This window comes from Nioella nitratireducens (assembly GCF_001879715.1).
Taxonomy (GTDB): Bacteria; Pseudomonadota; Alphaproteobacteria; order Rhodobacterales; family Rhodobacteraceae; genus Nioella; species Nioella nitratireducens.
Map to the genome: position 1 here is coordinate 221532 of NZ_MNBW01000003.1, position 44214 is coordinate 265745.

The 44214-nt window shown below is 62.1% G+C and carries 42 protein-coding genes and 2 pseudogenes (1 of these 44 cut by a window edge); 34 read left to right on the forward strand and 10 right to left on the reverse strand.

Translation table 11 applies throughout. The features are described 5' to 3' along the window. Both BKY27_RS04055 and BKY27_RS04060 read left to right on the forward strand, forming a co-directional pair. Positions 1-17, forward strand: the final stretch of a protein-coding gene (locus BKY27_RS04055) for an adenosylcobalamin-dependent ribonucleoside-diphosphate reductase (protein WP_071673160.1). Its footprint begins 2257 nt before the window's first position; only the last 17 of its 2274 coding nucleotides appear in the window; its start codon lies off the left edge, out of view; the stop codon is at positions 15-17. Between the two features lie 203 nt (positions 18-220). Beyond that, a complete protein-coding gene (locus tag BKY27_RS04060) occupies positions 221-778 on the forward strand; it encodes a TspO/MBR family protein (RefSeq protein WP_233491768.1) in 558 nt (185 codons plus the stop codon). Between the two features lie 218 nt (positions 779-996). On the opposite strand, the gene BKY27_RS04065 is transcribed toward BKY27_RS04060, so the two are convergent. Beyond that, on the reverse strand, positions 997-2106 hold the full coding sequence (locus tag BKY27_RS04065) for a hypothetical protein (protein ID WP_071673161.1): 1110 nt from the start codon (positions 2104-2106) through the stop codon (positions 997-999). Between the two features lie 207 nt (positions 2107-2313). On the opposite strand from BKY27_RS04065, the gene BKY27_RS04070 reads away from it, so the two are divergent. After that, positions 2314-2826 (forward strand): hypothetical protein, encoded by a 513-nt coding sequence (locus BKY27_RS04070; RefSeq protein WP_071673162.1) that lies wholly within the window; start codon positions 2314-2316, stop codon positions 2824-2826. A gap of 454 nt (positions 2827-3280) precedes the next feature. Here the strand turns inward: BKY27_RS04070 and BKY27_RS04075 are convergent, their stop codons facing one another. From BKY27_RS04075 to BKY27_RS04085, 3 genes are all read right to left on the reverse strand, one after another. Then, positions 3281-3457 (reverse strand): type II toxin-antitoxin system CcdA family antitoxin, encoded by a 177-nt coding sequence (locus tag BKY27_RS04075; protein WP_084667846.1) that lies wholly within the window; start codon positions 3455-3457, stop codon positions 3281-3283. A 141-nt stretch (positions 3458-3598) separates the two neighbouring features. Then, positions 3599-4330 (reverse strand): ATP-dependent metallopeptidase FtsH/Yme1/Tma family protein, encoded by a 732-nt coding sequence (locus BKY27_RS04080; RefSeq protein WP_071673163.1) that lies wholly within the window; start codon positions 4328-4330, stop codon positions 3599-3601. Next, the gene (locus BKY27_RS04085; RefSeq protein WP_071673164.1) at positions 4327-5613 is read right to left on the reverse strand and encodes an AAA family ATPase; all 1287 of its coding nucleotides are present in this window, start codon (positions 5611-5613) and stop codon (positions 4327-4329) included. The genes BKY27_RS04080 and BKY27_RS04085 overlap by 4 nt, the downstream gene beginning before the upstream one ends. Positions 5614-6352: 739 nt before the next feature. Between BKY27_RS04085 and BKY27_RS04090 the strand changes: the two genes are divergently transcribed. Then, the gene (locus BKY27_RS04090) at positions 6353-7669 is read left to right on the forward strand and encodes an acetamidase/formamidase family protein (RefSeq protein WP_071673165.1); all 1317 of its coding nucleotides are present in this window, start codon (positions 6353-6355) and stop codon (positions 7667-7669) included. Between the two features lie 470 nt (positions 7670-8139). On the opposite strand, the gene BKY27_RS20625 is transcribed toward BKY27_RS04090, so the two are convergent. Together BKY27_RS20625 and BKY27_RS04095 are read right to left on the reverse strand one after the other, a co-directional pair. Continuing rightward, the gene (locus BKY27_RS20625; RefSeq protein ID WP_199559065.1) at positions 8140-8277 is read right to left on the reverse strand and encodes a hypothetical protein; all 138 of its coding nucleotides are present in this window, start codon (positions 8275-8277) and stop codon (positions 8140-8142) included. Between the two features lie 30 nt (positions 8278-8307). Then, a complete protein-coding gene (locus BKY27_RS04095; protein ID WP_199559066.1) occupies positions 8308-9213 on the reverse strand; it encodes an ATP-grasp domain-containing protein in 906 nt (301 codons plus the stop codon). A gap of 298 nt (positions 9214-9511) precedes the next feature. On the opposite strand from BKY27_RS04095, the gene BKY27_RS04100 reads away from it, so the two are divergent. From BKY27_RS04100 to BKY27_RS04140, 10 genes and pseudogenes are all read left to right on the forward strand, one after another. After that, positions 9512-10147 carry a vWA domain-containing protein gene (locus tag BKY27_RS04100; RefSeq protein WP_071673166.1) on the forward strand — a complete coding sequence of 212 codons (636 nt, stop codon included), beginning with the start codon at positions 9512-9514 and terminating at the stop codon, positions 10145-10147. A gap of 24 nt (positions 10148-10171) precedes the next feature. Further along, the gene (locus BKY27_RS04105; RefSeq protein WP_071673167.1) at positions 10172-10807 is read left to right on the forward strand and encodes a vWA domain-containing protein; all 636 of its coding nucleotides are present in this window, start codon (positions 10172-10174) and stop codon (positions 10805-10807) included. A gap of 10 nt (positions 10808-10817) precedes the next feature. Beyond that, a complete protein-coding gene (locus BKY27_RS04110) occupies positions 10818-11891 on the forward strand; it encodes a TerY-C metal binding domain-containing protein (RefSeq protein ID WP_071673168.1) in 1074 nt (357 codons plus the stop codon). After that, positions 11888-13750 carry a PP2C family serine/threonine-protein phosphatase gene (locus BKY27_RS04115; RefSeq protein WP_071673169.1) on the forward strand — a complete coding sequence of 621 codons (1863 nt, stop codon included), beginning with the start codon at positions 11888-11890 and terminating at the stop codon, positions 13748-13750. The genes BKY27_RS04110 and BKY27_RS04115 overlap by 4 nt, the downstream gene beginning before the upstream one ends. A 10-nt stretch (positions 13751-13760) precedes the next feature. Continuing rightward, complete coding sequence (locus BKY27_RS04120; protein WP_071673170.1) at positions 13761-15251, forward strand: helix-hairpin-helix domain-containing protein; 1491 nt, start codon at positions 13761-13763, stop codon at positions 15249-15251. A 44-nt stretch (positions 15252-15295) separates the two neighbouring features. Further along, positions 15296-15427: pseudogene (locus BKY27_RS20630) on the forward strand (NINE protein); the annotation flags it as partial. Between the two features lie 627 nt (positions 15428-16054). Further along, positions 16055-16666, forward strand: a complete 612-nt coding sequence (locus tag BKY27_RS20320; RefSeq protein WP_233491773.1) for a vWA domain-containing protein — start codon at positions 16055-16057, stop codon at positions 16664-16666. A 32-nt stretch (positions 16667-16698) separates the two neighbouring features. Then, complete coding sequence (locus BKY27_RS04135; protein ID WP_071673171.1) at positions 16699-17526, forward strand: hypothetical protein; 828 nt, start codon at positions 16699-16701, stop codon at positions 17524-17526. Positions 17527-17557: 31 nt separating this feature from the next. Further along, positions 17558-17707 (forward strand): annotated as a pseudogene (locus tag BKY27_RS20635) (DUF4236 domain-containing protein); the annotation flags it as partial. Positions 17708-17899: 192 nt separating this feature from the next. Beyond that, on the forward strand, positions 17900-18739 hold the full coding sequence (locus BKY27_RS04140; protein WP_233491771.1) for a hypothetical protein: 840 nt from the start codon (positions 17900-17902) through the stop codon (positions 18737-18739). Between the two features lie 110 nt (positions 18740-18849). Here BKY27_RS04140 and tnpC read toward each other — a convergent pair whose 3' ends face one another. The 3 genes from tnpC to tnpA all read right to left on the reverse strand — a co-directional run bounded on the left by tnpC (position 18850) and on the right by tnpA (position 21250). Further along, positions 18850-20475, reverse strand: coding sequence for an IS66 family transposase (tnpC, locus tag BKY27_RS04150; protein WP_071673210.1), 1626 nt, complete (start codon positions 20473-20475; stop codon positions 18850-18852). 62 nt (positions 20476-20537) lie between these two features. Beyond that, complete coding sequence (tnpB, locus tag BKY27_RS04155; RefSeq protein ID WP_071673174.1) at positions 20538-20885, reverse strand: IS66 family insertion sequence element accessory protein TnpB; 348 nt, start codon at positions 20883-20885, stop codon at positions 20538-20540. Continuing rightward, positions 20882-21250 carry an IS66-like element accessory protein TnpA gene (gene tnpA, locus BKY27_RS20225; protein WP_071673175.1) on the reverse strand — a complete coding sequence of 123 codons (369 nt, stop codon included), beginning with the start codon at positions 21248-21250 and terminating at the stop codon, positions 20882-20884. Before tnpA ends, tnpB begins: the two co-directional genes overlap by 4 nt. Before the next feature lie 1064 nt (positions 21251-22314). Here tnpA and BKY27_RS04170 point away from each other — a divergent pair. The 14 genes from BKY27_RS04170 (at position 22315) to BKY27_RS04240 (ending at position 34431) form a co-directional block, all read left to right on the forward strand. Next, positions 22315-22935 carry a DUF1523 family protein gene (locus BKY27_RS04170; RefSeq protein ID WP_071673212.1) on the forward strand — a complete coding sequence of 207 codons (621 nt, stop codon included), beginning with the start codon at positions 22315-22317 and terminating at the stop codon, positions 22933-22935. 4 nt (positions 22936-22939) lie between these two features. Beyond that, entirely contained in the window at positions 22940-24127 is a 1188-nt protein-coding gene (locus BKY27_RS04175; protein WP_071673176.1) for a phosphoribosyltransferase domain-containing protein, read from the forward strand. Continuing rightward, positions 24124-24879, forward strand: coding sequence for an HAD family hydrolase (locus BKY27_RS04180; RefSeq protein ID WP_071673177.1), 756 nt, complete (start codon positions 24124-24126; stop codon positions 24877-24879). The genes BKY27_RS04175 and BKY27_RS04180 overlap by 4 nt, the downstream gene beginning before the upstream one ends. Further along, on the forward strand, positions 24876-25991 hold the full coding sequence (locus BKY27_RS04185; RefSeq protein WP_071673178.1) for a cysteine protease StiP domain-containing protein: 1116 nt from the start codon (positions 24876-24878) through the stop codon (positions 25989-25991). Before BKY27_RS04180 ends, BKY27_RS04185 begins: the two co-directional genes overlap by 4 nt. Before the next feature lie 17 nt (positions 25992-26008). Further along, positions 26009-26917: an HpcH/HpaI aldolase/citrate lyase family protein gene (locus BKY27_RS04190; protein ID WP_199559067.1), complete on the forward strand. Its 909-nt coding sequence runs from the start codon at positions 26009-26011 to the stop codon at positions 26915-26917. After that, on the forward strand, positions 26914-27597 hold the full coding sequence (locus tag BKY27_RS04195) for a molecular chaperone DjiA (protein WP_071673180.1): 684 nt from the start codon (positions 26914-26916) through the stop codon (positions 27595-27597). The genes BKY27_RS04190 and BKY27_RS04195 overlap by 4 nt, the downstream gene beginning before the upstream one ends. A gap of 70 nt (positions 27598-27667) precedes the next feature. After that, positions 27668-28252, forward strand: coding sequence for a TerD family protein (locus BKY27_RS04200; RefSeq protein WP_071673181.1), 585 nt, complete (start codon positions 27668-27670; stop codon positions 28250-28252). A 16-nt stretch (positions 28253-28268) separates the two neighbouring features. Then, complete coding sequence (locus BKY27_RS04205; RefSeq protein ID WP_071673182.1) at positions 28269-28718, forward strand: tellurite resistance TerB family protein; 450 nt, start codon at positions 28269-28271, stop codon at positions 28716-28718. Between the two features lie 44 nt (positions 28719-28762). Next, the gene (locus BKY27_RS04210; RefSeq protein WP_071673183.1) at positions 28763-29737 is read left to right on the forward strand and encodes a calcium/sodium antiporter; all 975 of its coding nucleotides are present in this window, start codon (positions 28763-28765) and stop codon (positions 29735-29737) included. A gap of 36 nt (positions 29738-29773) precedes the next feature. Continuing rightward, entirely contained in the window at positions 29774-30349 is a 576-nt protein-coding gene (locus tag BKY27_RS04215) for a TerD family protein (protein ID WP_071673184.1), read from the forward strand. A 48-nt stretch (positions 30350-30397) separates the two neighbouring features. Next, complete coding sequence (locus BKY27_RS04220) at positions 30398-30976, forward strand: TerD family protein (RefSeq protein WP_071673185.1); 579 nt, start codon at positions 30398-30400, stop codon at positions 30974-30976. A gap of 490 nt (positions 30977-31466) precedes the next feature. Beyond that, positions 31467-32762: a TerD family protein gene (locus BKY27_RS04230; RefSeq protein ID WP_071673187.1), complete on the forward strand. Its 1296-nt coding sequence runs from the start codon at positions 31467-31469 to the stop codon at positions 32760-32762. A 41-nt stretch (positions 32763-32803) separates the two neighbouring features. After that, positions 32804-33970 carry a TerD family protein gene (locus tag BKY27_RS04235; RefSeq protein ID WP_071673188.1) on the forward strand — a complete coding sequence of 389 codons (1167 nt, stop codon included), beginning with the start codon at positions 32804-32806 and terminating at the stop codon, positions 33968-33970. 26 nt (positions 33971-33996) lie between these two features. Continuing rightward, positions 33997-34431 carry a tellurite resistance TerB family protein gene (locus BKY27_RS04240; protein WP_071673189.1) on the forward strand — a complete coding sequence of 145 codons (435 nt, stop codon included), beginning with the start codon at positions 33997-33999 and terminating at the stop codon, positions 34429-34431. Positions 34432-34483: 52 nt separating this feature from the next. Here BKY27_RS04240 and BKY27_RS04245 read toward each other — a convergent pair whose 3' ends face one another. Next, positions 34484-36184 carry an N-6 DNA methylase gene (locus BKY27_RS04245; RefSeq protein WP_071673190.1) on the reverse strand — a complete coding sequence of 567 codons (1701 nt, stop codon included), beginning with the start codon at positions 36182-36184 and terminating at the stop codon, positions 34484-34486. A gap of 429 nt (positions 36185-36613) precedes the next feature. Between BKY27_RS04245 and BKY27_RS04250 the strand changes: the two genes are divergently transcribed. From BKY27_RS04250 to BKY27_RS04275, 6 genes are all read left to right on the forward strand, one after another. Beyond that, positions 36614-37258 (forward strand): hypothetical protein, encoded by a 645-nt coding sequence (locus tag BKY27_RS04250; RefSeq protein ID WP_071673191.1) that lies wholly within the window; start codon positions 36614-36616, stop codon positions 37256-37258. Between the two features lie 49 nt (positions 37259-37307). Next, positions 37308-37487 carry a hypothetical protein gene (locus BKY27_RS19890; RefSeq protein ID WP_146636166.1) on the forward strand — a complete coding sequence of 60 codons (180 nt, stop codon included), beginning with the start codon at positions 37308-37310 and terminating at the stop codon, positions 37485-37487. Positions 37488-37999: 512 nt separating this feature from the next. After that, the gene (locus BKY27_RS04255) at positions 38000-38767 is read left to right on the forward strand and encodes a pentatricopeptide repeat-containing protein (RefSeq protein WP_071673192.1); all 768 of its coding nucleotides are present in this window, start codon (positions 38000-38002) and stop codon (positions 38765-38767) included. A 110-nt stretch (positions 38768-38877) separates the two neighbouring features. After that, positions 38878-41082 (forward strand): DDE-type integrase/transposase/recombinase, encoded by a 2205-nt coding sequence (locus tag BKY27_RS04260; protein WP_071673193.1) that lies wholly within the window; start codon positions 38878-38880, stop codon positions 41080-41082. 27 nt (positions 41083-41109) lie between these two features. Continuing rightward, the gene (locus tag BKY27_RS04265) at positions 41110-42117 is read left to right on the forward strand and encodes an ATP-binding protein (protein WP_071673194.1); all 1008 of its coding nucleotides are present in this window, start codon (positions 41110-41112) and stop codon (positions 42115-42117) included. 2 nt (positions 42118-42119) lie between these two features. Continuing rightward, entirely contained in the window at positions 42120-43958 is a 1839-nt protein-coding gene (locus BKY27_RS04275; RefSeq protein ID WP_084667848.1) for a TniQ family protein, read from the forward strand. The last annotated feature ends 256 nt before the right edge of the window (positions 43959-44214 follow it).

The window sequence follows — 44214 nt, forward strand, 5'->3', positions numbered from 1 at the left end:
ACTCCAAATGCGCCTGAGGGGGCGCTCCGGTTTACCGTTGAAAAATCCCGGAATTTTTTGCCATTTGGGGCAAATCTGGTTCCACCTTACCGGTCTTTTTCTTCCACCCCCGCGTAACCATTTGATTTTCCTATGAACGGGCGGCGGCCTAACCGGGCCGCCACTGGAACTGATGGGGCCTGCCAGATGGGGCATGCCTCGCACGCTGCTCCTTAATCGGATGGTCCTTTTCGTCCCTCTTAATCCAGCGCATCTGGCCTACGCGATGCGGCGCTACCCGGACATCCGACTGTTTCTGAAAGTATCACGCATTGGCCTGTTCCCGGTGTTCCTTATGACCCGTGCAGCGGCGGGGGCAGCCGACGTCTTCTTCCAGCCCGGCCCCCGGCCCCCGGCACCGGAACCTCGACAAGCCGGATTAGCCTCCCCGAAGTGGATGTTCCCGGTGATATGGGCGGCCCTCTACGTCCTAATCGCGCTGGCCGCGACCTGGATCTCGGAGGTGCCGGACAACGACCTCGCGCTTGGGCTCTGGGAGCAGATCACGATCAACACTCTGTGGTTGGAGGTGTTCTTCGGCCTACGCCGGATGCTGGCAGGGGCGGTGATCATCGCGGCGTTGTGGGTGGCGGTGCTGGCCACGACGATGGTGTTCTGGGAGCATGACATGATCGCTGCCCTGTTAACGTTCGCATACCTGATCTGGGGCACCTACGCGCTTGCCTTGAACATTTCGGTGTGGCTGCGCAACCGGGACCGGGCTGATCCGGCGGCGTAGGGGCAGTCGATCCTGGACAGCTTGTGTCGCTCGGAATGCAAATGTCAGCTTAGTGCATGTCGAATCGGTCCACTGTCATGTCCTTGGGCGAGACTGCGACCATGTCGCGTAGGAGAAAATGGTTTCCCACGGAGCTGGACTTGGATTGGAAACCGGGAGGAGGCCGTGAGATACTAGGCGTTCTTTTCTGTTCAAGGTTTGCGACGACAGGATTTCGGCTATTCTGCGGAAATCACGTCCCACATCGCCAGCATCTCCCTGATGACTCGCTTGTCAGTGTCGGAAACGACATAGTCGTCGTAGAATTGTTGTCCGTTGAACCGGATCACAGCACGCTCTGAGTCGGCGATGCGGCGGGCTAGTGAAAGCGCAGCGTCGCCCCTAATATCTCCGAATTCCCAGATCTCGGTATCGTTATCCCGGAACCATTGATTAATCGGAAGCCTCGATGTCTCCCCATCAATGTTGATGGAGGCGTTCTGGACGAAGAGCCATCCGTCACGAGAGGTGTAATTTACGAAAAGTTCCATTGTCTGTTGACCAGTTCCGGACTCGATCAAGTACAGGGTGACGTAGTCTCTGATGTCCTGATACCGCGGCGACGATGGGTGCCGCGCCCACGACGATCCGTCGAATTCCGCTGTCGTTTTGATGAGGCGATTTTCCAACTGTCGCGCGGTCCGCTCCAATTGGGCCTGCGCCGCTTCGATCGCCTGCTCGTACCGCGCGACACGTTCGTGGTAGGGGGTGTTGTCCGGATTGAGACGCGCGAGCGCCCTGTACGCGGTAAGGTTGAGCTCCGATTGTGCCGCTGGGATCGGGCGTACGTAGGCTATCAAAGCCGCCTCAAGAGCATCCCGGTCCGATCCGGGGGGCGGGGCGAAGGTGTCATCCGCCGTGATGTCTGCGGCAACCGCTCCTATGTCACTTTCTTCCGCTTGAACCCTCTCCAAGAAATCGGCCAGCCTGGTGTCTGATGTGATTTGATCGGACGGTTCCTCGGCAGAAATCTGTGGATCTTCAGTATCCAGTATGGCCGGCTGAGCCAGCTCTGCAGCTCTCATTCTCGCGGCTTCGGGACTCGCCCCTTCGAGGGCGTCCGCGAGGGCGAGACACAAATCGACTTCTCGGGCCAGATCCGAACCGGCTACCTCTCCCCAACTGATCATCGTGGCGGCAGCGTTCAGGTATGCTTCGGCATCGCGGGCCAGAAACGCATCACGGCAGGCGGTGCGAGCCTGCTCGAACTCTTGCGCGGATGGTTCGGCACTGACGGGGTGCGTGATGAGCGCCAAAAAAGTCAACGAGTATAGAACACGAAGCTGCATCGGACTGTTTAATCCCCTTCTTTCCTGTGTAAATCACAAGAACACATGATCCGGTCCGGGACACGTTCCGCGCTTAGCGCAATCAATTCAAGTACCTAATCAAGCTGAAGGTCGAGGTGCCTACCTCGAACGCACTCCGCACCGCGACTTGTCGGGTTGATGAACAACTGGAATACTCGGGTCCGGACCGAAATTCAGGATAGATGCATGAGCGGTTTGATGAAATGGGGTGGTGCCCTCCTGTTTGGGTTCGCTTTACTCTTCGGAGTGAACTATTTCCGGGTGAACGCGCCGGCGCAGGATGCGGCCCGCACTGCTGAGGTGTGGGCATATTATCGGTTCGGTGTGCTCCCGAGCGAGATCGTTTTCGATGTTCGAGACCTAAGCCCGTCCGCCAGCGCCGCCTCCGTCATTGGGGACCTGCTGCGGTTCTCTGCCGAATTACAGGATCGGGAATTCGGTGCCGTTCACCTCGCGTGGCGTGGCGAGACAAGGTTCATTCTGCCGGGATCGCACTTTCGCACCTTGGGTCGCGAGTACGCGTTCCAGAACCCAGCTTACACGATCCGGACCCTGCCGCAGCACCTGCTGGGGCCGGACGGTCGCCCTGCTTACAGTACGTGGTCAGGCGGTATGCTAGGTGTTCTGGGAGCGCAAATGGAAGATGTGAACGGTTTTGCTGCGGACTGGTTTGTCGACGATTACATCAGCAGCCGATAAAAACATCCCTGACGCCTGCGCCGGTTGAGCCTCCGTTCATGGACTGGAAAGACAGCGGCCATCCAGTAGTTCGACATGTGCTTATGTGAGTTCATCCGGGGACGCGGCCACCAGTTTAGTTGTTTTGTGGATCTTCTGAACCCCCGGAAGATCAGATTCTCCTGCTGGAGCTGGGAGGGCGTGATTTCGCCCCGCCGAAGACGTTCCTCGTCCCTCTCACGGGCACGGGCCTTTGACGCGGCTCGGTTCTTGAACAGGTCTGACATGAAGGCCTCCTCGGTCTTCTGATTAATGTGTCATGGAACACCCCGGCGGCGTCACGGTACATGACTGAGCGGATAGGGCCTGCTGGCACTTGTAATGGACTATTGCGCCGACCTACTCGAAAGAACAGCCGCGATCAGCGTGGGATTGGAACAGGCACGTGGCTGTGTTTCACCGGACCGGTTTATGCTCAGCCGGGATCATCGCCGTCTTCATCCAGTGCGGCCCGGTCCTTTTGGCGCCGGATCCGTTCGGCCTTCGTCCCCTCGATCAGGGCGGCTTCGACGATGCGCGACATGTTGAGCCCGAGGCCACGGGCGTCGTCCACGAGATCAGCACTCAGGGTTACGCTTACCTTTACCCGCATCGTGATCCTCCCTTGTGTTAAGAAAATACCGCCTCCTCAGGACCATGCTTGTGAGCGGTCGTAAAGCACCCAGACCAATGCCTGGCTTCGACTGAAGCCAGGCGGTTCCCTCCAGCATTGTTCGAGCGGACGGCGCACGGATTATTCATCATGTTCACCCGCGGGTGGCGTTTTCGTGTTGTCCTCCACCCCCGCCAGCAGCCCCGCCAAGGCGGCGCTGTCGAGTTCTCGGTGTTCGAGGAGCGCGTCAGCGACCAGTTCGACCACGCTGCGATGTTGAACGATGATCTTACGCGCTTCCTCCTGCCCGGCCCGGAGCCGGGCTTCGACCCGGTTCCGGACCTCAGTCGGCAGCAGGGTTGGCGGGGTGTCCGGGGAGATCCAGCATAGGTCTGGGCCGAAGCCGAACGAGCATTCCGCCCGTATGCCGAGGGAGGTGGCCTGTGCGAGGTCGCTGTTAGAGCCAGTCCCGGCTCCGCTGGTCACGTCGCCGAAGAAGATGTCCTCGGCTTCCCGCCCGGCGAGGACCGCCGCGATCATCCCCCTGATGTCCCGAGCCGTCATAGCGTTCAGATGCGGCCGGACGACTTCCCCGCCGCGAGGGCTGATCCGTGCCAGCGTCGCTGCTGGCAGCCCCAGAACATGGCTAGCGACCGCATGCGCCGCTTCATGGGCCGCGACGCGCCGCATCAGCGCGTCACCGAGCTGCGGCTGTGCGCGGTCGGCCGCGGCTTGTAAATCCTCTAGACGGAGATCCCGCCCCGCCTTGCGAGCGTTGGTCCGGGCCTCCCGGATCAGTGACGCGATCGCGGCCCCGGTCAGGCCGAGGAGCTGATCCGCCAGCAGGTCGATTTCATGGTCAGACACAGTCATTGAAGGGCCGCCTTCAACATCGCGCGGACCCCGGCTCGGTCGGGTCGCCCGACGCGAATATGACGATCGAACCTCCCGCTTCGGATCACTGCCGGATCCACACGCTCGAGGTCATTGGTGGCAGCGACAAGAACCACACCTTCGACCGTAGACAGGGCGTCGATGAGAGTGAGGAGTCCGTTCACCATGCCGAGTATGTATCCGTTAGATGATTGATTTCTATTATAAAAACTATCCACCTCATCGAGGAAGAATACGGATGGACGGCCTGCCTTGGCCTGTTCGGCGGCAGCATAGAGCGCCTTCAGAGCATCGCCCTGATGCCCCGCTTTCTGAACGTCTGAATAGGATGTCTTGACGAGGGTGATACCGGCGGACCGGGCCAGCGCCCCGGCCAGCATGGTCTTGCCCGTGCCGGGCGGGCCTGCCAAAACGAAGCTCTTCGTAACCTCGCGCCAGTCCAACTTTCCGGCCCGCCAGGCGTCCAGATCAGATACGGTCTGACGCAACGTCTCGACCGCTTCTGGCTGGCCGAAGACATCGTCGAGGCGCGGACCATCGTTCGGGGACCGTGCGACATCCTGGAGGCGCCGGAGCTGGGTGAGGGCCGCGTCGAGTGTTTCGGCGGCGAGCACGGGGGCCAGCGCGACTGGGGCCAGCTTTCCGAGCTGATTTTCGGATATCGGGAGATCCACATCGTGCGCCCGGTGAAGATACTCAAGGATCAGGGCAAGCATGCGCCGCGTAATGGGTGGCAGGGTCGCGCGCGCTGTGACCAGCGTATCTAGTTCGGGCGGGAGCTGCGCCATACCTGAGACTATGGCGAGCACCCCGTTGCCTGACAGGAGCCTTCCCGCCAGCCTGGCATGAAAATCTTTCGCTGCCCCGACCCGGCCCAGGGGATCCTCGATCATGAGAGCAGGGAACGGCAAGGATAGTCGTCGCCAAAGATCCGGGTGTCGCCGCGCGACCCGGTTCCTCTCCTCGTGAGATGAGACAAAGAGCAAAGACAGAAGGCTCGGCCTGGGGCAAAGAAGGTCCGGCCCGGCGCTTTCTGCGGCGTGGCACAGGCGCATGATCGCAATCGCGGTCAACGCCTCATCTGGGCTAGGTCGAAGCGTGGGCTTCGCGTCCTGCTGATCGACGAGCGCGTCGAGGGTATCATAGGACGCGTCCTCGTCGTGCTCAGGGACATCTGCCTGGGGGGCCAGGTCGCCAGCTCTAAGCGAGTCCAGATACGCCAGCGCTTCGTGAAGTCCGGGTGTGGGGCGGGTGTTATCCATGACTGCCTCCGCGATGCGGCAGGCGCGAAGGCTGCGCTCTGAATGGTGTCTGGATCATGGGCGGCTCCTTGCGAAAAAAGGGGATCAGTCGCGCCAAGGCGCGGTCCTGTGGGGTATCGATGCAGGTGAGGTTCAGTGCCGTCAGGAGGTCCGGGTTTGTGTCCAGGCCTGAACTGACGGGAGGCGGATCACGGTCCGCCGGGCAGGGTTGTGGTTCGCATTACGTTCTCCTTCGGTTGAGCCAAGGAATACAGGATCGGGCTGGCCTGCGCCACCCGGAATCTATTCGTAAGTATCTGATGCGAAACAAGAAAAAACCTCTGGCTAGTCTTCTGATTTCCGCAGGTCCCACAGGCCGCATCCTCAGGGCGAGTTGCCAGCCAGGTTAGCATGTTAGGTGATCCGAAAAACGAGGATGCCCCTAGAGGCGCGGCCGCCGGGGTGGCTATTTTGGGAACGAAAGCGGAACTCGGGTCGGGTTTCGCAGACAAGGTCCGGGGCTGTCTGGCAACTGATGGTGGGAATCCGAGGCTGATGACCTCGGTTTTGGCCTTACTGATTCGTCACTGGGAAGCTCGGTGCGTGTGGATCTGGTCCCGCAGGAGACGGGCATATCCGCTTGTGCGGCCTATCCGGAGGGGGCCTATCAATTACAGGCGGTGATCGGGATTGTCCTTGCAGGCCTATGATCTCACGCTAATTTTTCGCATCCATGAAGAACAACAAAAGGGAGATCCTCATGCCCGATGGCAGCACACCCACGTCACGCCGAAGCGTCGTCGTTTCGGAATTCACGAACTCGGTTCTAGACCCACAGGCCCCTATGTTGGGCCCGGTCGAGAACGGCGGCACGATCATCGCCAACACGGCCCCGGGCTGCTGGGGCCCGATGATTACGCCGCGCCTGCGTGGCGGGCATGAGGTGACGACGCCTGTCTTCGTGCAGGGGGCCGAGGTGGGCGATGCCGTGGCCATCCGGATCCGGGACATCACCGTGACCTCGATCGCGACCGCATCGGGGCATGACAGCTCGCCCGAGGGGTTCTGTCTAGGCGACCCCTATGTAGCAGCCCGCTGCCCGGTCTGCGACACGGTCTGGCCGGAAACCCATGTCGAGGGGATCGGTCAGGACGCCGTGAAATGCGACGCCTGCGGCAACGCGGTGAAGCCCTTCGAGATCGTGCACGGCTACACCGTCACCTTCGACGAGACCCGGAGCGTGGGCCTCACCCTGCCGCAAGAGGCCGCCGAGACCGTGGCGCGCGACGCGAACCATTACGCTGCCCTGCCCGACGGCAGCCGCCAGCACTCGATCCTGACCTACGCGCCTTCCGACATGCCGGGCACGCTGGTGCGGATGCGGCCCTTCATGGGGCAGCTCGGGACCTGCCCGTCGATGGCGATGCCCGACAGCCACAACGCGGGCGACTTCGGCGCGTTCCTGGTCGGCGCCCCGCATGATTACGCGATCACCGAAGAGCAGCTTGTCCAGCATAAGACCGATGGTCACATGGATATCGATGCGGTCCGGGCCGGTGCGATCCTGGTGTGCCCGGTCAAGGTGCCCGGTGCGGGAGTCTACATGGGCGACATGCACGCCGGTCAGGGCGACGGCGAGATCGCCGGTCACACGATGGACGTCTCGGGCAGCGTGACGCTCCAGGTCGAGGTTGTGAAAAACTATCCGATCGACGGGCCGGTCCTGTTCCCTCTGGAGGAAGACCTGCCGCCACTCGCCAGGCCCTTCTCCGAGGCGGAGAAGGCCAAGGGGCGCCGGCTTGCCGACAAATGGGGCGTGACGGAGATCGAGCCGCTGGCCCCGGTCTCGGTGATCGGCACGGCAGCGAACCTGAACGAGGCGATCGAGAATGGCCTGTCCCGCGCAGCGGCCCTGCTCGACATGACCGTGGCCGAGGTGCGCAACCGCGCCACCGTGAACGGCGCGATCGAGATCGGCCGTGCGCCGGGCGTGATCCAGGTCACCTTCCTCGCGCCCCTCGCCAAGCTCGATGCGGTCGGCCTCGGCGACTACGCGCGTGATCAATACGGGCTTTGAGAAAAACTGGCCGAGGTGGTTTTTTCCGCCTCGGCTATACCCGGATCGCTTCTGCGATCTGCGAAAAATCTTGTTGGACCGATCTTTCGCCGCGAAGTAGGCGGGATTCCTATGATAGGGCCCGGATGTGTCACAGGAGTCACATTAAGTTGGATAATGTGACTCCTGTGACACATTTACGGCCTGCGCTGGGGCCTGCGTTGTGTCGAAGACGCTTGATCACACGCAACTTTTAACGCCTTTCTCATCGCCCGTGGTGGCGCAGTTTATCCGCGGTGTCTCTCAGATCAAGAATCAGGTACACTGCTCCGCGCACGGGCGCGAAGGTGGCACGAAAGCGGTCGTCAGCCGTAAGGACATCCTTTGAATATGGTTCGCGATCCACGTGGGTAAGGTTTGAGGTGAGCTAATCTGGGGAGTTTATGGCGTTTTATTTTACTTGAGCTTATCAACGCGATGCCCTGAGACTATCAGGGAACGACATTCCAGAACACCTCCCGCTTCCCTGCAACAACATTTCTTTCCACTTGCGCGGGGTTCTTAGGTGCGATTCCGATTAAGGCGTCAAGCAAGAGGCCGGGTAGGTTAACGTTGGTGAGTCCGGTCATCCCGATCCCTCCGGACGTGCGGCTGTTAATCTAAAGCAGCCGCTGTACCCCGAAAGCGTCTTCTATGGTCTGAAGGTTCAGCACCCCCGTCAACCCGAACTCACACGCGACGAGACCGGCTAGACGTTCCCCCTCCGGGTCGTGATGAAGAAGCTGAGACGTCAGGGTTTTCCGGCGGGTAACGGTCCCGAGCAGCCGCCCTTCCAGACAAGCAAAGTCGACGCTCCGCTCCGGGCCGGGCAGGAACGGCATCAGCATCATCGGTTCCGCTCCGGGGAGAGCGCCTAGCATCGCCTGGAAAGCAGGCTCCGCCAGTTCGAAACTCGACAGGGCGGACAGGGGCGTCCGGTCACCAATCCGCTCCCGAAGTATCCGGAACCCGGCACCGTAGATCCCGGAGGCGGGCTTCACGCAAAGGTCCCCCGGATGGTCCGAGAAGGGGGGCGGGCCCGAGCGAAGCCGCTCGTACTGGGAAAGCCCGGTGAAGAGCCGAAACGGGGTGATCGGGACCCCAGCCTCCGCCATCCGATCAAGGAGTTTGGGCTTCTCCTCCAGAAGCCGCATCGTGGTCTCTTCCGATGCGGTCAGGAGCCGGACCCCGCGCTCCGCGAACCGGTCCCGGGCCAGCTCATCGCGCCTCCGATACGGGATCACGAGTTTCGCCTTCTCGGAGAGGGCGATCCCCAGAAGCCAGTTCGCGTAATCGGCCGATGTCATTCTCCGGGTATCTGACGGCTCGGCTAAGAACCGGTCTGCGACGAGCCGGATCGGCGTGTCGTGCCGCTCATGGGTCGCTATCACGAAAAGGTCGCGTCGACCCCGGCGCATCAACTCGATCGTATCGGCCGCGCCGGCGATATGGTGATTGAAAAGGATCCGCGCGGTCACTCTTTGTATGATAATTATCGTCGGGATGAGCGTGATGACCGCCATCATCCGCCTTGCCACGTTTTGCGTGAGCGAAACGAAATTTACAACTGACGAAGAAGGCTAACCTTTCCCAAAGGCCTCTCGTGACCTCATTTTTCTGGAGATCTCCTCAGATAGCCTTGCAATGATCCGCGCTCCTGACTAGCGTCGCGGGGAAGTTAAATGATACATTTCATATTTCTGTCCGTGGGATAGGAGCTTGGTCCGTTTGGCCGTTTCGGCCTCTCTCGGATCGGCCGATCGTGGACGGGGTCCGTCAACACGCCGTATCGCTGACGCGGTGCGGAGCTCAGGAGAACTCAAGATGCGCCGTCTTCCCGTCTATCTTGTCCTCGACGTCTCTGGCTCCATGCATGGAGAAAAGATCGAGGCGGTCCGCAACGGCATGCAGATGCTGGTCAGCACCCTGCGCACCGACCCGTACGCGCTCGAGACCGCCTACCTTTCCGTGATCGTGTTTGATGACACCGCGCGTCAGGTGGTGCCCTTGACAGAGCTGATGGCGTTCCAGCCGCCCCATGTGGAGGCCGGCTCAACCACGTCGCTCGGGGACGCGCTCCGGGTGACCAAGGAGTGTATAGAACGGGAGGTCCGCAAGACGACGACGGACAGCAAGGGGGACTGGAAACCGCTCGTCTTCCTGATGACGGACGGGCAGCCAACGGACGACTGGCAGAAGGGGCTTACGGAGTTCCGCAAGATCAAGCCCGGAATGGTGATCGCCTGCGCGGCGGGCCATGATGTCGACACCTCGATCCTCAAGCAGATCACCGAGGTGGTCGTCTCCCTCGACACCGCTGACAGCTCGACGATCAGCGCCTTCTTCAAATGGGTCTCCGCCTCCATCTCGACCAGCTCGAAGAAGATCGACCTAGCGAAGTCGGAGTCCACCCAGATCAGCGAGCTCCCCCCACCGCCCCCGCAGATCACCCTGGTCTGATCCGGAAGAAGCGAAAGGCGTCGCGTGAGAAGACTCCCCGTATATCTGCTGCTTGACACCTCCGGGTCGATGCGTGGCGAACCGATCGAGGCCGTGAACACAGGGATCCGGGTCATGGTGAGCGCGCTTCGGCAGGACCCGCATGCGCTGGAGACGGTGCATGTGAGCATCATCACCTTCGACGCGGATGCGAGGGTGCTGACCCCGCTCACCGCGCTGGATGAGCTGCAGCTGCCGCATATCACGACCCCGCAGTCCGGCCCGACCCATCTCGGGCTGGCCCTTGAGACGCTCTGCTCACAGGTCCGGCGCGAGGTTCTCCGGTCCACGGCGGAGCAGAAGGGTGACTGGGCACCATATCTGTTCGTCATGACGGACGGGAAGCCGTCCGACTTGCAGATGTTTGAGCAGCAGAGCCCGAAAGTGCGTGCTCTCGGTTTCGCCAACATCATCGGCTGCGTCGCGGGCCCGAAGGCCCGCAGGGAGGACCTCACCCCGCTTTGCGACCACGTCGTCGCGCTGGACACGATGGACAGCGTCGGCTTCACCAGCCTCTTCAAGTGGGTCACCGCGGCGATCTCCGGCGGGAACCGGTCGATGGGGGCCACCTCGACGGTTAGCCTGCCGCCGCCGCCGCCAGAGATCCAGATCGTGCTCTGAGGGGGGTCTGATGCGCCGACTCCCGATCTTCCTAATGGTTGACGTCTCCGAATCTATGGTCGGGGAGACCCTTTACAAGCTTGAGGAGGGGATCGGTGCGGTGGTCTCCACCCTTCGAAAGGACCCCTACGCCCTCGAGACGGCCCACCTCTCCGTCATCGTTTTTGCCGGGAAGGCGCGAACGATCATCCCGCTCACGGAGCTGTTCGCGTTCCACCCGCCGGAGCTCCCGGTCGGGGGTGGGACCGCGCTCGGCGCGGCCCTCGATCACCTGATGAGCGAGATTGACCGGACAGTCTTAACAAGTCGGCCCGACCGGAAAGGGGACTGGCGTCCCATCGTCTTCCTGCTGACCGACGGGGCGCCGACGGATGACGTAAGCCGTCCGATCGACCGCTGGAACCGGTCCTACCGGTCCCGTGTCAGCCTCGTCGCCGTGTCCATCGGCGGCGGTGCGGATCATGCGGTTCTGAAACGGCTCACCGAGGAGGTGATCGTGTTCGACGATACCGCCCCGGACGCCTTCGCCCGGTTTATCCGGTGGATATCCATGTCAATCCAGTCCCAGAGCCGGAGCGTGAGCGCGGGCCAGGACGGGAAGGTCAGCCTTGCCAAGCCGGAGGAGGGCCTTCTTGCCCCGGTTGAGCGCGCAGGCGCCCTCACCCCGTTCTCCGGGGTCGATGATCGGTTCGCGGTCTTTCTGGGCCGCTGCGCGAAAACGCGGCTCCCCTATGTGGTCAAGTTTGAGCGCCATCTCGGCCGGTTCGAGACGCGGGACCCGGCGCTCGCGAAGCTCCTAGAGACGAGGAGCTACGTGCTGAACACGGCAGTTCCTGTCAAGAACAGCTATTTCGACCTGACCGAGGAGGGGGGAGCCGCGCACTCGGTCAGCTCGGACCAGCTGATCGGTCAGCCGGTCTGCCCGCATTGTCTGGCCCGGTTCGGGATGGCGGTATGTCGCTGCGGCGGAATCCACTGTATTGAGGGGGAGGGGGAGCGCACCTGCCCCTGGTGCGGGCATACGGGCCATTACGGTTCCGCGGCCTCCGGGGACGGGTTTAACATAGGACGGGGGCGCGGATGAGCGGATCTAGCGTTGAGGCGGCCATGGGGGTGCTCTTCGAGGCGCTCCGGGCTGAGGGGGTGAGCCCGATTGAGGACGGGTACGCGGGGATAACCGGTCTCTCTACGGAGCAGCGGCTCCTGCTGGCGGCCTTGGAACACGTATCCTCAGGGGTTAAAATGCCTGCGGAAGAATCGACGCTCGATACCGACACCCTGATCCCGGACGCAACGCCCCCAACGGGACCGGCGGGGGATCCGTCTGAAGATGGGGCTTTTCGGGCGCCTGAAGCTCCGGAAAGGGCCGAGCTGAAGCCAAGACCGGCTGAACAGCTGAGTTCCATTGCCGAGGAGCATGTCCTCACCGAGCCATCAAGCGCCGCAGAAGTGATCGCCCAGATCGACCCGGAGCCGGACGGGTTGACGTCGGACCCGGCTTCGGAAGATGAGCCGGTAGAGAAGCGTGAACCGTATGAGGCGGAAGCGGTGACTGAGGGCGCGGCCGCGGCCGCAGGCATCATGCCGCTGGATCAAGAGCCTACCCCTGAGGCCCAGACGGGTTCGGATCCGGCCCGAGATGCTCAACAATCTGTAAACCCGGCCGTTGTAGAGAAGCTCGTAGAGGTTCCACAGCCCGGCGGCGTCCCAACGATGCCGACGCGGGCCGCAACGCAGGGGGATGCCGCCGTGACGCCGTTGGAGATCGTGAATAAGACCGTCTACCTCAAGAACGCCCGCATGAGCGAGCCCTATCTCGGACAGATCGACGTTCCGGGGCTCAAGGGGATGCGCCTTCTGGATGACGGGGGGACTGGTCTGGCCCTTGATGAGGAGACGGGGACGCTGAGCGGCCAACCGGGTGCGAGCGGGGACTTCATCGTCCGGATTCAGGGGCTCTTGTCGGGCCGCCGCTGCAACGTGGTCGCCAACCTGGCGGTGATCCCAGACCCGCGTTCGCTCTGGATCTCCAAACCCCACGACCCCACGGCCCCCTTCGCCAAGGAGGACGAGGACAGCGGCGTCAACCGGGGAGATCTGCTCTGCGTGGCCGCGAGCAAGCGGGGGCGCTCGCACGCCCAGGAGGGGCTGTTCCGGGATGACGATTTCGCCCTTTGGACCGGCGGCCCGGGCGGCTGGAACATCGCGGTGGTGGCGGACGGGGCCGGGTCGGCGAAGTACTCCCGGCGCGGGTCCCAGATCGCGGTCCGGACGATCGTCCGGGACCTGCCGCCTCTTCTTGAAGAGCACCTCACCGGCCAGATTGACGGGCTGGTCGCCGAATACCTTAAAGGGGTTGAGGGGGCTGAGGACCGGATCAGTACCCAGCTCTACCTGTCCCTTGCGACCGCCGCCTTCAACGCGGCGAAGGCGATTGGGGAGGAGGCAACACGGGTTGACGAGCGCGCAGGCGCCTTCTCCACTACACTTGTGCTGAGCGTTGCCCGCAAGGGGCCGCACGGCTGGTTCATCGCTGGGTTCTCGATCGGGGACGGCGGGGCAGCGATCTTCGACCTCCCCTCGCGGACGGTGAAGACGCTCACCCTTGCCGACAGCGGTGAGTTCGCCGGTCAGACCCGATTTCTTCAGAAGTCCGAATTCGCCGCAGGCTATGAGGAGGTGGCCAAGCGGCTCTTCTTCGACGTCCGGGACGGTTTCACGGCGGTCCTCGCCATGACGGACGGGATCACGGACCCGAAATTCCCGACCGACAGCGCCTTCGCGAGCGCTGACGTGTGGTGCAGCTTCTGGGAGACGGACCTGTCACAGTCGGTCCTGCTGGACCGAGACAACTCGGCCATTGAGCGGGAGCTGCTGGCCTGGCTCGACTTCTGGTCCCCCGGAAATCACGACGATCGCACCATTGCGATCATGTTGCCATGAGGAGGATCGGTTGACGATCGTCAAACTCACCACCACGGACGGGCAGCCCGTCGAGTACCGCGATGAGATCATCGGTCAGGGCGGGATGAAGGACGTCTACTTCAGCCCGGACCGGTCCTACGTAGTCGCCTTCTTCCGGGACCAGCTCGACTTCCAGGGGAAGGAGCGGCTCAAGTCGATCGTTGGCGCTTACCGGGACGGGATCTACAGCCAGAAGGGGGGGGACTACTGGCGAGACCTGTTCTGCTGGCCGACTGGGATCGTCGAGAAGGACGGCCGGTTCGGGGTCGTGGCCCCCGTCTACCGGCCCCACTTCTTCTTCTCACACGGGTCCGTCAGCAACGACATGCTCGGGATCAAGGGGAAGGAGAAGGAGGGGAAGTGGTTCGCGAGCGCGTCGAACCGGGCGAAGTTCCTGGCCTCGGAGGAAAAGGGGACCTGGCTCTCCCATCTTCAGATCTGTCTGATGATCAGCCGGGCGGTCCGGCGCCTGCACGCAGCCGGGCTCGCCCACTCCGACCTGTCCTACAAGAACGTCCTTGTCGACCCCTCAACCGGCAAGGCCTGCATCATCGACATCGATGGGCTGGTCGTCCCGGGGAAGTTCCCGCCGGACGTGGTCGGCACCCCGGACTTCATCGCGCCCGAGGTGATCGCGACCCAGCACCTGAGCAAGACGGACCCGAGCCGGAAGCTCCCGTCCGCGCTCACCGACCGGCACGCGCTCGCGGTCCTCATCTACATGTACCTGTTCTATCGTCACCCGCTCCGGGGCGGGAAGGTGCACGATCCGGACGCGACGAAGGACGAGGAGCTCTCGATGGGGGCCAAGGCCCTCTTCGTCGAGCATCCGACGGACGCGAGCAATCGGGTCCGTCCGGACCATCTGGGTAAGTTCCAGCTCCCTTGGGGGGATCCGGCCCGGATCCCCTACACGATCGCCGGGCCCCTCCTCGCCGAGTTGTTCCGGAAGGCGTTCGTGGACGGGCTGCACTCCCCCCAGGACCGGCCGACCCCGTCAGAGTGGGAGAACGCGCTGGTCCGGACCATGGACCTTATCCAGCCCTGTTCGGCGAAGTGCGAGATGGGCTGGTACGTTTTCGACAACACGACCGCCCCGCGCTGCCCCTGCTGCGGAACCCCCTATCAGGGGGCGCTGCCAGTCCTGAACCTCTACTCGAGCCGGCACGCCGGAGCCTACCAGGCGGATAACCACCGGGTCATGGTGTGGGACGGGCAGTCCCTGTTCCCCTGGCACGTGAACCGCAAAGTGTTCCCGAACGAGCACCTCACCCCGGATCAGCGCAAGCGGGTCGGGTATTTCCAGCGGCATCAGGGGGAGTGGTTCCTCGTGAATGAGGGGATGCCGCAGATGCATGACGTCATCGCGAAGCTTGACGTTCCGGTCGGTGGGAACGTCAAGCTGACCGACGGGGCACAGGTGCTCCTGTCTCGTGAGGACGGGGGCCGGCTCATTCACGTTCAGCTGGTGAACGGGTGAGACACAGAGATGCGGCAGGGTGCGTCCCAGACGCGTGAGCACACATGAGCGCCCCGGGGAACGGCTCCGGTCGTGCCAGATGGGCCGCGTTCCTGCTCAGCCTGGTCGGCCTGTTCGGGGCGCATCGGTTCTACCTTGGCCGGTACCGCTCCGGGCTTGCCATGTGTCTGATAATGCTTGCGGCGCTCTTCTCCCCGCTCTGGTCCGGCAGCGGACAGATGGGGTCCGTTCCGGCGATAGGGGTCCTGGTCGTCATGCTATGGTGGGCACTCGACGTGATCCGGATCCTGAGCGGTGAGCTCACGGACGCGGATGGGATGCGGCTCGGCCAGATCTGGTACGGGCTGCTGATGCTGTTCACGTTCGGCGGTTACGGGGTCCTCTGGCTCATCGACCTGTGGCTGGTCCTCAGCGGGCGGGTCCGGGACAAGGAGCGCCGCGCGCTCCGGTCTGATGCGCCGGTCCCAAGCCCCGCCCCGGTGACGGCGCCGGCTCCAAGCCCGGCGTCAGCTCCTGCTCTTGCGCCGCCGTCCCGGATTTCTATCACCCGGCCATCGGGGAAAGCGCGGGTCAAGTCGAAGGGGGCCGCCCCCAATCCGGCCCCGCCCGCGCACGCCCTTACCTCGCGGCCTCCGGCCCCCAGGGTCACGCCCCCGTCCGCCCCCGGGGTCATCAGGCTTGACCCGCCGGTCGCCCCACCCCCTTCGCCTCCACCAGCCCCGGTGAGCCCCCCGGCCGGGATCAACCTCGTGAAGCCGACCCCGAAGCCGCCCCCTCGCCCCCAGTCCGAGCGGCGGCTCCCGGTGTATCTTCTCATTGACCGGTCCGCCTCAATGCGCGGCGAGCCGATCGCGTCGGTCAATAACGCCGTCCGGGTCCTCCTTGGCGCCCTGCGCCAGGACCCTTACGCGCTCGAGACGGCCCACATGAGCGTGCTGGGATACGCGAGGGAGGTCACGGAGATCGTCCCCCTGACCCCGATCGACATGATCCAGGTGCCGGAAATAACGGTCCCTCGATCCGGCCCCCCCCATCTCGGGCTCGCGCTCGAGACGCTCGCAGGGCGGGTGCCCGGTGAGCTGCGGCGCGGAACGGCGGACCGGAAGGGGGACTGGTCCCCGTCCCTGATTCTGATGACGAGGGGTCGGGTCGCCGATCCGCATCTGTTCGTGGCGCAGACCCGACACCTGCGGACGCTGGGGTTCTCGCAGATCATCGGCTGCCTGACCGGTCCGAACGGGACGGGGGAGGATATCGGCCTCCTGTGTGACCACGTCGTAGCCCTCGACACGATGGACAGCGCTGGCTTCTCGAGCCTGTTTCGGTGGGTGAGCAGCTCGATTGCCACCGTGGGACGTCAGGCCCCAGGAGCACCCCTGCCGGTACCGCCGAGAGAGATCCGGCTCGACCTGTGACGGGCGCACCAGCAACAAGAAGGACGACAGGGATGATGAAAAGGATTTTCTCGGACAAGCGGGCGTATTTCGCCGGTTTCGGCGGGATCGGCGGCCTTTTGAGCGCGTTCGCATATGAGATGACCAGGCTCGAAAGCGCCTTTACCTCTTGGGTCATCGGGACTGGTTTTGACGGACTATTCATAGCAGCCTGCCTTGCGCTCGCCCAAGCCCGCTACACCGGGAAGACTTTCGATCTGCGTGGTCTCTCACGAACCGCAATCATAGGCGGAGCGGGCGGCGCCGTGGGTGGTCTAATCGCCCTTTATGGCGGGTTTCCGATAGCCGGACTTTTCGGAGGGGGCGCTGATTCTGGGCGGTTCCTCGGCTGGACGCTCGGCGGTCTGGTAGTGGGGTTCGCAGTCTCCCGCGTCGTCCCCAACCTCAAGCCGAAAACTGCGAGCGCTGCCGGCGCGGTTGGCGGCTTTTTGGGCTGTGCTCTCATGTATCTGATCGCATCGCTGGCTATGGGGGTCGCCACCACGGGCGCGGCGATCGGGCTCGCGATCGCGCTCGCCGAGTCCGCCTTCCGCAGTGCCTGGCTCGAGGTGACGATCAAGCCCCGCGGGGTCTCGCTCGAGAAGGAGCGCACCCTTACGGTCACGCTCGGGGAGAAGCCGGTCCTTTTCGGCTGTTCCGGGGATTCTGACGTCCGCCTCTCCGAAATGCCAGGGGCGAAGGCGCATTTCGCGAAAGTCTCCTTGTCCGGCGGCCGGGTCACGCTGCATGATCTGATGCAAGAGCGGACGCGACCGCTCTCGGTGAACGAGGCTTTCGACCTATCGAACGCCCGGATCGTGGTGAGGGCGAAGGCAGGCTAGGCCTGTTACGGAAAGGAGCTGACTGATGGGTATGCGGTTTCGAAGAACAATCAGTTTGGCACCGGGGCTCAGGCTTAACCTAGGGGCACGTGGTGCAAGCCTCTCGGCTGGGCCGAGGGGGGCCAGCATCACCATCGGCCGAAACGGGGTCTACGGGAACGTCGGGATGCCGGGGACCGGCCTGTCCTATCGAACGCGTCTCGACGGTCGCCCCAATATCTCATCCCCACCTGATGGTGCGGAAAATACCGTCCAGCCCGTACCTGTCACCGCGTCGATAAGTGACGACGGTCGGCTCCTCCTGACCGGGCCAGACGGGCTTCCATTCCCGGAAGATGAGCACGCAGCGGCGCTTAAGAGGAACCGACCTGACTTGATTGACCTGCTTGAGAGACGCGCGACGGAGCTCAACGAATGGTCTGACCGGTTGATCAGGCCTCACCTGCAAACGCCGACGCCCATGTCATTTAACGACGCGTTCGTCCCGGCACCGTTCGAACTTCCGCGTCCGGAAAAGCCGGATCCTGAGGAGGTGAGCCTTATCAGTTCCTGGTTCGGGGGCCGGGAGCGGGCTGATGCCCGTTATCAGGAAGAGCTCGCGTCCTACCGCGTGGCGATCTCGCAGTGGCGCGCGGCCGAGGAAAATCACGGCACTGATCAGGAAGCCGCAAGGAAACGTCATGAACGTTGGCGGGACGGGGACGCGATTGCTGCTCAGGAACTTCTAGAAGATCGCCTTGGCGGGATCAGCTGGCCCCGAGAAACGCTGATTTCCTATCAGACCACCGGAACGGATCTTCGGGTGGATGTGGATCTCCCTGAGTTGGAAGACATGCCCGCCGACACCGCACGAGTCTTGAAACGCGAGATGCGGGTCGAGATGCGGCCTAAGGGGGCAACGGAGCGGCGTCTCGACTACGTCACGCATGTCCACTCGATAGCGTTCCGTATCGCCGGCGAGGCGTTCGCCGCTATGCCTAGTCTGCGGAACGTCCTCATCAGCGGTTTTAGCGTAACCGACCGGTTGTTACCGCGGTGGTTGAGCCTTGATGCGCGTGACGAGTTTTTTGTCATCGACAAAGGTATCGAGGAATTCGTGCCAGGTTTTGGTGGTAATACGGGCATCTCGGAGCATGTTGGTCAGTTCCTCGATGCCGTCGTCGGTCAGTGCTGTGATGGTCTCGTCCGGACCGGTATAGACGCTGATGATTGATCCGTAGGTCAAGTTGTCGTCATTCCAGACGATGGCCTCGAGAAGCTCCAGGTCTTCGTCCATCATCTTGGCGGCGTATTCGAGGGCGTAGATGTGGGTGATGGCAGCCATCACGCTGCCTCTGCGTTTGGGACAGCGAGCGGCGACCAATTCCACGGGAGCAGTTCGTCGAGGCGATTGATCTTGTGATCGTGTATGCGCGCCAAGATGTCAGCCAAGTAGGCCTGTGGATCAAGGCCGTTCATCTTTGCCGTTTCGATCACTGTCATTGCCCGCGCGAGGGTCTCGGCGCCAGTGTCTGCCCCGGCGAATAACCAATTCTTTCTTCCGATTCCAATCGGTCTGAGTGCCCGTTCAGCCGGATTGTTATCAATGGCTACCCGACCGTCCTCGAGGAACAGGCTGAACGCGGCGCGTCGGCTGAGGCCATAGCGGAAGGCCTTGGCCAGATCACCCTTGCCAGGGATCAGCGCAAGTTGGCTTTCCGCCCATGCGAAGAAGGCGCCAACTTTTGGGGCGCTGTGCTTCTGACGGGCTGCAAGTCGGATATCAGCAGGCTGACCCGTGATTTCACGCTCGATGTCATAGAGCGCGCCGATATGGTCCAGCGCCTCGCGGGCGATGGTGGATTTAGTCTTGCTCCATTCATCATGGAAGTCGCGGCGCAGATGCGCCCAGCATGCCGCTTCGCGCAGGCGGGGCGTTCCGCCAGGGTCAGGAACGTAGAGTTTGGCATACCCTTTATACCCATCCGCCTGCAGGATGCCGCGTGTATTGGCCAAATGGCGATGGACGTGTTCTTCCTTCCAATCCGGCGCGAAGGTGTAGACCGCGCCAGGGGGCGAGGCCCCCGCCCAAGGCCGCTGATCCCGGATATAGGCCCAGATCCGGCCCTTCTTCACGCCCTTTCCCAGCCCCCTGTCGCGCAAGGATTTGTCCAGAACGCGGATCGGGGTGTCGTCGGCATGAAGCAGGTCACTGGCCATGACATCGGCTTCGATCCGCTCGATCAGCGGGGCCAGGTTCTTCATCGCGCGTCCGCACCAGTCCACCAGCGTGCTGTCAGGAATATCCGCGCCCATGCGGGCGAAGATTTCAGCCAGGCGATACAAAGGAAGGTGGTCATCGTATTTCGAGACCAGAATGTAGGCCAGCAGAGCAGCACTCGCCATGCTGCCGGGGATGGGTCTGCTGGGTGCTGGTTCCTGCACCATCTTCTCGCAACGACGGCAGGACTTCTTCAACCGCGCGATCTGCAGGACCTTGAGCTGAGCCGCGACCAGGTCGAGCATCTCGCTGAGATCCTCGCCCACAAGACGCAGGTCGCCACCGCAATCCGGGCAGCAGGTGCCGGGGTCAAGCTCGCGACGCTCGCGCGGCGTGGCATCTGACACGCGGGGACGACGGCGGGGCTTGTGCTCAGCGGTATCTTTGCTGGCATCTGCAGGCGCATCATCTGCGGCACCATCGCCTGCGGAGGCAGTGGAACTTTCAGCGGCTGCGATCAGCAGGTCTTCCAGCGCCAGTTCGAGCTGTTCGATCTCGCGCTCGACTTTCTCCGAGGATTTGCCGAAAGCCTGCTTCTTCAGTTTTGCGATGCGCAACCGCAGGGTCTGGATCAGCTGGTCATGAGCCCGGATTGTCGCCGACATCCGCGCATTCTCCGCCTGCAAGGCAGCAATCATCGCCTTCAAAAGCGCGGGGTCTTCGGGCAGGATTACGGCATCACTCGACATGCCGCTGACTACCATAGCGGCTCAGGAAACACCATAAAAACAAGCCATTTCAGATAGATAAATTACCCAACCCGCGCCGGTGGCGCGCCCCAATCCGGCCTGCGCCAGTCAATTCCTTCCCACAGCATCGCCAATTGCGCCGAGGTGAGACGCGCGGCCCCGGAAGTCGTATTCGGCCAGGGAAAGCGCCCGCGCTGGAGCACCTTGTAATAGAGGCAGAACCCTTGGCCATCCCAATAGAGAAGCTTCAACCGGTCACCCTTGCGCCCCCGAAACGCAAACACCGCGCCGCCCGTCGGCTTCTGACGCAACACATCCTGGGCAAGCGCTGCCAGACCTGCAATCCCTTTGCGCATATCCGTTGCGCCACAAGCCAGATAGACCCGAACACCGGTGCCCGGCCCGATCATGCGCCATCCACCGCGCGGATCAGTCGTGTCAGCGCTGCCTCGGCAATATCGCTCTCGAACCGCAGCATGCGCCCCTTCGCCAGACGAAGCTCGATCCAGACAGAAGGCGCAGGATTGGTCACTGCGGGCAGATCCGGAATGGATGGCGCGTCAACTGGTAGAAACAGCGCTCCAGCATCCGGTGACCAGAGGCCTTTACGCTTCAGCTCGTGACGCCACGCATAAATCTGCTGTCGGGTCACCTCGTGGCGTTGCGCGACCTGCGTCACCGTCGCGCCGCCAACACCGACCGCGCTCACGATCGCCAGCTTCTCGTCGGCACCCCAATAACGGCGCCGCTCGACCCCCAGAATTTCGCCCCGCATGACCCCTCCGCGAATAAGAGACGTCATTAACGACGTCGCTATGCACGTCTCTTAGGCTATCAGCCCCCCCTGCGGCAGGCGGTCACAATCGGGCGGTTACGTTTTAGCCAGCGACAGAGCCGGACGACAGGCGAGGTCGAGGACGAGTACCTTTATTCGGTTGGGATTGACCGGTCCGGCTGGAATCGGATCAACTTTTCGCGCCTGGACGTGATCGACCCGTCAGATGCTCTGTCAGGCTTCGACCTGCGCCGAGATTTGACGCGGACAGGGATTTTCCGGCCGATCCGCCCCTTCTGAGGATATTCGCCGGCTAGCAAATATGGTCGTTCCAGTATCGATCCCAGCGTAGTGCCCAACCACCAACAACCATCAAACAGTTGATATCCCCTGTACGAGGAGAAATGCACCACGCAGCGGTACGGTTTCCGCCAGCAGATCCATCTGACCGGCATGTAATCGTTGGTCCGTGAACCAATGTGTGGCCGTGCCTGCCCGTTCCGGTCGGGACGCCTAATAATGAAACCAAAGCTGCTAGTGCTTCCTGACCAGTCGCTTGAGGACACGGATGACCCCGTGAGCAGGTCTCATCAATTTCCCGGGCCGCAATGCCCGCCAGCCGCAGTCTTGGTCCTTCAGCGCACCATATAGGCCCATCTCCATCCCATACATGAGTGGGTGTGCACTCAAAAATTTGACCTCTTGGTACGACAGGAACCTCAGCTTGGACTTTAGGCGGATCAATGACCCAACCCACTGACCCAAAAAACAATGCAAAAACCAACCGCCTCATGATGCGAGACTTAGTCAAGATTAAAACAGAGATGTCGATGGGCTCATCAGAAGACAACATCGGCAGGCTTAGTGCATTGTGTGGGCGATGAGGAATAATTTCGAATATCCGATCGTGGTTTCGTTCCCGTGCTGATAAAACTGGGTGAAGTTCAGCCGCGAGTACCCAGTAAATGCCAGAATTTTTTTTTTCAAAGATGTCTCTACATGTAACAATAGCCCTGTTATTGCTCAACCCGTACTACCCATGAATAAGCATGCTCGGAGCCTCCATGAGAAAAGTCACGATCGCCCTGATCGCGTTACTCACATTTGTAGCCGGTCTCGGACTGCACTACGCGCTGCCTCGCGTCTCCACCGTGCAGGTGTTGGGCGTCGAGGTCAAGCGGGAGGACACAGATCAGCGCACGCGTGACGTCTACATGATCCAGGCACAGCTGATTGATGGGGGTGCAGTTCGAGTTTTCCGAAACGATGATGCATGGTTTTATCTGAAGTTCGACTCCGCCAATCTTCAAGCACGCGCGACCGGTCTGTCTCGGGATGAGGCGGTGGAGGCGGTTGCGATCCGGCACTACGGGTGGCGGATCCCGGTCTTGTCGATGTTCCCGAACGCTATCTCCGCATGGCCGGTCGAGCTGGGATACCGGCACATCCCCCTGTTCAACATGGCGGTGATCCTTACGCTTCTGACGGGCGGCTTTTTCGCGTGGCGTACCGTCAAGCGGGCCCGGGCCCGGGTCGAGGCCGCGCTGGCCCGTCGCTCGGAGGAGCGCGCGCGGGAGGCCGCGAGCCGGACCGTGCCGCCGGTCAGCGATGCCGGACATGAGGACTGGCTCCTGCGGGACCAGCCGACCTCGAACCGCCCGGACGATCCGGGTCGGGGTGCCTGAGCGCATGGGGGCACATTACCGGGAGAACCGGTACACGCTGGGGACGGGGGTTCTGACGCTGACGATCGACGCCAACCACGCCGGTTCGGAGCTTTTCCGGGTCGCGGAGCGGATCAACCCGAAACGGAGCTTCCTCTTCGTCTCGACCGTGCTGGGGCGTCACATCCCGGTCCGGCCGCGAGATCACTTCGCTGCGGTTGACGGGGTGGTGGGCCAGATCCCGGACCGGCTCCTTGAGGGGCCTGTCCTGGTGATGGGGTACGCGGAGACGGCGGTCGGGATCGGGGCGGCGGTGGCACGCCGCATATCACGGAGGCGGGCGGATCAGCCTACCTGGTACCAGTCCACGACACGGCACCCGGTTGACGGGCTTTCGTGGGCCGGCTTTTCTGAAGGGCACAGCCACGCGACCGCGCACCACGTGATGCGGCCCGAGCCGGGCCTCCTGCGCGGGGCCCCGGTAACCCTTGTGCTGGTGGATGACGAGACAACGACCGGGCGCACCTTCGCGGCGCTGATCGGCGCGCTGAGGGAGGGTGGGCTCCCGATAGGACGGGTGCTTCTGGTCACCCTGACGGACTGGTCCGGAGGCGAGGCGGTGCGGGCCGTCTCGGAGGCGGTGCCGGGGGTTCCGGTGGACGCCTTCTCGCTCATGCGGGGCCGCTGGGGGTGGGCCCGGGACGCCGCCGCCGTCCCGCCGGACGTGCCGGTCTGGTCCGGGTTCGTCCGGGCCCCGGTCTGGGGACCGGACCGGTCCGGGGCCCCGCTCCTGCGCACGCCACGAATCGCGATTCGGATGGCGGAGGCGGACGGGCTCGACCGGCTTGCGGACCGGCTCCGGCCCGCGGATCGCGGGGCGCCGGTCCTTGTGATCGGGACCGGCGAGCACGTTTGGGGCCCGATGCTCCTAGCCGAGCGGCTTGAACAGGCGGGGGCGGAGGTACGGCTGGTCGCCACAACCCGGTCGCCCATCCTGCAGGGGGAGGTGATCCGTCACAAGGTGACCTTCCCGGATCATTTCGGGCTCGGGGTCCCGATGTATCTGCACAACGTGCCGTCCCGCCCCGAGGCGCATGTCATAATCATGACGGAAACGGATGCTAACGGGGTATGCGCAGAGCTCCGGTCTCATCTGGGGAGGGGCCTGATCGTTGATGGGGCCGCACAGGTAACGGAGTTCGGGACGACATGAGCGGCTGCATTTATCTCACGGACCTGGACGACACCCTGTTCCGATCGCTCGTAAAGCACCCCGACCCGGTCGGGCTCACCCGCGTGACCACCGCGACGAACGGGCATCACGGCCACATGAACGCCGCGCAGCGGGGGCTGTTTGCGGCGCTCCGGTCCACCGGGCACGTGATCCCGGTCACGGCCCGAAGCTCGGACGCGTTCGCTCGGGTTCATCTGGACTTCGGGACCGGTCGGGCGGTGCTGGCGAACGGGGCGGTGGTCCGGGACGAGACAGGTCGTCCGGACTCTGACTGGAGTGACCACACGGGCCGGATCGGTCGCCGGTTCGACCCGCTCTTCGGGGAGATGTCAGCGCTGATCCGGGCGGAGTTCGGCGAGGCCGCACGCAGCTGGGTCGTCGCGGAGGAGGGGGCGCCCGTCTACTTCTGCGTCAAGATGAACGCCGCTGAGGAGCTGGCGGTGCGCGAGGGGATCACGGCCGCGCGCGATCTGCTCAGCGGACGGCTTGACCTGTCCGGGATGTGGGCGCACCTGAACGGGAACAACCTCTCCTTCACTCCGATCGGGATCTCCAAGCGGGACGCCTGCCTCCACCTGATCGAGCGGCTCGGGGATCGGGGCGGCGCGCCGCTGATCGGGCTGGGAGACAGCCTGACGGACCTGTCGTTCATGGGCCTGTGCGACTTCATGATGATCCCGTCCCGGTCGCAGATCGCGACCCGGATCCTCCAGCCGGGGTGCGATGGATGAACAGGTCGCTGCCCCCCCTCGTCGGCTTCTCCGGCAGCTATGCCCCCGAAGACGTGACGTTCCTCCTGAAACGTGTCCAGATGCGCCCGACCCCGGTCGAGGAGAAGGAGCGTCGTATTCAGACCGGGGCCGCGCACTACTCGGAGATGATCTCCGAGGAGCGCCGCCCGGATGCCCGGTATCTAGACCTTTTCGAGGCGGCCTGCGGGCCGGGGGTCCCCCGGCTCGCGCGCGACGTCCGCTCCCTGACTGGTCAGGTCCTTGATCTGATCAGAACCGGTCGCCTCAACAAACGAGTCACCCTGTGCAGCCTGGTGCGGGCAGGGGTCCCCTACGGGGTCGTCCTGCGCCGGGACCTGGAGCGGTCCGGCGTGGACGTGGCCCATTTCGGGGTGTCGATCATCCGGGACAGGGGCCTGGATGGGGTCGCAATGGCACGCGTCGTCGCGGAGCGGCCGGCGGACGGGGTCATCTTTGTGGACGGGTGGACCGGGAAGGGCGCGATCGCCACGGAGCTTGACCGGTCTTGGCGCGAGCTCTCCGGCCGGGCCCCACTTCTCGCGGTGATCGCGGACCCGTGCGGCGGGGCGGGCCTCTGCGCCTCGCGCGAGGACTGGCTGATCCCGTCCGGTATCTTGGGCGGGAACGTGTCAGGGCTCATCTCCCGCTCCATTCTGAGTAAGGACCTGATCGGAGAGGGGGAGTATCACGGCTGTCTCCTGCTCGATCACCTCGCGGAGGTCGACCTGTCCCGCGCTTTCGTGGACCGGGTTGATGCGGCGTTGCGTGAGCTGGTCGCCGGGCGCGCGCCGTGTCCGGACGTCAGGACGGAGGCGGCGGGCCGTTTCCGCGCCGCCGCTGACGCGACGGTCAGGCGGGTCGTGGAGCGGTTCGGGGTCACAAACCTCAACCGGATCAAGCCAGGGATCGCGGAGGCGACGCGGGCGGTCCTGCGCCGTCGTCCGGACCGGGTCCTCGTTCGCACCGCTGAGGGGGATCCGGACCTTTCCGCCCTCCTTCACCTCTGCGAGCGCGATCAAGTCCCAGTTCTTGCGGACCCGGACCTGACCGGACCCTACCGGGCCCTCACCGTCATCAGGGAGACCACATGACACTTGTCGCATCACACATGTTCGCGGCCTACGGGCTCGGGGCGACCCTCTACATGCCGGTCATTCATCCGAAGGTGCCCGACATCATGTCCGGCCGCGCCCCAGCTCCCGCCTCCTCCATCGTACTGTGCCTCGAGGACGCGCTGCATGAAACGGACGTGGAGCGGGGCGTTCGGACCCTGACCGAGCTTCTTGCCGGCCGCGAGCTAGAACTAGATGCGCGCCCGCACGTATTCGTCCGGCCCCGCTCCTATGACATGGCCTGCCGGTTGAGGGCGATCCGGGGGATCGACCGGGTCGACGGGTTCGTCATCCCTAAGGCGCGCCCGGAGACGATCCCGGACTGGACCTCCCTCCTCAACGGCACCCGCCTTCGCCTGATGCCGACCCTAGAGACGCCGGATCTGTTTGAGCCGTCCCGCCTGATCCAGCTCCGCGACCTTCTGCTCGGGGCCGGTCTGGACCGGATCGCCGCGGTCCGGCTAGGCGGAAACGACCTGCTAGGCGCGATGGCGCTGCGCCGGGTCCGGGGCGTCACCGCATATGAAGGGCCGCTCGGCTGGTTCCTGTCCATGGCGACAGGCCTGTTGACTTCATCCGGACTCCCCGTCGCGGCCCCCGTTTTCGACATCATCGGGGACCTCGAGACGCTCCGCCGCGAGGTGGAGCGGGACGTCCAAATGGGCTTCGTCTCGAAGACGGCGATCCATCCGGTTCAGGTCCCGGTCATCGAGGGGGCATTCGCGGTCCCGCCTGAGGAACTCGCCGCGGCTGAAGCGATCCTCGACCGTGACGCGCGTGCCGTCTTTCAGGTCGGTGGGGTGATGTGCGAGCCGGCGACCCACGCCTCCTGGGCGCGACGCACCCTTGCGCGCGCGGACCGGTTCGGGTCACCTGCCCCCCCGGTCAGATCGGCGGCCGGATGAGCTTTTGGAGCCACCTACTCAAGCGCCTTCAGGCGATCCGTCACGATCTGGGCAACTGGTTTCGTCCGCCGGACCCTACCTCATCGGTTGACTTCTCTATAGCCTTCATCGCCCTTGCGGCGAAGCTCGCAAAGGCGGACGGTCGGGTATCCGTGAGCGAGGTGGTCATGTTCCGGCGGATCATCGACATCCCGCCGGAGGAGGAGCGCAACGCGGCTCGTGTGTATGACCTGTGTGCCCGGCACGTTGGGGGATATGAGCATTACGCGCGACAGATATGGGGCCTTATCCGTGGACACGATAACGCTGACGAAGTCCGAATGAATCTCGTCGATGGGCTTTTCCATATCGCTCTTGCTGACGGGGAGTACCATCCGCAAGAGGACCGGTTCCTACGGGAGGTGGCACGCATTCTCGAGATGGGGGCAGATCAGTTCGAACAGCTTCGTGCCCGCCATGTTCCTGAGGCCTGGAGTCCGTATGCGGTTCTCGGTTTGGCACCGAACGCCTCAACACATGACGTGAGGGCCTCGTGGAAGCGTCTAGCGCGCGAAAATCACCCGGACCTTCTGATTTCTAAAGGGTTGCCTCCTGAACTGATCCGGATTGCTGAAACACGGCTCAGGGACATCAACCGTGCATATGACGAGCTGCGCTCCGGATTGGAGCTTAGGATGTAACCCCCGACGCATTGTATAATGATCGGAGAAGCCTTACTGAACTTACAACAGCGTTAAAAGGAAAAAGACTATGAGTATCTCACTCTCGAAAGGCCAGTCTCTCAGCCTCGAAAAGAACAATAGCGGGTTGTCCCGGGTGTTCATGGGGCTGGGCTGGGACCCGGCGAAGAAGAGCGGTTTCCTCGGCAGCCTTTTTGGTGGCGGCGGAGGTGCGATCGATCTGGACGCCAGCGTTATCATTTTGGACGCTAATAAGTCCGAGATCGACACGGTCTCCTTCAGCAAGCTGAAATCCAATGATGGCGCGATACGGCACGGCGGGGATAACCTCACGGGAGAGGGGGAGGGGGATGACGAGGTAATATATGTCGACCTGTCCCGACTCGACCCGCGCGCGGCGCATCTCGTTTTCACGGTGAATAGCTTCCGCGGGCAGACCTTCAATGAGGTTGACAACGCGGTGGCCCGACTGGTGGACGAGACGATGGATCAGGAGATCTGCACCTTCACCCTGCGCGAGCAGGGGGCGCATACCGGCGTAATCATGGCGTCGCTGTCCAAGGGGGCTGACGGCTGGACCATGACCGCGCACGGCCGACCTGGGCGCGGGACCAGGGTCAGTGACCTAGTAAATGATGCCAAATCTGTTCTCTGATCGGGGAGGAAAAGACATGCTGAACTGGCTTAAGGACAAGGGTAACGAGGCGCGCACGCGCCTCACAGCCGAGGTGTCGAAGTTCAAGAACCGCACCTTCATGGAGGCGACCGTGGCCGCCTGTGCGATGGTTGCGGCCGCGGACGGGACCATCTCCGCGGAGGAGAAGCAGAAGATGGCCGGTTTCATCCGGAATTCGGACGAACTTAAACATTTCTCAATGACCGACGTCATCGCCTTCTTCGAGAAGGTGGTCGGGAACTTCGACTTCGACGCGGACATCGGGAAGGCGGAGGCTCTGAAGGTGATCGGCCGCTTGCGTGGCAACGAGGAGCAGGCCCGGGTGATGGTTCGGGTCGCCTGCGCGATCGGCGCCTCCGACGGCGACTTTGACCCGAACGAGCGGTCCGTGGTCCGCGATATCTGCAAAGAACTCGGTCTGAACCCGTCAGATTTTGATCTCTGAACCCGACACTATGAAGTGACCCTTAATCTTAACAGGAACGCCGTATGAACGGACTGAGTGAATACCAACTTGCCCTGATCGCTCTCGGGGCGATCGGGTTCGGGATATGGCTTCTAGTGAAGGGAGGGGATCTCACGATCGACTCGGCTGTGCGGATCGCCGAGAATTCCGGACTCTCGAAACTCTTCATCGCGGCGACGATCGTCGCCTTTGGAACCTCGGCGCCGGAACTGTTCACCTCAGTAAACGCTAACCTGAGCGGGTTCCCTGGTATCTCCGTCGGGAACGTGATCGGGTCCAACATCGCAAACGTCCTGATGGTCATCGGCGTTGCGGCTGTGATAGCACCTGTCATCATTGACCGTAAAGCGGTGCGGGTCGACACCTTTGTGATGATCGTGGCCACGATCGCGATGGCCGTAGCGGTTTGGGCCGAGATCCTGCCACGCTGGGGAGGTTTCGCCATGATCGCTGCGATCGTTGGCTATGTCGTGTACCAGTATAATGCGAGCCGGATCGACGTAGACGAGGAGGAGGACGGCGATGAGCTTCCGGGGAACCCTTTTCTTCTGGTCGCCGTGGGGATCGGCGTCCTCGTGCTCGGCTCCGAGATCCTCGTCCAGGGCGCTGTCGCCGGGGGTTACGCCCTTGGGGTGCCCGAGGCGGTTATCGGGATGACCGTGATCGCTTTTGGAACCTCCCTTCCTGAGTTGACCACCTGCGTCGCAGCAGCCCGGAAGGGGCAGTCCGACATGATCGTCGGCGGGATCGTCGGGTCGAACATTTTTAATATCCTTTCGGTGATGGCGGTCAGCGCCGCTGTGAAGCCACTGATTATCGACCCCAGTTTCGTATATTTCGACCTCCCGGTCGTGCTCGCTGTAACGGCGGTCTTCGCGGTGTTCCTGCTCTTCGTAGGTCGGATTGGCCGGATCGCCGGGATCGCGCTTGCCGTGAGTTATTTACTGTTCAACATCGCGCAATATGGGGGCGTCGCCGAAGCCCTCACATCAAACTAGAAGAATGATCTAAAACTGGCAAAAAGGAAAACACAGATGGCACTCTCGCTCTCTAAGGGTCAAAACCTCTCACTCTCGAAGACAGATCCCGGTCTTAAAAATATTCTGATCGGCCTCGGCTGGGACGCACGCGCAACTGACGGTCAAGATTTCGACCTCGATGCCTCAGTGTTCCTTCTTGCAGAGTCCGGAAAGGTCCGCTCTGACGCGGATTTCATCTTCTATAACCAGCTTCAGTCCGGCTGCGGCTCGGTAGTTCATACGGGGGACAACCGGACTGGTGAGGGGGACGGTGACGACGAGTCGGTCAAAGTGGATCTTGCGATGGTGCCGACGGATGTGCAGCGGATCGCCATCACCGTCACGATCGACAAGGCGGAGGAGAAACGCCAGTCCTTCGGCCAGGTAAGCAACGCTTTCATCCGAATTGTGAACGAGGCGACCGGCGCCGAGGTGGTCCGATATGACCTCTCGGAGGATTATTCGACGGAGACCGCAATGGTGTTTGGTGAGGTGTATCGGCACAATGGTGAGTGGAAGTTTAAGGCGATAGGCCAAGGTTACGCAGGTGGCCTGAAGGCGATGTGCCATCAATATGGTATCAACATCTGATCGCGTTCGCGATTTGAGCTTTACTCAAAATATAGAAAGGGGTTGCTAATGGCCGTTTCACTGAGCAAGGGGGGTAACGTCTCCCTCACCAAGGAGGCCCCGGGCCTCACCGCGATCACCGTCGGCCTGGGCTGGGACGCTCGCGTCACCGACGGGGCCGCGTTCGACCTGGACGCGTCTGTTTTCATATGCGGCGAGGACGGGAAAGTTCGCTCGGACACGGACTTTGTCTTCTACAATAACAAGACCGGCGCCGGTGGGGCGGTACAACACACCGGCGACAACACGACCGGCGAGGGGGACGGGGATGACGAACAAGTCAAGGTCGACCTGTCCAAGGTCCCGACGGAGGTGAAGAAGCTGGTCTTCGCCGTAACGATCCACGAGGCAGAGAGCCGGAACCAGAACTTTGGCCAGGTCTCCAACGCGTTCATGCGCGTCGTGAACTCGGTCGGCGGATCGGTACTTGCGAAGTATGATCTCTCGGAGGATTATTCGACCGAGACGGCGATGATCTTCGGCGAGATCTACCGGCACAACGACGAGTGGAAGATGAAAGCGATCGGGTCCGGCTTCGCGGGTGGGCTCGGCTCACTGGCGGCCTCCCATGGTGTCAACATGGGCTAATAATCGACCGGGCCGTCCTTACTCGGGCGGCCTCATCGATTCCTGAGCGCCACCTACGATGCTCCTGCAAAGACGAGTAAGAGGAGGTCGAAATGGCCCGACAGCATGCAAGACGGACCTGCCACTTCTGTGGGGCCCAAGCGCGCCAACCCGAGATGACGCGTCAGGCCATCTTCGTGGAGACGGGCCAGTCCAAGGCGTCCTTGTCTGGGGCCACGATCATCGGCGCCGTAGTTGGGAGCCGGTCCGCTCGTCGCTCCGTCATACGGACCCTTTTCAACACGGGCGGACGGAGCTATTATCGACAGCGCGAAGTTTGGTGCTGCGATGATCCGACCTGCGTCGATGAGGCCGTCGAGGCGTCGCGGCAGAGCCGGAAGATACGCGGTGTTCCGATCTGGGTCGGGGTTGCTGTGGCGGCAGTGGTCGGCCTGTTGATCCTCCTGATGTTCGCAGCGGCCCCGCCCGCGCTCTGACCGAAAGCCGCCCCATGTCCGAACTCACGCCCGGCGCGAACGCCGCCCTCCCCTCTGGTGACCTGAGCGTCCTGATCCGGCATGGTGTGATCCCGGGCGCCGAGATCGACGTGTCCGCCTTCCTGGTGACTGGGACCGGCAAGGTCCGGTCCGACGCGGACATGTGCTTCTACGGCCAGCCGTCGGTCGCGGGCGGCGCGGTCGCGCTCGCGGGCACCTCCGGCGGGGAGACCCGGTTCACGGTCGCCCCGGGCCGGATCCCCGCCGGGGTGGAGAAGGTGGTGTTCACCGCGACGATCCACGAGAACCGGGCCCCGTTCAGCCGGGTCCCGGAGATCGGGCTGGAGGTGGGCGGGATCAGCGGCCGGATCCCCTGCGCGGGGATGACGGAGACGGCGCTGATCCTGGCGGAGCTCTATCAGCGGAACGGGGCCTGGAAGGTCCGGGTGGTGGGGCAAGGGTTCAACGGGGGGCTCGCTAAGCTCGCCCCGCACCTCGGGGTGGAGGTCGCGGAGCCCGCGCCCGCGCCCGCTCCGCCGCCCCCGAAACCGACGCCCGCGCCCCCGAAGGCGGAGCCCGCCCCGGCCCCGAGGGTGGAGGCGGCCCCGCCCCCGAAGCCGGTCTCCCTGACCAAGGTGACGCTGACGAAGAGCGGGGCGTCTTCGCGGATATCGCTCGACAAGTCCGCTGGCGGGGTCGTCCGGGTGACCGCGACCTGGATCGACAACGGGGACCGGCGGTCCGACAACGACGACCTGGACCTGCGCGCCGGGATCCTGATGCCGGACGGGTCGATGCACTGGCTCGCCGCGTCCCATCCGGGCGGGCTCACCGCTTCCCCCTTCGCCCGCCACATGGGGGATGTTCGCAGCGCAACACGTGACGCGCCCGGCACTGAGATCATCGAGGTGGACGCGGGTATTTCCCACAAGCTGGGCGGTCCGGTCGGGCTGGTCTTCTCCATCTACAGCGCGATCTCCAACGGTCCGGTCTCGATCGCCTCCCTCAAGCCGACGATGACGGTCGAGTACCGAGGAAACGTGATCCGCTGCGAGTACAGCTTCCCGGACGGTAAGGCCGCAAAAGGGGTCTACACCTACGTGATCGCGACGATCCTCGTTGACCGGGACGAGTTGGACGTGAAGCTGTCCGGCCTCACTTCAGCGCGGGGTAGCGAGAACACCCCTTGGATCACTCGTAACGGGAGCGACCTTAACGTAACTTTCGACGGGGCGCCCGTGTTCAAGAAGGGGCGCACGATGCTCGCCAGGATGCTCGGGGCTGGGACCCGGAAATACGCGAACGTGTGAATAGAAAATAGCTGTAAGATGACAGGACAGGAGATCAGACCATGACCGTTCTTTCGCCGGGCGCGAACGCCCCTCTCCCCTCGGGTGACCTTACCGTCCTGATCCGGCACGGCATGATCCCGGGCGCGGAGATCGACGTCTCCACTTTCCTGGTAACAGGTACCGGGAAGGTCCGGTCCGACGCTGACATGTGTTTCTACGGTCAGCCGTCCGTCGCCGGAGGCGCGGTCGCGCTCGCGGGTGCTTCCGGCGGAGAGACCCGGTTCACGGTTGCGCCTAGTAGGATCCCGGCCGGAGTGGAGAGGGTGATTTTCACGGCTACGATTCATGAGAACAGAGGAACCTTCGGACAGCTCTCTGAAATGGAGGTTCAGGTGGGCGTCTTGACTGGCAAGATTCCCTGTTCCGGTAGGACGGAGACCGCACTCATCTTGGCCGAGGTTTATCGGAGGAACGGGTCTTGGAAGATTCGTGTGGTCGGGCAGGGCTTCAACGGGGGGCTCGCCGCTTTGGCTACCCACCTGGGCGTGGAGATCGCGGAACCCGCACCGACACCTGCGCCTTCCCCTTCGCCAGCACCCGCCCCAGCTGCTCCGCCCTCGACGGTGAATCTGTCAAAAGTGTCGTTGACCAAACAAAACAGCACTGTCAACCTACAGAAGGATGACGGCCGTTTCGGAAAGATCCGAGTAAACCTTAATTGGAATCAGAAGGCCCAGAAAACCGGCCTCTTCTCCTTCGGCTCTTCGAATATCGACCTCGACCTCGGCGCGTTCGTCGAAATGAGGAACGGTAACCGGTCGGTCGTACAGGCTCTCGGGAACGCGTTCGGCGGTTTTGGAACCCCCCCATTCGTTAAGCTGCTGGGTGATGACCGGACCGGTGCTGTGACTGACGGCGAGTGGCTCGAGATAAACGGCGATAAGTGGGCCGATATCGATCGCATCCTGATTTACGCTTTCATCTACGAAGGCGTGCCAAACTGGCAACAAACGGACGGGGTCGTCAAAATCATCGTCCCGGGGCAGCCCGAGGTCGAGGTCCGGATGAACGAGTTTGGTGACAAACGAGGCATGTGTGCGGTAGCATCTTTGGAAAATAGCAACGGTCAGGTGCGGGTGTCTCGAGAGGTCACGTTCCACAAAGGTCATAAAGAGATGGACAGCAGCTACGGCTGGGGGTTTCGGTGGACCGCTGGTAGTAAATGATAATGCATCACGTCAGGGTCTAGAAAATGACGGATTCGTTCGACACAGACCTGTATGGGTTGGGTGTCCATGATTGTCTCTTGGGGGTCATGATTTTAGCTTCGATGTCCGACGGTGTGGTGAGGACTTCGGAACTATTGACGATTGAGAGCGTCATCGACCATTTTCCCATTTTCGCCGAATACAATGAAGCTGATGTTAAAAAGGTATGCGCTGTCATGAACGCGATATTACTGATGCCGGATGGCATCGATCGTTTCCTAACGTTTCTGAAAGTTATACTGCCCCCCAGATTACGCGAAACGGCGTACGCGATCGCGTGTGACGTTGTGGCGGCAGACGGGAAGCTGGAGCAGGCTGAACTGCGGTATCTGGAGGAGATAGCGTGTCATCTACAGGTTGACCCGCTCTACGTTGCCGCGATTGAGCGATCTACACGTGCCTTATACGCAAGGTTTTGATCGATTCTGTTTAATCCAGCACTGCGTATAGTAATCCTTCATAAAATCCAGTTCAGAGGAAAGAGTGGGGCCACTCGCGGTCGCGGACCTCCTTAAGTTGTTTTTTTAGCTCATCGATCCGTTCGAAAATCGCCATCCGCTCCGCAAAACCCGCCTCGATCCGCGCAGCGGTCTCACGGTCCGGAACTGGGACCGGTAGGCTCTTCAGATCCTTGATCGCCAGGCTTTGGATCGCGGCACCACCTGCGAGAGATCGGATGAACGCCTGAACTGTCGTGTTCGACAAGTATTCATACAGGGTGAGCTGGCTGATCCCGGACTGCTTCTTGGGGCGAAGGATCATCATGGATTGACCGGCTGTCCAGACCGCCTGCTCACCGTCACCTGGAACCAGATCCGGAACCATGCCGATGGTCCCGACGTTCCCTTTCACGGCGATCACGAGATCGCCGGGCCGGAGCTGCTGATTATAGGCCTTAACGTATTTCGCGCGGTCGACGCCTACGGTCCGGGACGGCTCCCCAACGAAGCCACGGTCTTTGATGTCCGAAGGCGCGCTCTCTCGCAGCGTATAGTCGCCAGCCGCGTCTTTTGTCAGACTTACAGGGCGGATCAGATCTACTGCTTCAGCAAGGGTGACGACTTCTGATTTCTCGAGCAGCCGATTGATGCGTTTCCGTGGACCGGTATTGAGGTATCGGTCCGGAAGAAGAACGGTATTGTTCGCCACGATTTCTTCGTGCGTGACGTCCCGTGTCAGGCCCTCGTCGGCGCGGGGTGCTGATTTCAGGAGGTCAGACCAGCCAACCCCCGGACTGACTTCCAGCCGTCCGCGCCGACCCCTTTGGGCGGCAGTTTCGTGCCCAAGGTCGACGAACCGGACTGTTTCGTGCTTTTCGTCCTGATCTGATAGAACGATCATGTTGGTCCGGACCGCGGTGTTGGAGAAAGCGAGCCCGCCCGGCACACCCATGACCGCCACCAAACGACCGCTCTCAAGTAGGTTGCGGCGAATAATCGGTTCGACCCCCACCATCCGGAACAACTCACTGTCGGTCGTCGCCAGTAGGGTGCGCGCAGCCAGGCATTCCAGCGCGTAGGCAAGTGATACGTTCTCGGCTGTCAGGCGTACGGCCTGTGCATCCGTGACCCCGACGCTCGCGAGCACCGGTTTCGGGATTGTCTCATCATCTCGAATGTCCAGCCCGAACGGAGGAAACAAGACATCGACGCTCACCTGTTCAGGATGGCCCCAAGGCCATCCTTCCTTGACGTTGATATAACCGGACAGATCAAGGAGATGAACCAGGCCAGACATCAGCCGCGCGACTTCCGCATTCGGTGTCACGAAGGTCACGCTGACAACTTCGTCTCGCGAAGCGGCATCGAAGGCGAAGGCCAGACACGGACGGAATGCTGCGCTGAACGAAAATCGAACGGCTGGAGACCCGCGAATGAGGTGGAGGATCTGATGGCAGGCGGATTCCCTCATCCAAATCCCCTCAAAGGCGGGGTCCGTGTTTCGGTCAAGAAACTCACATACCTCGTTGAACCGGACAGCTGGAGGCTTGGCTATCAGGGATGCTGCCGCCTCTTCTAAGGGTGGGATGCTGCGGGCCTCGTTCAGGCTCGCCCGCTGACCAGCGTTGGCGGCGCCCGCTCCCATCGCGCCGGCGGCCTCAATCAGGACGATGAAGGCATCGGCGGATGAGGAAGCGCTTCCGGTCCGTTCTATGGCGTTTAAGATTTCCATGACTTCCTTAAAGGTATGGGGTACTTTTCATCTAACAGTCACGGGCTGGGGCTTAGTCTGTTAGGTCTGGTTCGCCGTCGGTCTCCACCTTTCAGGCCGGGATGATATTGCACTACAGTGAATCCTTTTCTCATGTCAATAAAAAGTAATATATACTTTTATTTTACATTTGATGAGAGGGCGCGGCGGCCCCCTTCAGCTTACGATCTGACTGTTCGGCGGGCATGGTCTTTGTTGTATATAAATACTAATAAAAACAATACATTAAATAGAATTCACGTGCCTTTACGCGTCGTCGCTGCAGGCTGTGTGCGCGGCGTTCAGGATCAGTGGAAAAGAGTGATTGAGAATAAAAGCGATACATTATACATATTCTTTAACGATACCGAATCGGTCGTCTCATGACCGTTTTTTTCAAGGAGCCGGACCATGGCCACCCGCGTTGATATCATCCCCGCCCTGGCGAAGTTGTTCGACACGCTGCCGAACTCCGTCGATGTCATCGATCGTGAGCTCGCAGCCGCCGGCCTGCGTGCCCGCCTGCCGCGCGGCCGGGGTGCCGGTGCAGTAAGCGCGCTGGACCTCACACACCTCGCCTTCGCGTTGACTGGTCGCCGCGCGGTCCGGGGGGCCGCGCAAGAGGTGGACGAGATCAGTTCGCTCCCGCTTACCGGGGGAAGGTGCTTGCGTGAAGAAATGGTTCGTGAGTACCCGGATCCTGTGTTTGTGGATGAACTGGCCGCTCTGACACCGAAAGGTATCCTCGAAGGAACGTGGTCACAGCGTTATCCGCGTGATCTCCTGCCGATGGCATCAACCTTCGGGCAGTCTGTCGCCGGGATCATTGAGCGGCTCCCGGACCTGGAGAGCCGTCCTGCGTCCGAAGGAGTTTTCTTGCTCGAGGCGACGGTTTCATGGGAGCCGATTACAGCCCGCATCGAGTTTCGGCACGGCATCTACATGTTCATCGTCGACTTCGGCGGACCTCGCACGCTTAGGGAAGATAGGCCTCAGTTCACCTTCCGTTACACACAGACCTTTCTGGGAAGGCTCACCAGCATCTTTAAGGCCTGAGGGATGATGCAGTGGAGCCGAACGCCGTAGAGGAAAAGAGGAGAGTAGGATGATGACCAAGAGGACAGCACAGCTTGGCGGCCGCGAATCGGTAAGCCCTGCGGAATGGGGAACTGCGGCGTTCCTTGCTTCCCACATCTCCGCGTCGGGTTCGAGCATTGCGACATTCAACATCGCCAGTGCTCGCGGCACGATGGAAAACGGAAACTGTGTTCGTAACGGGGTGTGACCTTCAGACTACTGACGGTGTCGATTGCGGAACCGGACCGCAAGATATGGTGCCTCCAGTCAGGTTTGCGAAAAAGTGAGAGACACAGATTTTCGCGTAAGCCATTGAAATAATTAAAAAACTTTTCATCGAGTGGCGCGTCTGATAGAGGCCCCCTCGTTCGAAAAAAGAAAGTCCCCGAGTGGGGCAGTTCTGAGAAAGGAGAAACAGATGACCGCATAAACGAAAACACCTGATCTGCGCCAACAGACCAGGTGCTTCTAAAGACGACGGATCGGAACCCGCCTCTAGCTAAGGTTCTGGTAGCACTACTTGCTCCCAGATTCAAGGATTCCCCTCCGCTCGTTCTGAAACGTCTCACCGCCTTCTCCTTAGGGGGCAGGCCCGTCGAGACCCTCGCGCTGACGGATCAGCAGTCCGGTCCCCGGTCTACCGATTTGCTCCAGTGCCACAGAGAACTCCCAGGCCAAATTCCTGGCCGGGACATCCATTCAGATGATGAGGGAAAACCCATGAATTTTCACGAAACCTGCGGCATTCGGTTGCCGCGCAAGTCTCAAGCCGTCAGGGACGTGCCGATGGCCTCCGCCGGACACTGCACGACCTGGGCAGTCCTCGGTGACGATGAGGGTATCCGCGTCCAGGGCGAGAGCCTCCTTGAGATGCGTCACCAGCTTATTCTCAACGCACGGCGCGACGTCGCAAGCATCCAGGAACAGGTCCGGTTCTTTTACGGCTGGAACCCGAACAAGCCGGACGAACACGTCTTCGACATGGTCGTCACCATGCGGGATGGGCAGGTCATCGCCTACGCGGTCAAGCCGGAAATCCGGCTGAAATCCGGGCGCTTCCTGAAAGAGATGCAGGAGGTCGCCTGGTGGGTCCGGCACAAGGGTTTCGCAGATGACGTGCGCATCCTGACCGATGCGGATATCAACCGTGTGACGCTCCACAACGCCCAGATGTTCGCCGTGATGCGGAACAGCCCGGATCCGGACGCCATGGCGGCGGCGCGTCGGGTCGTTTCGGGGATGCCGGCCGGTGGCGGTTTGAGCCTGCGCGCCCTGACGATCGAAACGGGCCTTGAGGCGCGGGGATATCGGGCGCTTCTGCGTCTGCTCCGTGAAGGGGTTCTGGAAACGCTGAAGCCGGAAGCGATCACGCCGACGACCCTCGTGCGCCGGGCATCGGACCGGCCGGATCCCGGCTTGATTGCCGCCAACGACCCCTTCAGTCCTGAAGGTCCGGGTCACGGCGCCGTCGCATTCTGCGCCGCCTAAATCGGCTTCCCCTCGAAAAACACTTCCGCCCCGCGCGTCGACGACGCGCGGGCACGGTCCCTCTTTACCTGAATCCGGGCGTTCCGCCCTCCAGATAGGAGCATGACATCATGCCGAAAGACTTCCTTACGACCTACCCGACCTTCAGCCTCGATATGCACCATCGCTATCGGATCGGGGATGATGACTGGCGTTTCGTCTATAAGAACACCGAAGAGGTGACGTTCTCGGCGATCGAAGACCCGGGAAAGGTTGTCACTTTCCCCGTCGGAACCCTTAACCGCATGAACGCAGACGGGTCCGTGAAAGTTGTCCCGTTCGGTCTGATGCCCAAGGAACTCCGTCAGGCCCCGGACAACGATCTGGACCAGTTGAGCCTCGCCGGATTGTCTCCGGCACACCGTCGCGACGTCGAGGTCCGTCACGCGATGGTTCAGGGTTTTCTGTCGCTCCGTGAGGCTGGCCTTATCAAGGGCACAGACACGGCGATCACGGCCGGCATGGCGCAGGTCTGCCACGCCGCTGCGGACTTCCTGGAACAGGAACTGCCGGACCCTGAATACGCTGAGCAGGTTCGCCTCTGGAAAGAGGGGAAGGGCCGCAAGCCGAAGATGAAAAAGGACTCCGTCATCCCCACAGCGGTCAGCGCCCGGACCCTCAGGAACTGGCTCAAGGCGTACAAACTCGAGGGGAAGAAGGGCCTGATCGACAGTCGTCACAATCAGGGAAACAGGAACACCAAGTTTGCCCTCGAGGAGGTTTCCCTGATGGCGAGGGTGGTCAACGACAGTTACATGACGCTCGAGCGCAAGACCGTGCCTCGGGTGTACGAGGATATGCAGATCGCGTTCCGTGACGCAAACGAGCGCCGGACTGACGAGGGGAAAGCATCGCTGAAATGTCCCAGTCGTAAGACGCTGTACGCGTTCATCGGCGCGATGGACAAGTTCCGCAAACTCGTTGCTCGGCATGGCCAGAAAACGGCCATGAAGAAGATGAGGGCCGTCAAGACCGGTCTTCACGTCGCTCGGCCCCTCGCAAGGGTCGAGATGGACGAATGGAAGATCGACATCCTGACCATTCTGACCAAGAGCGGCCTCCTTCTCTTCTTTGAAGAGGAGGATCTTAAAGAACTGGGACTGCTGGACCGCACGAAACGCTGGTGGCTGGTCACCGCCATCTGCTGCCGGACCCGGCTGATCCTCGGGATGGTGTTGACCGCAAACCCGAAATCCTCGGCGGCCATTAAGTGCCTGAAGATGGTGATGAGCGACAAGGGAACGTTTTCCGATGCGGTCGGGGCGCTCTCGCCTTGGTCGATGTTCGGAACCCCTGAGGTTCTCGCCGTCGACAATGGCAGCGCCTTCAAGTCAGTCGCCTTCACTACCGCATGCGCGGACGCTGGGATTATGAAGGTCGCGACGATCGCTGGCGACCCCGCAATGCGCGGTCGCGTCGAGAGCCTGTACAATACGCTCGGGCACTCATTGATGCCGCGTCTGACGGGGCAGACATTCCGGAACACCCTCATGCGGGGAGACCACCCCGCCGAAAAACGGGCCTGTCTGAGCCTTGAGGATCTCGCGTTCGCCCTTGTCCGCTGGGTTGTCGATATCTACCACAACCAGCCGCATGATGGGCTGGGTGGGCGGACGCCTCTCGCCCAATGGGAAGCGGACATGAAGGACGGGAATTACCCGCTCCATTCCGCGCCTACCCAGCGGCAGAAACGTCTCGCCTTTGGACTGTCGTTGAAGCGCATCGTTCAGAAGGATGGGATCCGTGCACTGAATGTGAACTACCACTCCGGTGATCTTGCCCGGTGGTTTCTGAAGAACGGATCGCAAGCCGTGGAGGTTCGCTGGTTCGACGAGGACCTCGGCGTTGTCGAAGTGCTGCTCGACGGTCAGTGGACCGAGGTGCCCGCTACCACCGATTTGTTCAACGGCGTTGACGCCAGCACCTGGAGCGCGGCCCGGCGGGCGCTCCGCGCCAAGGACCCCAAGCGAAAAGCGTGGGAGGAAGAGGCGATCTTCGGCGCCATCCGGTCCATCGAGGCACTGACCGCTGCACGCAAGGCAGCCTACAACGTCCTCGACCATGGCTGGACGATCGAGCGGTTCAGTCAGGTCGAGGACGAGGCTGTGGTGTCCTTCGACATCGTCCCTAACCGTCCTGTCACCACCGAGGCTGCAGACAGCTACGGCATGTCCGTCGTCCCCGAGGAACCGGATAATCCGACCAAAGCCCGGGCCGCCATCGACAAGGCACCGGAAGTCGCCCCCGCGAAGGGCGAGTGGACCATCGGCGACTGATCGCCCCTCAAGCATAGGAGAAGAAAGATGAAGTATTCGCGCTACGAGATCAGCCAGATCATCGAGGCCTTGAATGATCTGCACGTCACCACCGAAAACGACAAGGAGTTCGAGGAGCACCTCTCCCACCTGTTCAAGGTGGGAGAAGATGATGAGCTCACCCATGAGCCCATGCGGTTCACGCGCGGGAATGAGGCGCACGGCATCATCTATATCGATGGTTCCGGTGGCGGGAAGTCCACGACCATTCACAGGGGCCTGACGCGCTTCAAGGCCCTCGCGGAAAACCCCGAAACCACGCTGCCGCGCTGGGTGCCCGTGATCGTCAAGAACCCCGCCACGCTGCGCAGCCTCGGTTGCGACATCCTGAACCAGCTGGGGGTCGACAAGGTCAGTGATCGGGCGAAGGTGTACGAAATCTGGGATATGGTCCGGCACCGCCTCATGGTGATGGGCATTTCGCTGCTCTGGCTGGATGAGGCGCACGACATGTTCAAGAAGCCGACCTCCACGGAAACGGAGAACATGCTCCTCATGTTGAAAACCCTGATGCAGGGGGATCATGCGGTGGTTGTCGTCCTGAGCGGGACCGAACGCCTGTCCGCGATAACCGGGGTCGAATCCCAGGTTAATCGGCGGTTCAGCAAGATCCGGCCGAAGCCGCTTAAATTCGGGGCGGATGACGATCGGGTCTCGGGCCTGATCAACAGCTACGCAGAGCGCGCCGGCCTGAAAACCGACCTGCGCGGGGATGCGATCATGCGCCTCATGCACGGGAGCCGCTATCGTTTCGGTCGGTGCATGGAGACGATCATTCGCGCCATTCGCTGCGCCCTCGAAGACGGGGCGGATGCCCTTAAGATCGAGCATTTCGAGATCGCGTGGGGCCAGCTGGAGGGGTGTGAAGTCGCCTTGAACGTGTTCGCGATGAACGACTGGCCTTCGCTCGTACTCGAAGATGAAGAGGCGCAGGAGGCCGCAAATTCCGGATACGCACCCAAGAAGGCGGCGAAATCCAGGAAGGGGAGGGGCTGATCATGGCCCTTCATCCCATCCTGCCGGTGATCGACGGTGAGAGCCTGACCTCTTACCTTTCACGGGCGGCACACTTTCATGCGCGGGCGCACGTATACGCGTTCCTCGACATGATCGAGTTCCCGAGGTCCGCCGCCATGGCCCCCGACACTGGAGCCCTGTGTCGCCTGTCCGGTCTGTTGGGGCTGCCCCATGAGACCTTGACGCGCATGACGTTCGTTTCGCTCGGCAACCGGGCCCGGTCCCTCTGTGGGGAAGTCGTGCATGCCGAATTCGCGAAGCTGGACAAGACCAGCTTCTGCCCGGCCTGCCTGCTCGCAGATGCTCACCAGAACAGCCCGTCGGGGGGCACCCGTGTTGGACGAGTCCTTTGGCAGGTCGAACATGTCCGGGCCTGCCCGGTTCACGGGATCGCCCTCATCCGTCGTCAGAACGCGTCCTATGCTGAACGCTTCCAGCTCATGTCCGAGGTCGCACCGGATGATGCCGAGCTGCACGATCTCGTCGAGGCTGCGGCCACTTTCGCCCCGTCCGATCTGCAAACCTATGTCGAGGATCGATTGGCCGGGCGGGCCGGGCCGGCATGGTTGGATGAACAACCCCTCGATCTCGCCGCCCGCGCTTGCGAGATGTTGGGGGTAATCATCTCCGAGGGGGCCCACTGTAACCTGAACACCCTGCCGGACGCGGACTGGCATCGTGCCGGGCACGTCGGGTTCGAGTTCACCGCGCGTGGTGAGGCGGGTATTCGCGAAGCTCTGCAGTCGCTTTTCGACCAGTTCGTCGAAGATGGTTTGAAAGGGGGGCCGCAGAAGGTGTTTGGGCGGTTGTATCAGTGGCTCCAGTTCAACAAGAACGCCCGGCCCAAGGGGCCGATCCGTGATGTGGTTCGCGATTTCATCATGGATCGTTTCCCCCTTGAGGTCGGTGACGATCTTTTCGGCGAGCCCGTCGCGGTCCGGCGCGTTCACACGGTCGGCAGCCTCGCCCGGGTAACGGGTCAGCACCCCAAGACGCTGAACCGGGCCGTCGTGCTGACGGGCCTTGCCGAGGGAGATCCGGACGTTTCCCTCGGGGTCAGGAGTTTTGATGCGGTCGCCGCGGAGGCGCTGGCCCGAAGGATCGAAACCGCCATCCCGGTTCTCGCCCTCCCTAAGTTCCTGAACTGCAACCGGACCCAGGCCGAGCAGTTGGTGCGGACCGGAATGATCCCCCGGATCTCGGATCTGGACGAAGCGACCGGGGTTCTGAAGGGTGTCGCCCTTGAACACGCGGAAAGCTTTCTGACGAACCTCATGTCCAAGGCTACCCAAGTCGCCGCGCCATCTGACGGTATGCAGGACATCCTGACGGCGTCCGTCACCTCGCGCTGGCCTGTTATCGACATCGTCGGCGCGCTGGTCTCCGGCGGTCTGTCCCGTGTGGAGGTCGTGGATCCCGCCCTGAAATTCAAAGGGGTCCTCGTCGATCCGGCAGAGGTGGCGACCGCGATGGCCAACCAGACCGCGTCCGGTCTGATCAGCCTCGAACGCGCGGTGGAGGTGATCGGCTTTTCTCCGCTGGCGGCTGTGGCTGTCCTGAACATGACGGCGCCCGACGGGGACGACTATATCCCCAAGCATGTCGTGACGAACGCGAAGGGTGTCGGCGTTCGGATGTTCCGGGAAGCCGAAGTCCAGTCGTTTCGTGATAACCACATCGGCTTGGTTGAACTCGCGGCCAGCGAGGGCATGACGCCCAAATCCATGAAGGCAATCCTGTCCGAAAAGGGTATACACCCCCTTCCGGCACGTCAGGCGGCGGTCCCGAACATCTATCGTAAGTCAGACCTCGCGGCATAGACCGTAGCGGATCTACTCCGACCAGAAGCCACCCGGATGGGTGGCTTTTTTGTTGTCCCGCGCTTAATTTCTGGTGGAAGAAATGTAGGGGGTGTGGTGGAAGCCTCTTTGCGAAGGGGTGTCAGATTTTCCTTATTTTCTTGAGGCTTGGTGGCAGAAAATTCAGGGAATTTTCAACCGTAAGCGGTTCGCCGCCCCCACACTTTCGAGCTGACGTGTGATCTGCGATTCAGAGGCTTCTTTGGTTTGTGGGGAG

Bases quoted from the DNA above. Each gene is read 5' to 3' on its own strand.
- BKY27_RS04060 (WP_233491768.1), top strand. From the start codon at position 221: ATGGTCCTTTTCGTCCCTCTTAATCCAGCGCATCTGGCCTACGCGATG.
- BKY27_RS04065 (WP_071673161.1), bottom strand. From the start codon at position 2,106: ATGCAGCTTCGTGTTCTATACTCGTTGACTTTTTTGGCGCTCATCACG.
- BKY27_RS04070 (WP_071673162.1), top strand. From the start codon at position 2,314: ATGAGCGGTTTGATGAAATGGGGTGGTGCCCTCCTGTTTGGGTTCGCT.
- BKY27_RS04075 (WP_084667846.1), bottom strand. From the start codon at position 3,457: ATGCGGGTAAAGGTAAGCGTAACCCTGAGTGCTGATCTCGTGGACGAC.
- BKY27_RS04080 (WP_071673163.1), bottom strand. From the start codon at position 4,330: ATGACTGTGTCTGACCATGAAATCGACCTGCTGGCGGATCAGCTCCTC.
- BKY27_RS04085 (WP_071673164.1), bottom strand. From the start codon at position 5,613: ATGGATAACACCCGCCCCACACCCGGACTTCACGAAGCGCTGGCGTAT.
- BKY27_RS04090 (WP_071673165.1), top strand. From the start codon at position 6,353: ATGCCCGATGGCAGCACACCCACGTCACGCCGAAGCGTCGTCGTTTCG.
- BKY27_RS20625 (WP_199559065.1), bottom strand. From the start codon at position 8,277: ATGACCGGACTCACCAACGTTAACCTACCCGGCCTCTTGCTTGACGCC.
- BKY27_RS04095 (WP_199559066.1), bottom strand. From the start codon at position 9,213: ATGATGGCGGTCATCACGCTCATCCCGACGATAATTATCATACAAAGA.
- BKY27_RS04100 (WP_071673166.1), top strand. From the start codon at position 9,512: ATGCGCCGTCTTCCCGTCTATCTTGTCCTCGACGTCTCTGGCTCCATG.
- BKY27_RS04110 (WP_071673168.1), top strand. From the start codon at position 10,818: ATGCGCCGACTCCCGATCTTCCTAATGGTTGACGTCTCCGAATCTATG.
- BKY27_RS04115 (WP_071673169.1), top strand. From the start codon at position 11,888: ATGAGCGGATCTAGCGTTGAGGCGGCCATGGGGGTGCTCTTCGAGGCG.
- BKY27_RS04135 (WP_071673171.1), top strand. From the start codon at position 16,699: ATGATGAAAAGGATTTTCTCGGACAAGCGGGCGTATTTCGCCGGTTTC.
- tnpC (WP_071673210.1), bottom strand. From the start codon at position 20,475: ATGTCGAGTGATGCCGTAATCCTGCCCGAAGACCCCGCGCTTTTGAAG.
- tnpB (WP_071673174.1), bottom strand. From the start codon at position 20,885: ATGATCGGGCCGGGCACCGGTGTTCGGGTCTATCTGGCTTGTGGCGCA.
- tnpA (WP_071673175.1), bottom strand. From the start codon at position 21,250: ATGCGGGGCGAAATTCTGGGGGTCGAGCGGCGCCGTTATTGGGGTGCC.
- BKY27_RS04170 (WP_071673212.1), top strand. From the start codon at position 22,315: ATGAGAAAAGTCACGATCGCCCTGATCGCGTTACTCACATTTGTAGCC.
- BKY27_RS04175 (WP_071673176.1), top strand. From the start codon at position 22,940: ATGGGGGCACATTACCGGGAGAACCGGTACACGCTGGGGACGGGGGTT.
- BKY27_RS04180 (WP_071673177.1), top strand. From the start codon at position 24,124: ATGAGCGGCTGCATTTATCTCACGGACCTGGACGACACCCTGTTCCGA.
- BKY27_RS04185 (WP_071673178.1), top strand. From the start codon at position 24,876: ATGAACAGGTCGCTGCCCCCCCTCGTCGGCTTCTCCGGCAGCTATGCC.
- BKY27_RS04190 (WP_199559067.1), top strand. From the start codon at position 26,009: ATGTTCGCGGCCTACGGGCTCGGGGCGACCCTCTACATGCCGGTCATT.
- BKY27_RS04195 (WP_071673180.1), top strand. From the start codon at position 26,914: ATGAGCTTTTGGAGCCACCTACTCAAGCGCCTTCAGGCGATCCGTCAC.
- BKY27_RS04200 (WP_071673181.1), top strand. From the start codon at position 27,668: ATGAGTATCTCACTCTCGAAAGGCCAGTCTCTCAGCCTCGAAAAGAAC.
- BKY27_RS04205 (WP_071673182.1), top strand. From the start codon at position 28,269: ATGCTGAACTGGCTTAAGGACAAGGGTAACGAGGCGCGCACGCGCCTC.
- BKY27_RS04210 (WP_071673183.1), top strand. From the start codon at position 28,763: ATGAACGGACTGAGTGAATACCAACTTGCCCTGATCGCTCTCGGGGCG.
- BKY27_RS04215 (WP_071673184.1), top strand. From the start codon at position 29,774: ATGGCACTCTCGCTCTCTAAGGGTCAAAACCTCTCACTCTCGAAGACA.
- BKY27_RS04220 (WP_071673185.1), top strand. From the start codon at position 30,398: ATGGCCGTTTCACTGAGCAAGGGGGGTAACGTCTCCCTCACCAAGGAG.
- BKY27_RS04230 (WP_071673187.1), top strand. From the start codon at position 31,467: ATGTCCGAACTCACGCCCGGCGCGAACGCCGCCCTCCCCTCTGGTGAC.
- BKY27_RS04235 (WP_071673188.1), top strand. From the start codon at position 32,804: ATGACCGTTCTTTCGCCGGGCGCGAACGCCCCTCTCCCCTCGGGTGAC.
- BKY27_RS04240 (WP_071673189.1), top strand. From the start codon at position 33,997: ATGACGGATTCGTTCGACACAGACCTGTATGGGTTGGGTGTCCATGAT.
- BKY27_RS04245 (WP_071673190.1), bottom strand. From the start codon at position 36,184: ATGGAAATCTTAAACGCCATAGAACGGACCGGAAGCGCTTCCTCATCC.
- BKY27_RS04250 (WP_071673191.1), top strand. From the start codon at position 36,614: ATGGCCACCCGCGTTGATATCATCCCCGCCCTGGCGAAGTTGTTCGAC.
- BKY27_RS19890 (WP_146636166.1), top strand. From the start codon at position 37,308: ATGATGACCAAGAGGACAGCACAGCTTGGCGGCCGCGAATCGGTAAGC.
- BKY27_RS04255 (WP_071673192.1), top strand. From the start codon at position 38,000: ATGAATTTTCACGAAACCTGCGGCATTCGGTTGCCGCGCAAGTCTCAA.
- BKY27_RS04260 (WP_071673193.1), top strand. From the start codon at position 38,878: ATGCCGAAAGACTTCCTTACGACCTACCCGACCTTCAGCCTCGATATG.
- BKY27_RS04265 (WP_071673194.1), top strand. From the start codon at position 41,110: ATGAAGTATTCGCGCTACGAGATCAGCCAGATCATCGAGGCCTTGAAT.
- BKY27_RS04275 (WP_084667848.1), top strand. From the start codon at position 42,120: ATGGCCCTTCATCCCATCCTGCCGGTGATCGACGGTGAGAGCCTGACC.